The 57,671-nt window shown below is 36.3% G+C and carries 52 protein-coding genes and 4 tRNA genes (1 of these 56 cut by a window edge); 25 read left to right on the top strand and 31 right to left on the bottom strand.

Going from position 1 to position 57,671, the window contains the following annotated elements; genetic code table 11:
• Both DUT69_RS12900 and DUT69_RS12895 read right to left on the bottom strand, forming a co-directional pair.
• Positions 1–80 carry the 5' portion of a Y-family DNA polymerase gene (locus DUT69_RS12900; RefSeq protein ID WP_113653662.1) on the bottom strand. 1,420 nt of this gene lie to the left of the window's left edge, so the window shows 80 of its 1,500 coding nt (coding positions 1–80); its start codon is at positions 78–80; its stop codon lies off the left edge, out of view.
• On the bottom strand, positions 80–811 hold the full coding sequence (locus tag DUT69_RS12895; RefSeq protein ID WP_113653661.1) for an ImuA family protein: 732 nt from the start codon (positions 809–811) through the stop codon (positions 80–82). Before DUT69_RS12895 ends, DUT69_RS12900 begins: the two co-directional genes overlap by 1 nt.
• 223 nt (positions 812–1,034) lie before the next feature.
• Here DUT69_RS12895 and DUT69_RS12890 point away from each other — a divergent pair, with 223 nt between their 5' ends.
• The 4 genes from DUT69_RS12890 to DUT69_RS12875 all read left to right on the top strand — a co-directional run bounded on the left by DUT69_RS12890 (position 1,035) and on the right by DUT69_RS12875 (position 5,222).
• Positions 1,035–1,370, top strand: coding sequence for a hypothetical protein (locus DUT69_RS12890; RefSeq protein WP_113653660.1), 336 nt, complete (start codon positions 1,035–1,037; stop codon positions 1,368–1,370).
• 67 nt (positions 1,371–1,437) lie between these two features.
• Positions 1,438–2,445 carry an ABC transporter transmembrane domain-containing protein gene (locus tag DUT69_RS12885; RefSeq protein WP_113653659.1) on the top strand — a complete coding sequence of 336 codons (1,008 nt, stop codon included), beginning with the start codon at positions 1,438–1,440 and terminating at the stop codon, positions 2,443–2,445.
• Positions 2,438–3,790: an HlyD family secretion protein gene (locus tag DUT69_RS12880; RefSeq protein ID WP_113653658.1), complete on the top strand. Its 1,353-nt coding sequence runs from the start codon at positions 2,438–2,440 to the stop codon at positions 3,788–3,790. Before DUT69_RS12885 ends, DUT69_RS12880 begins: the two co-directional genes overlap by 8 nt.
• Before the next feature lie 10 nt (positions 3,791–3,800).
• A complete protein-coding gene (locus DUT69_RS12875; protein ID WP_113653657.1) occupies positions 3,801–5,222 on the top strand; it encodes a TolC family protein in 1,422 nt (473 codons plus the stop codon).
• Positions 5,223–5,282: 60 nt separating this feature from the next.
• On the opposite strand, the gene DUT69_RS12870 is transcribed toward DUT69_RS12875, so the two are convergent.
• From DUT69_RS12870 to DUT69_RS12850, 5 genes are all read right to left on the bottom strand, one after another.
• A tRNA-Leu gene (locus tag DUT69_RS12870) sits at positions 5,283–5,367 on the bottom strand.
• A gap of 94 nt (positions 5,368–5,461) precedes the next feature.
• Positions 5,462–5,534: transfer RNA gene (locus DUT69_RS12865), tRNA-Gly, on the bottom strand.
• A 16-nt stretch (positions 5,535–5,550) separates the two neighbouring features.
• Positions 5,551–5,635 (bottom strand) — tRNA-Leu (locus DUT69_RS12860).
• 54 nt (positions 5,636–5,689) lie between these two features.
• Positions 5,690–5,762: transfer RNA gene (locus DUT69_RS12855), tRNA-Gly, on the bottom strand.
• 121 nt (positions 5,763–5,883) lie between these two features.
• Positions 5,884–6,372 carry a regulatory protein RecX gene (locus tag DUT69_RS12850; protein ID WP_113653656.1) on the bottom strand — a complete coding sequence of 163 codons (489 nt, stop codon included), beginning with the start codon at positions 6,370–6,372 and terminating at the stop codon, positions 5,884–5,886.
• Positions 6,373–6,427: 55 nt separating this feature from the next.
• Here DUT69_RS12850 and DUT69_RS12845 point away from each other — a divergent pair, with 55 nt between their 5' ends.
• The gene (locus DUT69_RS12845; RefSeq protein WP_317047215.1) at positions 6,428–8,899 is read left to right on the top strand and encodes a bifunctional UDP-N-acetylmuramoyl-tripeptide:D-alanyl-D-alanine ligase/alanine racemase; all 2,472 of its coding nucleotides are present in this window, start codon (positions 6,428–6,430) and stop codon (positions 8,897–8,899) included.
• 91 nt (positions 8,900–8,990) lie between these two features.
• Positions 8,991–9,581: a DUF502 domain-containing protein gene (locus tag DUT69_RS12840; protein ID WP_205314271.1), complete on the top strand. Its 591-nt coding sequence runs from the start codon at positions 8,991–8,993 to the stop codon at positions 9,579–9,581.
• Here the strand turns inward: DUT69_RS12840 and DUT69_RS12835 are convergent.
• From DUT69_RS12835 to DUT69_RS12825, 3 genes are all read right to left on the bottom strand, one after another.
• Entirely contained in the window at positions 9,578–10,072 is a 495-nt protein-coding gene (locus DUT69_RS12835) for a hypothetical protein (RefSeq protein ID WP_113653653.1), read from the bottom strand. The two genes, DUT69_RS12840 and DUT69_RS12835, sit on opposite strands and share 4 nt — an antisense overlap.
• A gap of 106 nt (positions 10,073–10,178) precedes the next feature.
• Positions 10,179–10,886 carry an LOG family protein gene (locus tag DUT69_RS12830; RefSeq protein ID WP_113653652.1) on the bottom strand — a complete coding sequence of 236 codons (708 nt, stop codon included), beginning with the start codon at positions 10,884–10,886 and terminating at the stop codon, positions 10,179–10,181.
• Positions 10,887–11,007: 121 nt separating this feature from the next.
• Positions 11,008–12,516, bottom strand: coding sequence for a sodium:solute symporter (locus DUT69_RS12825; protein WP_113653651.1), 1,509 nt, complete (start codon positions 12,514–12,516; stop codon positions 11,008–11,010).
• 382 nt (positions 12,517–12,898) lie between these two features.
• Here DUT69_RS12825 and recR point away from each other — a divergent pair, with 382 nt between their 5' ends.
• The 4 genes from recR to DUT69_RS12805 all read left to right on the top strand — a co-directional run bounded on the left by recR (position 12,899) and on the right by DUT69_RS12805 (position 16,070).
• Positions 12,899–13,516 carry a recombination mediator RecR gene (recR, locus tag DUT69_RS12820; protein ID WP_113653650.1) on the top strand — a complete coding sequence of 206 codons (618 nt, stop codon included), beginning with the start codon at positions 12,899–12,901 and terminating at the stop codon, positions 13,514–13,516.
• Positions 13,517–13,522: 6 nt separating this feature from the next.
• On the top strand, positions 13,523–14,299 hold the full coding sequence (locus DUT69_RS12815) for a phosphatidylinositol-specific phospholipase C/glycerophosphodiester phosphodiesterase family protein (protein ID WP_113653649.1): 777 nt from the start codon (positions 13,523–13,525) through the stop codon (positions 14,297–14,299).
• Positions 14,296–15,111 (top strand): SDR family oxidoreductase, encoded by an 816-nt coding sequence (locus DUT69_RS12810; protein ID WP_113653648.1) that lies wholly within the window; start codon positions 14,296–14,298, stop codon positions 15,109–15,111. The genes DUT69_RS12815 and DUT69_RS12810 overlap by 4 nt, the downstream gene beginning before the upstream one ends.
• A 140-nt stretch (positions 15,112–15,251) precedes the next feature.
• A complete protein-coding gene (locus DUT69_RS12805) occupies positions 15,252–16,070 on the top strand; it encodes an alpha/beta hydrolase (RefSeq protein WP_113654181.1) in 819 nt (272 codons plus the stop codon).
• Here the strand turns inward: DUT69_RS12805 and DUT69_RS12800 are convergent.
• On the bottom strand, positions 16,067–16,615 hold the full coding sequence (locus DUT69_RS12800) for a DUF4377 domain-containing protein (protein ID WP_113653647.1): 549 nt from the start codon (positions 16,613–16,615) through the stop codon (positions 16,067–16,069). The genes DUT69_RS12805 and DUT69_RS12800 overlap by 4 nt on opposite strands.
• Before the next feature lie 313 nt (positions 16,616–16,928).
• Between DUT69_RS12800 and trpD the strand changes: the two genes are divergently transcribed.
• The 4 genes from trpD (at position 16,929) to trpA (ending at position 20,678) form a co-directional block, all read left to right on the top strand.
• A complete protein-coding gene (trpD, locus tag DUT69_RS12795; protein WP_113653646.1) occupies positions 16,929–17,918 on the top strand; it encodes an anthranilate phosphoribosyltransferase in 990 nt (329 codons plus the stop codon).
• A 79-nt stretch (positions 17,919–17,997) separates the two neighbouring features.
• On the top strand, positions 17,998–18,621 hold the full coding sequence (locus DUT69_RS12790) for a phosphoribosylanthranilate isomerase (RefSeq protein ID WP_113653645.1): 624 nt from the start codon (positions 17,998–18,000) through the stop codon (positions 18,619–18,621).
• Positions 18,622–18,648: 27 nt separating this feature from the next.
• A complete protein-coding gene (gene trpB / locus DUT69_RS12785; protein WP_113653644.1) occupies positions 18,649–19,830 on the top strand; it encodes a tryptophan synthase subunit beta in 1,182 nt (393 codons plus the stop codon).
• Positions 19,831–19,904: 74 nt separating this feature from the next.
• Positions 19,905–20,678 (top strand): tryptophan synthase subunit alpha, encoded by a 774-nt coding sequence (gene trpA / locus DUT69_RS12780; protein ID WP_113653643.1) that lies wholly within the window; start codon positions 19,905–19,907, stop codon positions 20,676–20,678.
• A gap of 40 nt (positions 20,679–20,718) precedes the next feature.
• On the opposite strand, the gene DUT69_RS12775 is transcribed toward trpA, so the two are convergent.
• Genes DUT69_RS12775 through DUT69_RS12765 form a run of 3 tightly spaced genes read right to left on the bottom strand, consistent with a single transcriptional unit; the run spans position 20,719 to position 24,373 of the window.
• Complete coding sequence (locus DUT69_RS12775; protein WP_113653642.1) at positions 20,719–22,548, bottom strand: glycoside hydrolase family 2 protein; 1,830 nt, start codon at positions 22,546–22,548, stop codon at positions 20,719–20,721.
• A 32-nt stretch (positions 22,549–22,580) separates the two neighbouring features.
• Positions 22,581–23,729, bottom strand: coding sequence for a Na+/H+ antiporter NhaA (gene nhaA, locus DUT69_RS12770; protein WP_113653641.1), 1,149 nt, complete (start codon positions 23,727–23,729; stop codon positions 22,581–22,583).
• A gap of 23 nt (positions 23,730–23,752) precedes the next feature.
• A complete protein-coding gene (locus DUT69_RS12765) occupies positions 23,753–24,373 on the bottom strand; it encodes an L-threonylcarbamoyladenylate synthase (protein ID WP_113653640.1) in 621 nt (206 codons plus the stop codon).
• Between the two features lie 355 nt (positions 24,374–24,728).
• Between DUT69_RS12765 and DUT69_RS12760 the strand changes: the two genes are divergently transcribed.
• Complete coding sequence (locus tag DUT69_RS12760; protein WP_113653639.1) at positions 24,729–26,369, top strand: FMN-binding glutamate synthase family protein; 1,641 nt, start codon at positions 24,729–24,731, stop codon at positions 26,367–26,369.
• Positions 26,370–26,905: 536 nt separating this feature from the next.
• Here the strand turns inward: DUT69_RS12760 and asnS are convergent.
• Complete coding sequence (gene asnS / locus DUT69_RS12755; protein ID WP_113653638.1) at positions 26,906–28,342, bottom strand: asparagine--tRNA ligase; 1,437 nt, start codon at positions 28,340–28,342, stop codon at positions 26,906–26,908.
• 145 nt (positions 28,343–28,487) lie between these two features.
• Here asnS and DUT69_RS12750 point away from each other — a divergent pair, with 145 nt between their 5' ends.
• Positions 28,488–29,816 carry a HAMP domain-containing sensor histidine kinase gene (locus DUT69_RS12750; protein WP_113653637.1) on the top strand — a complete coding sequence of 443 codons (1,329 nt, stop codon included), beginning with the start codon at positions 28,488–28,490 and terminating at the stop codon, positions 29,814–29,816.
• Here DUT69_RS12750 and DUT69_RS12745 read toward each other — a convergent pair.
• The 6 genes from DUT69_RS12745 to DUT69_RS12720 all read right to left on the bottom strand — a co-directional run bounded on the left by DUT69_RS12745 (position 29,809) and on the right by DUT69_RS12720 (position 36,795).
• The gene (locus tag DUT69_RS12745; RefSeq protein ID WP_113653636.1) at positions 29,809–30,993 is read right to left on the bottom strand and encodes a GAF domain-containing sensor histidine kinase; all 1,185 of its coding nucleotides are present in this window, start codon (positions 30,991–30,993) and stop codon (positions 29,809–29,811) included. The two genes, DUT69_RS12750 and DUT69_RS12745, sit on opposite strands and share 8 nt — an antisense overlap.
• A 693-nt stretch (positions 30,994–31,686) precedes the next feature.
• A complete protein-coding gene (gene sucC / locus DUT69_RS12740) occupies positions 31,687–32,880 on the bottom strand; it encodes an ADP-forming succinate--CoA ligase subunit beta (RefSeq protein WP_113653635.1) in 1,194 nt (397 codons plus the stop codon).
• 590 nt (positions 32,881–33,470) lie between these two features.
• Positions 33,471–35,138, bottom strand: coding sequence for a DUF4153 domain-containing protein (locus tag DUT69_RS12735; protein WP_113653634.1), 1,668 nt, complete (start codon positions 35,136–35,138; stop codon positions 33,471–33,473).
• 38 nt (positions 35,139–35,176) lie between these two features.
• Positions 35,177–35,479 carry a hypothetical protein gene (locus DUT69_RS12730; protein WP_113653633.1) on the bottom strand — a complete coding sequence of 101 codons (303 nt, stop codon included), beginning with the start codon at positions 35,477–35,479 and terminating at the stop codon, positions 35,177–35,179.
• Between the two features lie 387 nt (positions 35,480–35,866).
• On the bottom strand, positions 35,867–36,163 hold the full coding sequence (locus DUT69_RS12725; protein WP_113653632.1) for a winged helix-turn-helix domain-containing protein: 297 nt from the start codon (positions 36,161–36,163) through the stop codon (positions 35,867–35,869).
• Positions 36,163–36,795 carry a hypothetical protein gene (locus DUT69_RS12720; protein WP_113653631.1) on the bottom strand — a complete coding sequence of 211 codons (633 nt, stop codon included), beginning with the start codon at positions 36,793–36,795 and terminating at the stop codon, positions 36,163–36,165. Before DUT69_RS12720 ends, DUT69_RS12725 begins: the two co-directional genes overlap by 1 nt.
• Before the next feature lie 164 nt (positions 36,796–36,959).
• Between DUT69_RS12720 and DUT69_RS12715 the strand changes: the two genes are divergently transcribed.
• The 5 genes from DUT69_RS12715 to DUT69_RS12695 all read left to right on the top strand — a co-directional run bounded on the left by DUT69_RS12715 (position 36,960) and on the right by DUT69_RS12695 (position 40,793).
• Positions 36,960–37,619, top strand: a complete 660-nt coding sequence (locus tag DUT69_RS12715) for an ABC transporter ATP-binding protein (protein WP_113653630.1) — start codon at positions 36,960–36,962, stop codon at positions 37,617–37,619.
• 37 nt (positions 37,620–37,656) lie between these two features.
• A complete protein-coding gene (locus DUT69_RS12710) occupies positions 37,657–38,139 on the top strand; it encodes a hypothetical protein (protein ID WP_113653629.1) in 483 nt (160 codons plus the stop codon).
• 5 nt (positions 38,140–38,144) lie between these two features.
• Positions 38,145–38,753 (top strand): HAD hydrolase-like protein, encoded by a 609-nt coding sequence (locus tag DUT69_RS12705; RefSeq protein WP_113653628.1) that lies wholly within the window; start codon positions 38,145–38,147, stop codon positions 38,751–38,753.
• 38 nt (positions 38,754–38,791) lie between these two features.
• On the top strand, positions 38,792–40,390 hold the full coding sequence (locus DUT69_RS12700) for a S41 family peptidase (RefSeq protein ID WP_113653627.1): 1,599 nt from the start codon (positions 38,792–38,794) through the stop codon (positions 40,388–40,390).
• Positions 40,391–40,526: 136 nt separating this feature from the next.
• Positions 40,527–40,793 carry a hypothetical protein gene (locus tag DUT69_RS12695; RefSeq protein ID WP_113653626.1) on the top strand — a complete coding sequence of 89 codons (267 nt, stop codon included), beginning with the start codon at positions 40,527–40,529 and terminating at the stop codon, positions 40,791–40,793.
• Between the two features lie 38 nt (positions 40,794–40,831).
• Here the strand turns inward: DUT69_RS12695 and DUT69_RS12690 are convergent, their stop codons facing one another.
• The 3 genes from DUT69_RS12690 to DUT69_RS12680 all read right to left on the bottom strand — a co-directional run bounded on the left by DUT69_RS12690 (position 40,832) and on the right by DUT69_RS12680 (position 44,555).
• Complete coding sequence (locus DUT69_RS12690) at positions 40,832–41,779, bottom strand: M28 family peptidase (protein ID WP_205314270.1); 948 nt, start codon at positions 41,777–41,779, stop codon at positions 40,832–40,834.
• Between the two features lie 326 nt (positions 41,780–42,105).
• Positions 42,106–43,554: a glyceraldehyde-3-phosphate dehydrogenase gene (locus DUT69_RS12685; RefSeq protein ID WP_113653624.1), complete on the bottom strand. Its 1,449-nt coding sequence runs from the start codon at positions 43,552–43,554 to the stop codon at positions 42,106–42,108.
• Between the two features lie 140 nt (positions 43,555–43,694).
• Positions 43,695–44,555: a sigma-70 family RNA polymerase sigma factor gene (locus DUT69_RS12680; RefSeq protein ID WP_090992569.1), complete on the bottom strand. Its 861-nt coding sequence runs from the start codon at positions 44,553–44,555 to the stop codon at positions 43,695–43,697.
• Between the two features lie 287 nt (positions 44,556–44,842).
• Here DUT69_RS12680 and DUT69_RS12675 point away from each other — a divergent pair, with 287 nt between their 5' ends.
• Together DUT69_RS12675 and DUT69_RS12670 are read left to right on the top strand one after the other, a co-directional pair.
• Positions 44,843–45,640, top strand: a complete 798-nt coding sequence (locus DUT69_RS12675; RefSeq protein ID WP_113653623.1) for a DUF2975 domain-containing protein — start codon at positions 44,843–44,845, stop codon at positions 45,638–45,640.
• Between the two features lie 140 nt (positions 45,641–45,780).
• Positions 45,781–45,999: a helix-turn-helix domain-containing protein gene (locus tag DUT69_RS12670; RefSeq protein WP_113653622.1), complete on the top strand. Its 219-nt coding sequence runs from the start codon at positions 45,781–45,783 to the stop codon at positions 45,997–45,999.
• A 7-nt stretch (positions 46,000–46,006) separates the two neighbouring features.
• On the opposite strand, the gene DUT69_RS12665 is transcribed toward DUT69_RS12670, so the two are convergent.
• The 3 genes from DUT69_RS12665 to lpdA form a co-directional block, all read right to left on the bottom strand.
• On the bottom strand, positions 46,007–46,564 hold the full coding sequence (locus DUT69_RS12665; protein ID WP_113653621.1) for a GNAT family N-acetyltransferase: 558 nt from the start codon (positions 46,562–46,564) through the stop codon (positions 46,007–46,009).
• A gap of 17 nt (positions 46,565–46,581) precedes the next feature.
• Complete coding sequence (locus DUT69_RS12660; protein WP_113653620.1) at positions 46,582–47,424, bottom strand: MBL fold metallo-hydrolase; 843 nt, start codon at positions 47,422–47,424, stop codon at positions 46,582–46,584.
• Positions 47,425–47,560: 136 nt separating this feature from the next.
• The gene (lpdA, locus tag DUT69_RS12655; RefSeq protein WP_113653619.1) at positions 47,561–48,949 is read right to left on the bottom strand and encodes a dihydrolipoyl dehydrogenase; all 1,389 of its coding nucleotides are present in this window, start codon (positions 48,947–48,949) and stop codon (positions 47,561–47,563) included.
• A gap of 437 nt (positions 48,950–49,386) precedes the next feature.
• On the opposite strand from lpdA, the gene DUT69_RS12650 reads away from it, so the two are divergent.
• Positions 49,387–52,764, top strand: coding sequence for a TonB-dependent receptor (locus DUT69_RS12650; protein ID WP_113653618.1), 3,378 nt, complete (start codon positions 49,387–49,389; stop codon positions 52,762–52,764).
• A gap of 129 nt (positions 52,765–52,893) precedes the next feature.
• Entirely contained in the window at positions 52,894–53,748 is an 855-nt protein-coding gene (locus DUT69_RS12645) for a dienelactone hydrolase family protein (protein WP_113653617.1), read from the top strand.
• Positions 53,749–53,752: 4 nt separating this feature from the next.
• Here DUT69_RS12645 and DUT69_RS12640 read toward each other — a convergent pair whose 3' ends face one another.
• The 4 genes from DUT69_RS12640 to DUT69_RS12625 form a co-directional block, all read right to left on the bottom strand.
• Positions 53,753–54,346, bottom strand: a complete 594-nt coding sequence (locus DUT69_RS12640; RefSeq protein WP_113653616.1) for a 2OG-Fe(II) oxygenase — start codon at positions 54,344–54,346, stop codon at positions 53,753–53,755.
• Positions 54,347–54,434: 88 nt separating this feature from the next.
• On the bottom strand, positions 54,435–55,370 hold the full coding sequence (locus DUT69_RS12635) for a D-2-hydroxyacid dehydrogenase (protein WP_113653615.1): 936 nt from the start codon (positions 55,368–55,370) through the stop codon (positions 54,435–54,437).
• Between the two features lie 105 nt (positions 55,371–55,475).
• Positions 55,476–55,931, bottom strand: a complete 456-nt coding sequence (locus tag DUT69_RS12630; RefSeq protein ID WP_113653614.1) for a GNAT family N-acetyltransferase — start codon at positions 55,929–55,931, stop codon at positions 55,476–55,478.
• Positions 55,932–55,934: 3 nt separating this feature from the next.
• Positions 55,935–57,116: an AIR synthase related protein gene (locus DUT69_RS12625; protein WP_113653613.1), complete on the bottom strand. Its 1,182-nt coding sequence runs from the start codon at positions 57,114–57,116 to the stop codon at positions 55,935–55,937.
• Positions 57,117–57,671 lie beyond the last annotated feature (555 nt).

Here is a 57,671-nt window from a genome sequence, read left to right as displayed (position 1 = left end):
TGCTTTAATTCCTGATTGCGAATAACCATCCAATCGGTAATTAGGTAAGGAAACCATATTGCTAAAAATCTTTTCCCCATTATCCTACCACCTTAAGTATAGTTGTTTCTATTTTAGCAGGTTCTGTATTAATAAACTGCCCGTTTAACCATCCTACATTAAAACTTTTCGGATTGCCGTTTCTGATTTTCAGTAAATCTATTTTCCAACTCGGAAATCCTATTCCCGGCATGTCAACATCATTATTATAACTTTTTATTGCGCTAATTTGCCAGCGAACTGCACAAGTAGTAGAATTGATGTTATTGTTGGTACGCAGAATATAAGCAGTTACTTTGCTTTTTTCTATGGTTAGTTGTAATCGTTGAGATTGTGCAAAACTGATACTGTCCAATTCGCTGATTACGGCCTGTATACTTTTACATTTTAAAGCTTCTTCTGTAGCCCAGAGGATATCTTTTTGTTTGGCAAGATTGATGAAAATAATTTGATGTGGCTCAATTCCAAACAGTTTTAGTCCTGCTGGAAATATTTTTTTTTGGTTTCCTATCCATATATAAAAGCTGTTTTTAGCATTTGTTTTAGATAATAAACCACTAATAAACGCTGTGGTGCAAGCTAGGTTTTCGGTCTCCTCGCTTAAAAACTCGTGTATCACGCCAGTAGGAAAAACCTGATTTGGGAAGTAAGCATCTAAAAAGTTTAGATCAGCTTTTTTTGAACTCTTATCGGGGATTTGTTTATGTCCTTCTAAAGCATTAATCTGTTGCCTTAGTTGCTCAATAATATTTTCACGAAAGATCTTTTGCATAACTAAAACTAAATTAATTAGCAATATTACTAAATAAATTAGCTTTTTGTTTTAAATTTTTTCAACAGTTTTTGAAGAGGCGAAGTATTGACAAGTAATTTTTATATAATTTCTAATCTGCTTTTAATATAGAAGTCAGTTGTTTGTAAAATGCATTTAAATTGCATTCCGATAGGTTTTTAGGCGCTGTTAGTTAGATTCTCTAAACTATATTTGCAATTGGATGATTGCGTTTTTTAGAATTAGATTTGTGGTTGGCTTACTTGGCACGGTATTGTTTTTAGGCTTCGGCATAAAGGCAAGCGTAGAAATAAGTGGTAAGTTTTCATGTTTTTTCCAATGCTTGGAAGACGACCAGCAAATGGAAAAAGAAAAAAACGACAGCGACGAAAAAAAAAATAGAAAAGCAAAGAAAAACTGGGACGTTCAAGCGATGGAAATTCCCTCAACTGCTTCTAAATATACAATAGCTTGGGGTGCTGCAGAGCGAGCTTACCTAATGGCAGCTTTGTTAGAACCGCTGATAGCTATCCCAATTCAGCCTCCAAAAATTTCTTAGCACGTTATTTGCTTACGCAAACCAAAATTACGTTTATTTACATTTATTAACTTCTTAATATCTAATCGTGGGTAATAATCATGATATGCCGGCTTTAAGGCCGTGGCAACGTTTGGTAGGTATTCTACATTACGAACGATCTTCTATTAATTATATTCTATTTTATGCAATACTTATCGGATTGCTTGGACTTACTTTGCCATTAGGCGTTACGGCCATTTTTAATCTATTAAGCAATGGTGCCATGTACAGTTCTACTTATATACTTATTGCGGTGGTGCTAATTGGTATCTTAATTGGTGGCCTTTTGCTAATTGGGCAACTTACTTTGGTAGAGTTGGTAGAGCAAAAAATATTTGCTCGTACATCGCTAGAATTTGCTTACCGTTTACCACGCATTAAAAAATCAGAACTTACTGGAGAGCATCCGCCAGAGTTGGTAAATAGATTTTTTGATATCCTTACTATACAAAAGGGATTAACCAAGTTGGTGGTAGAGATTGTTTCGGCAGCGGTACTTATCTTCTTTAGCGCCATTTTACTTTCATTTTACCATCCGGTTTATATTGTATTTGGTGTTTTTATAGCGTTAGTATTGGTTATAGTTGTTGCACTCTACTATAAAGATGCGGTAACTACGAGCATAGAAGAATCCAACCAGAAATATCAGGTAGTGGCTTACTTAGAAACATTGGCAGATAATTTAGAAGTATATCGTGGAGATAAATCTAAAATGAAGGAAGCAATGGAAACGACTGATGAGATTACTTCTAAATATCTTAAAGCGAGAACTAGCCATTTTAAAGTACTACGTAAATTTTTTGCCAGCTCAGTAATTATTCGTGCTATTTTAATGGGTGCGTTGCTTTTAATGGGTGCTTATTTTGTAATAGAAAGACAGATGACCTTTGGGCAGTTTGTGGCTGCCGAAGTTATTGTGGTACAGATTAGTTATGCAGTAGAAAAATTGCTAACTAATATGAATACGATTTTTGATATGGTTACCAGTGCCGAGAAACTGGCGGTGGTAACCGATATGGAACTAAACGAAGAGGAGGAGGCAAGTTATGGCTAAACATAATGCTATCAACCATAAAAAAAACTGGGAAAACTTAGGAGAAAAAACCGGTAGTTCTTTATTGCGTGTGCGTAAAATTTTAATGATTGAGCGTATTGTGCTCATTGTTTTTCTTTTATCATTAGGTGTACTATTTCTCCCTTGGAAACAAACTATACCAGGTAGGGGGAAGGTAACGGCGCTACGGCCTCAAGACCGACCACAAACTATACAGAATCAAATAGGTGGAAGAATAGAGGGATGGTTTGTAAGCGAAGGTCAAGAGGTTAAAAAAGGAGATACTATCCTATTGATATCCGAAACCAGCCAATCTTATTTTGATCCACAACTTTCTGAGCGTTTGCAAGAACAGCTTGAAGCAAAACGTGGAAGTGAGCAAGCAGCTGCGCAAAAGATGACCGCAACCCAGGCACAAATTGGGGCATTAAATCGCGGTTTGCAATTTCAATTGATTTCGGCCGAAAATAAGGTGCAACAAAGCATAAACTATGTGCAAAGCGATAGCGCAGATTTAGTAGCCGTAAAACAGCTTTTTCGCGTTAGCCAAGCTCGGCTAGAGCGTTACGAGCAGGGTTTTAAAGATGGTCTTTTTTCGCTAACGGATATTGAAACCCGAAGGCTGAATGTACAGAACGATCAGGCTAAATTGATTGCGCAAGAAAATAAACTGAACAGTTCTAAACAAGGCTTGCTTAATGCTCGTATCGAATTGGATAATATTCGTGCTAAATACCAGGAGTCGTTGGCAAAGGCGCAATCTGATATGGGATCTGCCTTATCTGGTAAAGCAAGTGCACAGGGTGATATCGCGAAGCTTAGAAACGAGATTGCAAATGTTGGTTTTAGGCAGGGGCTTTATGCGGTAAGGGCGCCACAAGATGGTTATATTATTAAAACCTTAAAAGCAGGTTTGGGCGAAAATATTAAAGATGGAGAGTCTATAGCAACTTTGCAACCCAAAAACCCTTTGGTTGCAGCAGAAATTTATGTAGATGCCATGGATGTGCCACTGATAGAAAATAATAAAAATGTGCGTGTACAGTTCGAAGGTTGGCCTTCGGTACAGTTTTCTGGTTGGCCTTCGGTGGCTGTTGGAACTTTTGCCGGCCAAGTCTTTTCTACAGACAGGGCCGCTAGTGCAGATGGTAAATACAGGGTTTTAGTAAGGCAAATGACCCCAGTACCAGCAAATGACGAACCTTGGCCTACGCAACTGCGACAAGGGTCGGGTGTGTTCGGCAGGGTTATCCTTAATTCGGTTCCGGTATGGTATGAGATTTGGCGTCAGTTAAATGGTTTTCCTCCTAGTTTAGAAAGAGAGCCAAAAGAAGAAAAGAATTAATAGAATAAGCATGAAACAATTATTATTGGCAATTTGCTGTCTGTTCTTTCTAAGAAATGCTCATGCACAAGCTGTTGCCGACACGGCAAATACTTTTCTATTAGGGGATTTGCAAGAAATCGTTTTTCAAAATCATCCAATAATAAAACAGGCAGCCTTGCTTAGCGAATCGGCAAGGGCAAATGTGATGCAATCCTTAGGTTATTTCGATCCTTTGCTAAAGGCCGGCTTTAATAGGAAAGTTTTTGGCGAAAGCGAATATTATAACCGTTGGGATAGCGAACTTAAAATCCCACTTTGGTTGGCCGGGGCCGATTTAAAAATTGGATACGATAGAAATGTTGGAGATTATACCAATCCGGAGACAAGAACTTCTAGAGCCGGACTTGCGGGAATAGGAATTAATATCCCCCTTGGGCAAGGATTTTTGATTGATGCTAGGCGTAATACATTAAGGCAGGCAAAAATAATGGTAAACTATGCCGAGGCAGAGCGTGTAAAACAAATAAATGCCCTTTGGTTCGAAATTGTGCAGGATTACTGGGATTGGTACGAGACTTATCATCAATTTAGATTAATTAGTGAAGGCGTAGATTTGGCACAAACCAGGTTTAGAGCCATAAGTAGGCAAAGTGCGCTAGGCGACAAGGCAACTATCGATTCGGTAGAGGCAGCAATTACGGTTCAGGATAGGCTAATTCAATTTGAAAAGCTAAAGATTGATCTAATGAACGCTAGGCTAACTTTATCTAATCATTTATGGAATAAAGAGGCACAACCTTTAGAATTGCCAGAAAACGCTAGGCCACCACAAGTTGCCCAATTGATATTAAAGCCAGAAAAGCAATTGTTAGATAGCTTGTTGGGATTTGCCTTGCAAGAACATCCGGAGTTGGTAAAACTGCGTGCTAAAGGCGAACAATTAGCTATAGAAAGATCTTACCGTGCAGAGATGCTGAAACCTAAAATTAATATTGCGGGTTCACTTTTATCTAGTAGAACGAGTTTTTCTGGTTTTGTACCTGATCGTTATGATTTTAATACGGGGAATTACAAAGTTGGGTTAGAATTTGCTTTTCCGTTGTTTTTAAGATCGGAACGCGGTAAGCTAAGAGAGGTAAAGATTAAACAATTAGAATTGCAGTACGATTTGCAACAGTCTGGTCGAGAAATTAGAAATACGGTGGTGGCGAGTTACAATAAATTAGATACTTATAGCGAACAATTAGGTATACAAGTTAAAAGTATCGCCAATCAGGAAGTATTGCTACAAGGAGAATCTTCTAAATTTGAATTAGGAGAGAGCACCTTATTTCTAATCAATGCCCGCGAAACCAAATTGATTGACATGAAAATTAAAAGAATAGAAATGATTGCCGGCTATCAGCAAACGTTAGCCGAGTTGTACTATAAAGCTGGTACCAGGAGGTAACTAGCTTACAAACAAAAAAGCCTTTCATTTCTGAAAGGCTTTTTTGTTTTGATTTGTACGTACTCAGAGCGGGAATCGAACCCGCACGCCTGTTAAGGGCACAGGATTTTAAGTCCTGCGTGTCTACCAGTTCCACCATCTGAGCAAAATTTGCTTGTTTCCAAAGAAATCTCTTTCAAGATACCATTAGCTCCGCCAACAGTATAAAAAATAAATGCCTTCGGTAAGGAAGACATTAGAGCGAAAGACGAGATTCGAACTCGCGACCCCGACCTTGGCAAGGTCGTGCTCTACCAACTGAGCTACTTTCGCGTTGGTATTAGTATTGTACTCAGAGCGGGAATCGAACCCGCACGCCTGTTAAGGGCACAGGATTTTAAGTCCTGCGTGTCTACCAGTTCCACCATCTGAGCCTAATCTCTAGGAGATTAATTTTATAAATGCTTCCTGGTAATGAATGCATTTAGAGCGAAAGACGAGATTCGAACTCGCGACCCCGACCTTGGCAAGGTCGTGCTCTACCAACTGAGCTACTTTCGCATTTTGGTTAACGTTATCCAACGTCTGTTATTCAATCGGCTGTTAGCCGTTTCCCGTTTGGGTTTGCAAATATAAATACTTTTAAATAAACATCAAGTTATTTTTAATAAAAATGCCGTTTTTAATATAACTCGCTGGTTTTCAATACCTCGTTTATGCAGTCCATTTCGTAACCTTTGCTCAATAAGTAGGTATTGAGCTTATATTTTCTTTTCAGCGGATTTTTTTCGGTTAAAATTGCCAGTTTTTTCTCTGCCAAACGTTGCAAATTCTGTAGGTAAATATCGTAATCTACACTGTTTAGTGCTTTTTGGATAAGCTTATCTGGTACTTTTTTAAGTTTTAAGCCTTGTTTAATTTTTATTTTCCCCCACTTTTTAATGTTTACCTTTCCAGAAACGTAGGCAAAGGCAAACCTTTCTTCGCTTAAAAAATTGGTTAAAATAAGCGTTGTAATAATATCTTCTACATCTGCAGGGTACAAACCCCAATCGTAAAGTTTGTTTCTCGTTTCTTGTTGCGAGCGCTCTTGGTAGGCACACCAACTTTCAGCTTTAAGCAAAGCTGTTTTTTTATCTAAAATCGGTGTCTTTTCCTTATTGCTATTCATAATTAATTGTTGAAATTCGTAAAAAAATAACAGCTACAAGCATTTTATTTTATTAATGATGAGTTCAACAAGTTTTTCTATCGCTAAGGTTGCCGAAATATTAGATGCAAAATCTTTTTTACCACAGCCCAATGTTCTAATTACAAAACTATTAACAGATAGTAGAACAGTGATAGATGCAAAAAACTCGTTGTTTTTTGCTGTTAAAGCTCAAAGAGACGGACATCAATTTATAAAAAATGCTTATGAAAATGGGATAAGAAATTTTGTGGTTTCAGATCCCGCATACGCAGAAAAATATTTAGAGGCTAATTTCCTTTTGGTAAACGATGTGTTAATCGCTTTGCAACATTTAGCAAGTTTTAAGAGAGCGCAAAACGACTTAAAAGTTATCGGTATTACCGGAAGCAACGGGAAAACTATTGTTAAGGAATGGCTTTATCAATTGTTGGTAGCCGATTTTAATATTGTAAGGAGTCCGAAGAGTTTTAACTCTCAAATAGGTGTGCCTCTGTCTGTTTGGCAAATTAACCCAGAACACAGCTTACACAGCTTAGGTATTTTCGAAGCAGGAATTTCCAAGCCAAACGAAATGGAAGTGTTGGCGCAAATTATTAAGCCTAGCATTGGTATTTTAACTAACATAGGTGAGGCACATGCCGAAGGATTTGAAAGCCATATAGAAAAACTAAAAGAGAAACTAAAGCTTTTTGCTGATAGTGATTTGTTTATTTATTCGCCCACTTATGTAAATGGCTTAAGCAATGCTGAATTGCCTGGTAAGAATAAATTTACATGGAGCTTAACCGAAAGCGCCGATTTAAAAGTAACGTTTATAGAGCCTATTGAGGGGAAAAGCTATATCAGAGCAGTTTTTTTAGGTGAGGAAATATCGTGTTTAGTGCCGTTTGTGGATATGGCATCGGTAGAAAACGGTATTATATGTTGGGCAACTTTATTGGCGTTAGGCTATTCTGCAGAAGAAGCAGATGTGCGTTTGGAAAAACTTACGCAAGTTAGCATGCGTTTAGAATTAATAAACGGCATAGAAAATTGCTCTATAATTGACGACTCCTATAGCGCCGATATTTCTTCTTTGGCTATTGCATTAGATTTTTTGAACCTTCAAAATCAGCATGTTAAAAAAACTTTAATCCTTTCTGATATTTACGAGTCTGGTAAAAGTGCGGCGATTTTATATGGCGAAGTTGCATCTTTAATTAAACATAAAAACGTTCATCGTTTAATAGGAGTGGGCCCTCATATTACAGCAATGGCAGATTTATTTGAATTAGAGAAATCATTTTATGCCGATACACAAGCATTTATCGCGGATTTTCCAGCTATCCATTTTGCTAGTGAAACAATTTTAATAAAAGGTGCTAGAAAGTTTGAGTTTGAGCGCATAAGTAAACTGCTTACCCAAAAAATTCACGATACGGTGCTGGAAATTAATCTAAACGCACTCGCCAATAATTTGCAATACTATCGATCTAAATTGCAACCAAATGTCAAAACCATGGCCATGGTTAAGGCTTTTTCTTATGGCAGCGGTAGTTTCGAAATTGCTAATTTACTACAATATCACAAAGTGGATTATCTAGCAGTTGCTTATGCCGATGAAGGTATCGCTCTGCGTAAAGGTGGCATTACCATGCCGATTATGGTAATGAGCCCAGAACCCTCGGCATTTGATGCACTGGTGAAATATAAACTCGAACCGGAAATTTACAGCGTTAATATTTTGAAGGGGTTTTTAAACTTTTTGCAAGCCGAAAACGACGAATTTCCTATTCATTTAAAGTTAGATACGGGCATGCACCGATTAGGTTTCGATGCATCGGAATTGACGGAGCTATTAACGGCATTGTCTGACACAAAAAAGGTAAAAATAATGTCTGTGTTTACGCACTTGGTAGCGAGCGATAATCCGCAACATGATGAATTTACAAAAACACAATTGCAACATTTTACTGAGATGTATGCGAAAATTGCTGATAAGTTAGGTTATGAGCCAATTAAGCATGCGCTAAATACTTCTGGCGTAAGCCGTTGGCATAATGCACAATTTAATATGGTAAGATTAGGAATTGGTTTGTATGGTTTTGATAATGTAATTGAAACAAATAATAGCCTGCAAACTGTTGCGGTACTAAAAACTACTGTTACGCAAATAAAGAGCTTAAATGCTGGCGAGTCGGTTGGGTATAACCGCTTAGGTGTTTTGCCTATGGGCGGAAAAATAGCAACCGTTAAAATTGGTTATGCAGATGGCTACAGTAGGAAGTTTGGCAATGGTGTTGGCCAAATGGCTGTTAATGGAAAAATGGTGCCTACAATTGGCTCAATTTGTATGGATATGTGTATGTTGGACGTTACAGGTTTAGAAATTAAAGTAGGGGACGAGGTAATTGTATTCGACGAGAAACATTCTATTGAAGAATTGGCAAGGCAAATTGGAACTATTCCTTACGAAATTTTAACCAACGTATCTCAGCGAGTAAAACGTGTTTATTTTTACGAATAGCTTCAGTTCAATGGTTCATTTGCTCAATGGTTTATTGGTTTTGCTAAAAATATCAAAAGCTAAGTCGATAAAAAATAGCTAATTTCGCATCATGAATAAGTTGGGAAAAATAATAGTGAATTACTTAATTAAAGGTCTGCTAGTTGTAGTGCCTATTGCATTAAGTATTTTTATAGTTATTTGGGCTGTAACTACGGTAGATAGTTGGTTAAACGTAAATAATATTCTTGGTGTAAACCCAATAACCGGCACCAGTAGAAATATACCTGGTTTAGGTTTGGCTTTAGTAGTTGCTATAATTTTATTGGCAGGTTTTGTGGTAACAAATTTTGTTACTGCTCCTATGTATAATTGGTTTTACAGAACCATGAATAAACTGCCACTCTTGAATTTTATCTTTTCTTCTATAAAAGACTTAACAGAAGCATTTGTAGGTGACGAGAAGAAATTTAATAACCCTGTTTTAGTAGAAGCTGAAGGTGGATTAAAACGTATCGGTTTTCTTACGCAGAACGATTTAACTAAAATAGATTTACCCGGAGAGGTAATTGTTTACTTTCCTTTCTCTTACTCATTTGCCGGACAGGTTTATGTAGTGGCTAAAGAAAAAGTAAAACCGCTAAACATGAGTGCCTCAGATGCTATGAAATTGGTAGTTAGTGGTGGCGTAAGTAATTTTTAAGCTCCTTTACCAATTACAACCATAAATATCGTAAAAATCATTAGGTAGAACAGTATTCGAGTATAAAATTCTTTGATAAATAAACCTGCAATTAGAATTACTTCGTCATCGTTATTAGCAAGTACCGATCCACTGGTGGTGTTAGATTGATAGAAAGTTTGTTTGTCTTTAAAGTTTGTAATACTCCATCTAGAAAGCCATCCGTCGCCAAAACTCCAAGCAAAAACCTCGTTGTTTTGCAGGGTTAAAGTAGCTTTTGCATGCCATTGGTCATAAGTAACAACTGCAATTACATCATTCGTTTCATTTAAAATTTTCGTAACCGGATTTAAGAATCCTTCGGTTCTAAAAAAGATAGACTGTTTTAAAGCAATACCTCTTGCATTATTTCTCCATGAGTCAAACTGTAAACTAGCCTCAATTTTACCTTCGCTAAATAACTGGTAATTGCTATCAAAATATCCCTTATTCCAAATAAAGCGCTTTTCCATAATCTGCACATTTAACAAAATTTAGAGTTATTTTGTTGGTAAAAGTTACAGCCACGTAAATGCATAAAAAAAGCCAGCGTTTGCTGGCTCTGGTTAAATTTAGTTTTTAGAAGTTTGGTTTAAGCACATACTTGTCGTAGAACCTAAAAATGTGTTCAGCGGCCTCTTCTGCAGTGTCTACCAATCTAAATAAATTTAAATCTTCTGCATGTATGTTGTGTTCTTTTTCAAGCATCACATTTTTAATCCAATCTACTAAGCCTCCCCAGTAAGCCTTGCCTACCAAAACAATTGGGAAACGAGCAATTTTGCCCGTTTGGATTAGCGTAATTGCTTCAAACAATTCATCCATTGTTCCCATACCGCCAGGCAATACAACAAAACCCTGCGAATACTTCATAAACATTACCTTTCTAATAAAAAAGTAATCGAACTCTAATAATTTATTATGGTCGATGTATTTATTGTGGAACTGTTCAAAAGGTAAATCGATATTTAAACCCACAGATTTACCACCATTCATATGTGCACCTTTGTTGCCAGCTTCCATAATGCCTGGGCCACCGCCAGTAATTACGCCATAACCACGGTCTGTTAATAAACGGCCACACTCTACTGCTATCTCATAATAAGGGTTGGTTTCTGCAGTACGTGCAGAGCCGAAAATACTCACACAAGGACCAATCTTAGCCAATTTCTCAAATCCGTCTACAAATTCGGCCATGATTTTAAAAATCTGCCAGCTATCCGTAACTTTTATTTCTTGCCAATCTTTATTCGTAAAGGCACTTCTTATCTTTTCTTCACTTGTCATTTTTCTTATTCTATATTATTTATAAAGGCTCATTAGTTCATTTAGTATCATTGGTTCATTGGGCAAAATTGTTAAGCATCCAACACAAATGAACGAATGAGCAACTGAACAAATAAACAATTTAAAACTTCGTTTGTCGATCTGTTTTTTTGCTGATCAGTAATAAACCTAAAAAGGTAATGAAACCATTTACCAAAATAAGTTCTACGCTAAACACATAGCCGCCTAATAATTCTTTACTGTTTGTGGCAAATATGTAACACAATATCGGAGATATAACACAAACAATTGGCACAAGTTTATCATGTAAGTCTCTTTTTTTAACAAATAAGCCAAACGAGTATAACCCCAAAAGTGGCCCATAAGTGTAAGATGCTATTAAGAAAATCAAGCTTACTACCGACGAGCTGTTTAACGCATTGATTACCAATATTACCAAAAACATTAATATAGAGAAGCCAATGTGCACCATGTGTCTTTTTTTAACGGCATCTTTTTTCTCTAAATTTTCTTTTTTGCCCATTCCTAAAAAGTCTACACAGAATGATGTTGTAAGCGCAGTTAAGGCACTATCTGTAGTGGCAAAAGTTGCTGCCGTTAAGCCCAACATAAAAACAATTGCAGGTATGGTGGTTAAATAATTTAAGGCAATTTCAGGAAACAAGAAATCTGTTCTAGGCTTTCCGCTCACATGATCTAAAGGAATCTCGATACCATTTTTAGTTGCAAAAACATAAAGCAGCGCACCTACACTTAAAAAGAAAATATTAAGGATTACAAAAATACCAGTAAAGGTAAACATGTTTTTTTGCGCCTCGCCAATGGTTTTCATGCTTAGGTTTTTCTGCATTAAATCTTGGTCTAAACCCGTCATGGCAATGGTTACAAAAATACCACCTATAAATTGTTTACCTAAGTGAAACTTATTAGATAAAAAATCTTCAAAGAAAAATACCTTCGAATAACTGCTGTTTTTGATGGTTTCAAAGGCTTGCGGAATACTTAATTCTAATCTGTCGCAAACAAAGTAAATAGTTAAAAAAACCGACAAAACTAAAAAGAAAGTTTGCAAGGTATCGGTAATTATAATGGTTTTTAAGCCGCCTTTAAAGGTATAAGACCAGATTAAGCCTAACGATATTAAAACAGTAGCCCAAAACGGTACGTTATAACTATCAAATATAAAGCGTTGTAATACAATAACTACAAGATAAAGCCTAGTTGCAGAACCCAACGTACGACTTAACAAAAAGATAGATGCTGCGGTTTTATAACTGTAATGCCCTAACCGTTGCTCAATGTAGCCGTAAATAGAAGTTAAATTCATACGGTAATAGAGCGGAAGCAAAACCGTTGCAATAATTAAAAAACCTACTGCATTACCCAGTACAAACTGAAAGTATTGAAATTGATTGCCACTTGGCGCACCAACTTCTCCAGGTACCGAAATAAATGTTACGCCAGAAAGCGCAGTGCCAATCATTCCGAAGGCAACCAGGTACCATTTAGAATTTTTGTTGGCCAAGAAAAACGTAGAATTATCTGACGAGTTTTTAGAAGTTGCAAACGCAATAATAATTAGCAAACTAAAATAGCCAATTAAAAAACACAGTAGTATGGTTGGACTCATAATTTATATTTAGCTGTTAAATGTAAGAATTTGATTGGAATGTTATAGAACGTAACCGTAAAATTTAAACATGCAAATTTTGATAGATTTCTTTTCGAAGCGCAACGTAAGTAATCCTTCGCTTTGTGCTGTCCCGCCAATACTACAATCTTTTGCGCTTGGTTTGTGCTAGCATTTGAGTTAATAGGAGCAAAAGTATTTTCGTGTTTGTCGGGGCTATTTTACTTATTGCACTGCTTTTAGTTTAATAAACCCGATAGCGCCAAATAGCCCGCAAGCGAGTGCAACGAGCGAGGACTATAGGCAATAGCGGGGCTTTCAGTGCCAAAATACAATTAGCTTGCTTTTCAAATAAATTCATGCATTTTACCTATTTTTGTAAATGAACTTTTCTTCTCAACTGCTCGAAGATGCGGTAAACGAGTTTTCAAAACTACCGGGAGTAGGCCAAAAAACAGCATTACGGCTAGTGTTACATTTATTAAATAAAGAGCAGGAAGAAGTTTCGCATTTTGGCAATACGTTAATACGTTTAAAGCAAGAAATTAAGCACTGTAATGTATGTCATAACATATCAGACCATCATACCTGCAGTATTTGTAGCGCAGCAAAGCGAGATAAAGAAACGATTTGCGTTGTAGAAGATACACGCGATGTAATGGCAATAGAAAATACCAATCAATATTTTGGAGTTTACCATGTTTTAGGTGGCTTAATATCGCCAATGGATGGGGTTGGTCCGTCTGATTTATTTGTAGATAGTTTGGTGCAAAGAGTACAAACAGGCTCTATTAAAGAGATTATTTTGGCTTTAAGTGCTAATATGGAAGGCGATACAACATTATTTTATTTGCATAAAAGATTAAAAGAATTTCAAATCCCCATTACAACAATTGCAAGAGGTATAGCTTTTGGAGGCGAATTAGAATATGCCGATGAGATTACTTTAGGCAGATCGATAATTACCAGAGTACCGTACGAAGGTTCATTTATGAGATAGCTTGCGATGAAAGTATTTATCAACTTCGCTTTTTTTACTTTTTTTGCGATAAGTAGTTTTGCGCAAACGAAAGTGCATTCGCATAACGATTATGCCCAGAGTAAACCTTTTTTTGGCGCTTACGAAGCGCAAGCCGACCAAATAGAAGCCGATATTTTTTTAATAGGGGATTCGTTAATTGTAGCGCACAGTAAAAAAGAAGTTGATCCGAAAAATACGTTAAACAAACTTTACCTGGATCCAATAAATTTTCTTTTTAAGAAAAATAATGGGAAGGTAAGTGCAAATAGAAAGTACACTTTCAGTTTAATGATTGATGTAAAAAACGATTGGAATGCAGTTTATCCTGTTTTAAAAAGAGAAATCGAAAAATATGGCAATGTATTTAATCGAAGTAAAAATAAATATGCTGTTCAAATTGTGATAAGTGGTAACAGGCCGGCAGACTCTACTTTTCATACTTACCCTAATTGGTTGTTTTTTGACGGACTGCCAAACATCAGCTATGCTAAAAATGATTTGGCAAGAATAACCATGATCAGTGCTAATTTTGCAGTTTACTCTAAATGGAAGGGAAGTGGTTATATTCCTCGAGGCGATTCGGAAAGGCTTGAAATGATAGTAAAACAAGCTAGGGAACTCAAAAAACCAGTTCGTTTTTGGGGCGCTCCAGATACGGAGGATAGTTGGCTAAATCAACTGCAACTAGGAGCTGATATTATAAATACAGACAAGGTAGAACGGGTAAAACATGCTATTAAGGATTTTAAAGTTAAAAGATGAGTTTTAAAGAAAAAGTGATCATCATTACCGGTGCATCATCGGGCATTGGTAAAGCATTGGCAGAAGAGTTAGCCAAGCGTGGTGCAAACGTAGTTTTAGGCGCAAGGCAATATGTAACCCTCTGCGAAATTACGGCCGAAATAGAACGGAAATATGCAGTAAAAGCTTTGGCAGTGCAGGCAGATGTGAGTAAGGAAGAGGATTGCGAGATGCTAATTAAGCAGACTTTAATCACTTTTGGTAAAATAGATGTGCTGATTAACAATGCTGGGCTTTCTATGCGGGCACTTTTTAACGACCTTGATTTAGCTGTACTAAAAAACTTAATGGACGTTAATTTTTGGGGAACGGTTTACTGTACAAAATATGCATTGCCAGAGATTTTAAAAACCAAAGGTAGTATAGTTGGTGTGTCTTCTATCGCTGGCTACCGAGGTTTGCCGGGTAGAACGGGTTATTCTTCATCTAAATTTGCGATGAATGGTTTTATGGAAGCCTTGAGAACCGAATTGCTTAAAACGGGTGTGCATGTAATGGTAGCTTGCCCGGGTTTTACAACTTCTAACATTAGGGTAGCGGCTTTAGCTAAAGACGGTAATGTACATGGAGAAACAAGTATGGAAGAAGGGAAAATGATGAGTGCGGAAGAAGTTGCTGAAATTATTAGCGACGGCATTTTAAACAGAAAACGCACTCTGATAATGACCGGGCAGGGTAAATTAGCCGTTTGGATGAATAAGTTGTTTCCGAAATTTACTGATAAAAAGGTTTTTGAGTTGTTTGCTAAAGAGAAAAATCCTTTAATTAAATAGAATTAGGGCGAAAGACAAAGAGCAATAAATAGGTTGTTGTCCCTTAATCTTTGCTCCTTGCTTTTTGTTATTCTTTGTTCCTTGTTCCTTGCTCTTTATTCCTTAATCCCTAACCCACTATGCGTTTCAAAATTCTAATTATGCTTTTTGCTTTTCTAACTCAGGGATTTACCGGTTTGGCACAAGTACGTGTAGCCAAAAATATAAATTATGCTGGTAACAACGATGTGGCTAATACACTTAACATTTACTATAAAAAAGATGTTGAGAATAAAGACGTTATCATATTTATACACGGTGGATCGTGGAGTAGTGGCAAAAAAGAAATTTATTGGTGGTTGGGCAGAAACTTTGCTAAAAACGACGTTGTTACAGCAGTAATTAACTATCCATTAGCTCCAAATGCAACCTATAGAGAAATGGCAAATGCAAGCGCAAAAGCTGTTAAATGGGTACAGGAAAATATTTCAAGTTTTGGCGGAAATCCGCAAAGAATATTTTTAATGGGGCATTCTGCCGGTGCACATTTGTGCGAGTTGATTAATTCAGATCCGCAGTATTTTGATAATTTGGGAATTAAAAATCCTGTAAAGGGAGTTATTTTAAATGATGCTTTTGGTTTAGACATGCAAGAATATTTAAGCAAAGCAGAAAAAGATGATTACTATACTAATTTTTTAAGAACTTTTAGTACAGATGTAGCCGTGTGGCAATTAGGTTCGCCACTTTTTTATGTTAAAAAAATTAAAAACCCACACTTGATATTTTACGGCACTAAAACCTATCCAGCAATACAAATCCAATCTGAGCGTATTTTCGAAACTTTACAAGTACAAAATGTTCCTGTATCCTTAATAAAAATAAAAGGTAAAAAGCATGTAGCTATGATAAGCCAGATGGTTTTTGGTAAAAATAAACTATATCAAGAAATTTATAGCTTCTTAAAGAAAACCAACTAATCGTTAGTAATGCTGATCAGTTTTATCGAGCCATCATCTTTAAGTGCAAATTCGCCTCTTATATGTTTTGCATTCGATTGAATCGCTGAAGCCAAATCATCACAAAGGTTGTTGCAATCGATATTAACTTCATCTAAAATGTTAAAGCCTTTGCTTACGTCGCCTTTTAAATACTTTACATTCTCCGATTTTAGATCCAAACTAAACGTAGTATTATTTTCTATTTTGGTTCGGCTAACAATTTGCTTTAAAACGTATGCTGTGCTTCCAAATTCGCTGTAAGGATTTTCGATGGTTTGCGTGCTTACCAAAAGCTCGTAGATGTAGCCCGGTTCATACAGAAAACCTGCAATTTTAGTAGTTGACGGCGACCAGTTAGCGGTACCTAAATCGGTTCCCGATTGTACAGATAGTGCCATAGTTGGCCCTTTCGCAGTACTAATGGTTTGTTTGTAATAGTTAACCCTAATCTTTAGTTGCTCTTCTTGCTTTTCGCACGAAGAAAAGATGATTAGAACTAATAAGGTTTTTAATAGAAATTTCATGATTTGTGAGCATTAATCAATTGTTAAACAAACATAAATAAAAGTTAAAATAAATTAACTATGTGTTTAGTAATTTCTTTTGAAAATTAATTTTGCGCCTAAAATCTATAAAATGATTTTTTTAACAAAAGATTTTGGATTTAAGTAAAACTATACCATCTTTGCTACAGAATGATACAGGTAAATGCAAATAAAAATTGGTGGTGGCATAACGCAATAGCGTGATGTGATCCTTCTTTTTGTGTTTATTTAAAAAATAATATTTGATAAAGGGTTGCTTGTAAAATGGCAACCCTTTTTTTGTTTTATACCAATGAAAAAAATACTAAACCACCTATTTGAGAACAAGACTTTTTCTAGCCTAGAAGCACAGAAAATATTAACTTCTATTGCCTTAGGCGAATTTAATACCTCGCAAATTGCCGCCTTTATTACCGCTTATGGTATGCGTAACATTACTGTAGAAGAGTTGCAAGGTTTTAGGGATGCTATGCTGGATTTGTGCCTTCCGGTAGACTTCTCTGAGTTTGAGTTGGTAGATTTATGTGGAACCGGCGGCGATGGTAAGGATACTTTTAACATTTCTACCTTAGCTTCCTTTGTTGTTGCGGGCGCAGGACATAAAGTTGCAAAACATGGTAACTATGGCGTTTCGTCTGGTTGTGGTTCTAGTAATGTGATGGAGTATTTAGGTTACAGTTTTACCAACGACGAATCTAAATTGAAGAGGAGTTTGGACGAAGCTGGAATCTGTTTTTTACATGCACCATTATTTAATCCGGCTATGAAAACTGTAGCGCCAATTAGAAAAGAATTAGGTGTAAAAACATTTTTCAATATGCTGGGTCCAATGGTAAATCCGGCACAACCTAAAAACCAAATTGTAGGCGTTTTTAGCTTAGAACTGGCACGTTTATATGCTTATCTTTATCAAAAAACTGATAAAAATTATACGATTATTCACGCCGTAGATGGCTTTGATGAAGTTTCGATGACCTGCGATTTTAAAACTTTTAGCAAAAAGGGAGAATCGCTTTTGAAAATAAGTGATTTAGGATTTGAGGAAATTAAAGAGACAGAAATTCAAGGAGGTGATACGGTAGAATCTTCTGCAAAAATTTTTTCAACTGTGTTAAATGGCGAAGCAACTGATGCGCAAACCAATGTGGTTTTATGTAATGCAGCATTAGCCATACAAACAATTAAACAAAACGCAACGTTTGCTGATTGTTACTACGAAGCCGAAGAATCTTTGCAATGCAAAAAGGCATTGGCAAGTTTTAGGAAATTGATAACTATTTAAAAGGTCGTCATGCTGAACTTGATTCGGCATCTTCCATATAACACACCCTGAAATAAATTAGGGTAACGAAATAATCTATATGAAATTTAAAATAAAAGTGTGCGGAATGAGCCAGGCAAGTAACATTGCTAATGTTGCCGAATTGCAACCTGATTACTTAGGTTTCATTTTTTACGATAAATCGCCCCGGGCAATTAGTAGTGTATCTGCAGAATTAATAAAATACGTTCCGGAAACAATTAAAACGGTTGGCGTTTTTGTAAATGAGGATTTAGAATTAGTGATTGATAACGTTATTAATTATAAGCTTAAAGCAATACAACTCCACGGCAGTGAAGACCCAGCATATTGTGAGGCGTTAAAAGAAACGGGTGTAGAGGTTATTAAAGCGTTTGGTATTAGAAAAGGTTTTGAATTTAATCTGCTGGAGAATTATCTTAAAGCGGTAGACTATTTCCTTTTCGACACCCAAACCGAACAGCATGGTGGTTCTGGAAAGCAATTTGATTGGAGCTTACTAAAAAACTATATGTTAGATAAGCCGTACTTTTTAAGTGGCGGAATAGGTTTGGAACAAATTGAGCAGATAAATGAAATTGATGATGATAGATTGCTTGCCATAGATGTGAATAGCAGATTTGAGACAGAACCAGGATTTAAGGACATAAATAAATTAAAGCAATTTTTCAACGGGTTGCAGTAACGAAATACAAAAACAATAAAATAGACTATGAGTTATTTTGTAAATGATAAAGGGTATTATGGAGATTTCGGAGGAGCTTACATTCCGGAAATGCTGTACCCAAATGTGGAGGAGTTACGCCAAAACTATCTGAGAATTATTAACGATGAAAGTTTTCGAACAGAGTTTAATGCACTGTTAAAGGATTACGTTGGTCGTCCATCTCCCTTATATTTCGCAAAGCGATTATCTGAAAAATACGGTGCAAATATCTTTCTAAAACGTGAAGATTTGAACCATACTGGAGCTCATAAAATTAACAACACGGTCGGACAAATTTTACTTGCAGAAAAGTTAGGTAAAAAAAGAATCATTGCAGAAACTGGTGCCGGTCAGCACGGTGTAGCAACAGCTACGGTTTGTGCATTGCGAGGTTTAGAATGCGTAGTTTACATGGGCGAAGTTGATATTAAACGTCAAGCGCCAAATGTAGCTCGTATGAAAATGCTTGGAGCTACTGTTGTTCCGGCTACCTCTGGTAGTAAAACGTTAAAGGATGCTACCAACGAAGCCATGCGAGATTGGATTAATAATCCGGTTGATACGCATTATATCATCGGTTCTGTTGTTGGCCCGCACCCATATCCGGATATGGTGGCTAGATTTCAGTCGATTATATCTGAAGAAACCAAAAAACAGTTATTGGAGCAAACAGGCAAAGATCAGCCTGATTATGTTTTAGCTTGCGTAGGTGGCGGCAGTAATGCTGCAGGAATGTTCTATCATTTTATTGACGATGAAAATGTGCAATTAATTGCTGTAGAAGCAGCGGGAAAAGGAGTAGATAGCGGTTTTTCTGCAGCCACAACTTACCTAGGTAAAGAAGGCGTTTTGCATGGTAGCAGAAGTATTTTAATGCAAACTGCTGATGGCCAAGTTGTGGAACCCCATTCTGTTTCTGCCGGATTGGATTATCCCGGAATTGGTCCACAGCACGCACATTTATTTAAAACGAAACGCGGTAAATACGTCTCCATTACCGATGATGAGTCGCTTGATGCTGGACTTTTGCTAACACAATTAGAAGGCATTATTCCGGCCATCGAAAGTGCACATGCATTAGCTTACCTCGAGAAAATGGAATTTAAAGGTGGAGAAAATGTCGTGGTTTGTTTATCCGGTAGGGGCGACAAAGATATGGAAACTTACATGAAACATTTTAACCTTTAACCCCTAAATCCCCTAAAAGGGATTTTTGCGGATATTTTTTACACTTAATAAAGCCCTGTTAGGGTTTGGGGTATATGAACCGATTACAACAACTTTTTAAAACAAAAACTAAAGATATCCTGTCAATTTATTACACTGCAGGGTATCCGAATTTAGCAGATACATTAACTATTGCCGAGGCTTTAGAAAAATCCGGAGCTGATTTTTTAGAAATAGGGTTCCCATATTCGGACCCCGTAGCCGATGGACCTACGATACAGGCCAGTAGCAAGACCGCTTTAGATGCTGGGATGACTTTACCCATACTATTTGAGCAACTCGCAGATTTACGCAAAAAAGTTAATATCCCGATTTTACTAATGGGTTACGTAAACGTCGTTTTACAATATGGCGTTGACGAGTTTTGCAAAAAATGCAAAGAGGTAGGGGTTGATGGTTGTATCATTCCTGATTTGCCAATGTATGAATTCGAAGAGCTTTATCAGGCAACTTTCGAGAGATATGGATTGAGTAATATCTTTTTGGTAACGCCACAAACATCAGACGAGCGCATTCGCAAAATTGATGGATTAAGCAATGCCTTTATTTATTTAGTTTCATCGTCAGCAACTACTGGAAGTAATTTGGCGGTTTCAGAAAGCTCAACGTCGTATTTTAAACGCGTTGCGGATATGAAGCTCAAAAATCCAATTGTAATTGGTTTCGGAATATCAGACAAAGCTTCTTACGCAGCCGCTAACGAATACGCCAGCGGTGCAATAATTGGTAGTGCATTTGTTAAAGCATTGGCTGAAAACGGTAAACTAACCGAAAAAATTGAAAAATTTATGCGTCAGATAAAGCCTTAAAAACAAAAATGCCTTCCAAATATCGGAAGGCATTTTTGTTTTACTCATAAAGCCTTTTGTGAATTCGGTTTAAATCTGCCACCGGCATTTTAACTATAGCTCTATCATAGGTTATAATGCCATTTGTTTCTACTTCAACGTCTGTAGTTTGTGTATAAACTGCCGCAGATAGCCCTAGCGGAATTAGTTGCTTCAACCGGTCTATAAATGAGGAATATTTATTAAATAATTCTTCTTTCGTTTTAAAACTTTGATAGCCCCAATTGTTTTTTTGTTGCCAAGTGTGGCCGTCTATAGGCAGGCCTAATCCGCCGAACTCGCCTAATACAACCAATCTATCTTTACCAAATAAATCTGCTCTAGGCATTGCTGGCTCAGGATAGTTATGTAAATCTACAAAGTGTCCTGTATCGAAAAAGTTTCCACCACTTGCACTATTTACCAACCTAGATGGATCTTTTTTCATTGTCCATTCGGTTATCTCTACCGTTTTAAACTGCCCCCAAGCTTCATTAAATGGCGTCCAAACAACTATGCTTGGAAAGTTATGTAACTCGTCCATAATTTCAACCCATTCTTTTCTAAAATAATTTTCAGATTCGGGCGTACGATTTTTCTCCGTTTCATTACCAATAATTCCGGGACGAGTGTTCCAGGTATTCCCTAAATCGCCACTTGGCATATCTTGCCAAATAAGCATTCCAACCTTGTCGCAGTAATTGTAATATCTTGCGGTTTCTGTTTTAATATGTTTCCTAATCATGTTAAAACCCATTGCTTTTAGCTGGTCTACATCAAACTTCATTGCTTGTTCAGTAGGATGAGTGTACAGCCCATCTGGCCACCAACCTTGATCTAAAGGCCCGTATTGAAATAAAAATTTATTGTTAAGCAACATTCTTTGAACGCCCTTTTCGTCAATTCTCATTGATATTTTTCGCATAGCGAAATAACTTTTTACCTCATCTACAACCTTGTTATTTCTAACGATACTTATTTTAAGATCGTACAAAAACGGGTTGTCTGGCGACCAAAGTTTTGGAGCATCTAGTTTTAACGTTGCGGTACCGTTATTTCCGGCAAATGCCGATGAGATAACTTTTCCATTTTCTATGGCTTCAACCTTTATTTTATCACTGTTTAATACATTATTCAGCTTAGCTGAAACTGTTAAAGTTTTAGCATCAATGTCTGGAGTTTGCTTGGTGTTTACAATATAAGTTTCGGGTACAGCCTCTAGCCATACTGTTTGCCAAATTCCGGTAACAGGAGTATACCAAATACCGTGAGGCTTTTTAACTTGTTTACCTCTAGGTTGCGGACCATCATCCGTTGGGTCCCATACACTAATTTTAATTTCTTGCTTATGGTTTTTAGCTATAAACGAAGTGATATCAAAACTAAAAGGTGCAAAGCCGCCCTCATGTTTACCAACACTTTTGCCATTTACGAAAACTTCAGTTCGCCAATCTACTGCGCCAAAGTGTAGTAGTAACTTTTTGTTTCTCATCTTTGCAGGAACGCTGATAACATTTTTATACCATAATAGGCTATCTTTTCCTACGGTTCTGCCCACACCCGAAAGCGCAGATTCTACAGCAAATGGAACTAATATTTTGCCATCGTATTTATTTGGCTCACTTTGCTTGTTAGGGGTAATGGCGTATTCCCAAAGTCCGTTTAAGTTTTTCCAGTTATTATTTCTTACTAACTGAGGTCTGGGATATTCTTGCAAAGTTTCTGTAGGGCTAACGTTGTTTGCCCAAGGGGTAACAATTTTATCTTTTTTGAAAGCCCATGGTTCTTGAGCTTGCAAACTGCCTAAAATTAAACACAAAGTGAAGTTTAAAATAAATCGATTTAGTTTCATATTAAGTAAGGATTTAGCTTACTAAATATAGGTTATTCTTTAACACTTTTCAAATAGGTAAATCCAATTATTCCCGCAAAAACCGAGGTAAGGAGAATGGCAAATTTAGCTTCGTTAACATGTGATGTCTGCTCAAAGGATAACATCGAAATAAATATCGACATCGTAAAGCCAATCCCTGCTAGCATACCAACGCCAATAATATGTTTCCAACTTGCAAATGTAGGCAGGTTAGCTAGTTTAAGTTTCACGGCAACAAAAGAAAACAATGTTACACCCAGCGTTTTACCCAAAAATAAGCCGAGGAAAATTCCTAAACTTAAGGGCGAGGTCAAATTAGCGAACATATCTTTTGCTATGGTAATATTCGTGTTTGCTAACGCGAAAATAGGCATGATTAAAAAGTTAACGGGCTTAACCAAACTATGCTCTAACTTTTCTAAAGGAGAATGGGTAGTTAAACTTTTGGCAGGAATAGTAAAAGCCAGCAGTACGCCCGCAATGGTTGCATGAATGCCAGAATGATGCATGAAATACCATAACAAAATGCCGACTATCAGATAAATCCAAATTGATTTTAACTTAAGAAAATTAAAGCTCAAAAGAAGTGCAAAAGCCCCAAATGCCATCAACAAATAATTCCAATGGATTACATCGGTATAAAAAACGGCTATCACTAAAATTGCTCCTAAATCATCTGCTATGGCAAGAGCAGCCAAAAATATTTTAAGTGATGCAGGAACAGATTTACCTAAAACAGCAATAATTGCCAAAGCAAATGCAATATCTGTAGCCATCGGAATTCCCCATCCGTTCTCGGTTTCGGTGTTTTTATTTAGTGTATAGAAAATGAGTGCTGGCAAAAACATCCCGCCTAAAGCGGCCAGTACCGGCAACGATGCTTTTTTAAAGGTCGAAAGTTCGCCGGTGATAATTTCACGCTTTATCTCTAAACCAACCAATAGAAAAAAAACGGCCATTAAGCCATCATTAATCCAAGTTGCCACACTATATTTAACACTAGAAAATCCGATAACCTTATTCAGTAAAGCTGAAAAATTATCGGCAAATACAGAGTTTGCGAGGATTAAAGAAAGAATTACGCAAGAAAATAAGAGTAAGCTTCCATTCTTTTCCGAATTGAAAAATTGCTGAAAAGTTTGGGAAATTTTTTTCTTCATTTTATAGAGGGTCGAAAGCTATTTTAAAGATATTCTTCAATATCGCCCTTGCCTTCACGAATAACTTCAAAATCACCACTAGTGCAATCTATCACTGTCGATGGTTCATTATCTCCATACCCGCCGTCGATAACCGCGTCAACTAAATCCTCGTATTTTTCGTGTATTAATTCTGGATCGGTAGAATATTCAATCAATTCATCATCATCCTTAATAGAGGTAGATAAAATTGGATTTCCAAGTGCTTCCACAATTGTCCGAGCTATATCGTTATCAGGAACACGGATACCGACTGTTTTTTTATTAGAACTCAACAGTTTTGGAACGTTGTTATTAGCATTAAAAATAAAAGTAAACGGACCAGGTAACGCCTTTTTAAGCACTCTAAAAACAGTAGTGTCAATTGGTTTTATATAATCAGAGATGTGCCTTAAATCGCTACAAATAAACGAAAAGTTTGCCTTTTCTGGCTTTATTCCGCGAATGCGACAGATTTTTTCAATCGCTTTTTGATTTGTAATATCGCAACCCAAACCATAAATTGTATCTGTTGGGTAAATAATAATACCACCTTTTTTTAGTATATCTACAATCTGTTCAATTGCCTTAGGGTTTGGGTTCTCCGGATAGATCTTAATCAGCATACCCAAAAATAACAAAATTATATGGTCTGTTGTTTAATTATAACTACTTAAGTAGTCAAATACTTGTTCAGTATGGTGGGTTTGTTTAATTTTGAAGATTAATTATAAAATTGATATGGAAATAATAGCGTGTAAACTTTTTAGGCAAAACCTAAATTCTAAAACGGATATGGTATTCTCCAATTTTCATCCTTTATCTACTATAAATTTATTCCTATAGTATAAAGGATCTATCCAGAAAAAACTATCTTCAGTTATTTTTTTAAACAGAATTTTATCGTTAACAAGGTTATTACAGCCAACAAAATCTACAATTTTTTAGTTATAATAAATTGTTAGATATAACAGTATTAATATGAGAAAAGCTTTTGTCGCAATTGCAGCATTTTTAGTCGCCTTAACAGTAATGTTAGGCTTGTATCATCCATTTTTATGGTGGTCGTTTATATTTACCGGTCCGTTTGTATTACTGGGTATTTACGATTTGTACCAACCTAAACACAGCATTGTAAGAAACTACCCAGTTTTTGGGCGTATGCGTTATTTTATGGAAGAACTTAGACCAAAAGTTTACCAATATTTTGTAGAGAGTGATACAAATGGTAAGCCTTTTAGTCGTTTAAACAGGTCGTTAATTTATCAACGGGCAAAAAAAGATAATGACACTATTCCTTTTGGTACACAACTAGATGTTTACGAAAATGGATACGAGTGGTTAAGCCATAGTATTGTAGCTATAAGTCACCACGAATTAGACGTAAACCCAAAAGTTTTGGTAGGCGGACCCGATTGTAAGCAGCCTTACAGTGCAAGTATTTACAATATTTCTGCTATGAGTTTTGGTTCATTAAGCCAAAACGCAATTTTGGCTTTAAATGGTGGAGCGAAAATGGGTGGTTTTGCGCATAATACAGGCGAAGGTGGTATAAGCGACTATCACAGTGGGCCAGGTGGCGATTTAATTTGGCAAATTGGAACTGGATATTTCGGTTGTCGAAATCCCGATGGGACATTTAATCCAGAGGCTTTTGCCGAGCGATCTAAAATGGAAAATGTTCGCATGATTGAGATTAAACTATCTCAAGGTGCAAAGCCAGGTCATGGCGGTATGTTGCCAGCAAAAAAAGTTACGCCAGAAGTTGCTAGGATTCGTTTGGTTAAAGAGGGCTTCGATGTAAACTCGCCGCCTGCACACTCCGCATTTTCTACGCCCTTAGAAATGGTAAACTTTATCAAACAGTTAAGAGATTTGTCGGGTGGCAAGCCTGTAGGTTTTAAATTGTGCGTAGGTAGAAGAAGCGAATTTTTTGCCATTTGCAAAGCAATGGTAGAAACTGGCATTTACGCAGATTTTATTACTGTTGATGGGGGAGAAGGCGGTACCGGTGCGGCACCTCAAGAATTCTCAAATGCGGTTGGTATGCCTTTAAGAGAAGGCGTTGCTTTCGTTTACGATATTTTAAGTGGTTTCGGTTTAAAAAAACACATTAAAATTATTGCTTCGGGTAAAATATCTTCAGGCTTTGATTTGGTTAAAAACATAGCATTGGGTGCCGATTTGTGTAACTCTGCCCGCGGAATGATGTTTGCTTTAGGTTGCATACAAGCGTTAGAATGTAACAGTAATACTTGCCCTACAGGTGTGGCCACACAAGATGCAAGCTTAATGAAAGGTTTGGTGGTAGAAGACAAAACCGTTCGTGTGTTCAATTTCCACCGTTTAACGGTTCAAAGTGCGGTTGAGTTATTAGGCGCAGCAGGTTTGCGCCATCCTTATCAACTTACCAGAGCCTATATTAATCGTAGAATGGCGCAAAACGTAATGCAATCTTACATAGAAACCTATCCTTACATTCCAGAGGGAAGTCTTCTGCAAACGCCTTATCCGGCACAGCACGAGCTTGGTATGGCTTTAAGTACGTCGGCAAGCTTTGCTCCAACAGATTATAAGGTTTCAGCCGTAGATTACCAGGCAGCAAATCCGCATCACGATTAATATTTTTTTGAAACGCAGTAGCAGTTCGGCTATCAAAGTTAGTCCCGCTTTTCCCTATATCTTTTTGCGCTTCGACAAGCTCAGCATTACAAAAAGGATATCGGTTCAATCGGGTTTGTTTACATTGTTGTCTGCTGCTATTTATGCTAGCACCTAGCAGAAGCAAAGAACTTGCAACGCTGTTAATTAAACCTGATAGAAGCGATAGCTCCCGATTTTTCATCGGGACTTAAGCGGAAAGCAGGGCTGGCCTTGCGTTGAAATGCAGACTCTCGTTTTCAAAAAAAATGAAATCCTATTTGGTACCTATGCTTCTGCTCGTTCTCTATTGGTTGGTGTTTCACCTTCCGATTTTGATAGAGATTCAATCGCCAAAGCAGACTGTTTCCAGCAATCGATAAAAATTGTTCTCAACTGGATATAGATATATAATAAAAAAGTCGCTTAACATATTGCTAAGCGACTTTCTCTTTTATCCTTGTTCATTGCTTCTTCTGGGTGTTAATCAAAAAAATCCCCTTTAGAGGATTTAGAGCTTAAAACTCAGCGCTCTTCGGAAATCTTGGGAAGGCAATTACATCTCTAATATTTGTCATTCCGGTTACAAAAAGAACTAATCTTTCGAAACCTAAACCAAAACCAGCGTGTGGCGCCGAACCAAATTTACGCGTATCTAAATACCACCAAAGTTCCTCTGCCGGAATATTCATTTCCTGCATACGTTTAGTCAACATGTCCAAACGTTCTTCACGTTGCGAACCGCCAATCATTTCTCCAATACCTGGGAAAAGAATATCCATTGCTGCAACAGTTTTGCCATCATCGTTCATACGCATGTAAAACGATTTGATATCTTTTGGATAATCGGTTAGAATTACTGGTTTCTTAAAATGTTTTTCTACCAAATAACGCTCATGCTCGCTTTGCAGATCAGCTCCCCATTCATCAATTAAGTATTTAAATTGTTTTTTCTGGTTTGGCTTGCTATGTTTTAAAATCTGAATTGCTTCCGTGTACGTTAAACGCTCAAATTCGTTAGCCAAGCAGAAATTTAACTTGTCTAACAAAGATAATTCGCTTCGCTCTTGTTGAGGTTTTGTTTTTTCCTCATCGGCCAATCTATCATTTAAAAATGCGATTTCGTCCTTGCAGTTTTCTAAAGCATAAGAAATTACGTATTTCATCATATCTTCGGCCAGTTGCATATTATTTTCTAAATCTGCAAAGGCTACCTCAGGCTCAATCATCCAAAACTCGGCTAAATGGCGAGTAGTGTTAGAGTTTTCTGCTCTAAAAGTAGGGCCGAAAGTATAAATTTGACCGAAAGCCATTGCGGCTAGCTCTCCTTCTAATTGTCCAGATACGGTTAAGTTTGTTGCACGGCCGAAAAAATCTGCACTAAAATCAACCTTTCCTTCGTCTGTACGAGGGGTTTTATCAAAATCTAAAGTAGTAACCTTAAACATTTCACCCGCACCTTCTGCATCACTAGCAGTAATTACCGGTGTGTGCATATAAACGAAACCACGCTCGTTGTAAAATTGGTGTATTGCAAAAGCTAAGGCATGTCTAACTTTAAAAACCGCATTAAACGTATTCGTTCTAAAACGTAAGTGCGCTTTTTCTCTTAAAAACTCTAAACTGTGTTTTTTAGGTTGTAAAGGATATTCTTCGGCATTGCTATCGCCTAAAATTTCTATTGAAGTAGCTTTAACATCAACTTTCTGGCCTTTGCCTAAAGATTCTACCAAAGTACCAACCACAGCTAGTGCGGCGCCAGTGGTTATTCTCTTCAATAATTCTTCAGGAGTATTAGCAAAATCTACCACAATTTGAATATTGCCCATGCAAGAGCCATCATTTAATGCAATAAACTGATTGTTGCGAAAGGTACGAACCCAACCCATTACTTTAACCTCAGTTTCAAACGCTGTAGAATCCAGCAAATCTTTAATTTTTTGTCTCTGTATCATGCTTAAAATAGCTCTAAAAGGCGTCAAAAATAACGAATAAAAACCTTAATCTCTCTATCAAGCCCGGCTAAGTTTTTATAAAATACATTTTTTCTTTATAGTTAATATTGTTAAGTTTGTTAACCTTAACCTATTGGTATTGTTAATGCTCAAAAAGTTCTTCAACGGCGATAAGTTGGTAGGCGACATAAAGTCGTTTTCACTGGAAGAAAGAATTTTCAATACTTTCTGTATCATTGCTTTTATAGCGCTTCTTATAGAGGTGCCTTTCAATTTTTTTATAAGTTTACCTATACCCGCTATGCTTTGCAGTATTGGCGTAGTTATTTCTGCTGGTTTATATTACCTATCCAGGTTTAGGCGTAAATCAAAAATTGCAATACAGATTTTTTGCATAGCTTGCCATATTACTTTTACGGTAAATTATTTTTTTAACTCGGGCATTTACGGGCCAAACTTATTGTTGTTTAGCTTAGCATTTTTATTAATTATTGCTATCGTTTCCATTAAAGAATTTAAATTTTGGGTTGTTATAAACCTAACGCTAGTGTTCGGCATTTTGGTTATTGAATATCTAAATCCTCACTTTGTGCCAAATGCCTACGTAAGCGAAGGCAGTAAATTTGTAGATTTTGCAATTACTTATTTTGTAACGGTGCTGTTAACTTATTTTTCCATTAGTTACATCCGTAAAAACTATGATTACGAACGTTATTCTGTATTAAAAAGAAATTCATCTATTGAAGCCCAGAATAAAAGGATAATGGCGCAAAAAGAGGAATTGGAGAACATTAATGCTGAAAAGAACAAGTTGTTGTCTTTAGTTTCGCATGATTTGAGAGCACCTTTAAACTCAATACAGGGTTACTTGGAGATTTTAGCGGAGACTGATTTAGATGAAGCCGAAAGGATGAACTTGAAAAGACATTTACTACAGATAACCCGAGATACTTCTGAGATGTTAAATAATGTACTTACTTGGTCTAAGACACAGTTAGAAGGAACGAAGGTGAATATGACAAGCTTAAATATTTGCGACGTACTGCACAATGGCTTGAGTATAGAAAATAGTATTTCGAAAAGAAAGGGTGTTGGGCTAACCATAAATTGTGCCGATGACCTACATATTTTGGCCGATGTGAATATGGTGCAACTCGTTGTTAGAAATTTAGTGAATAATGCTATTAAGTTTACCCCTTCGTCTGGCTTGGTTAAGGTTAATGCAGAGAATGTTGACGGTAATTGCGTGATATCTGTAATAGACAACGGAATAGGGATTAGCGAGAAAGAGCAGGAAAAGTTATTTGCCTTAAAAGCTTCATCAACCTATGGTACCAATAACGAGAAAGGAGTGGGCTTGGGTTTGTTGCTTTGCAAGGAATTTACCGAAATGCAAAACGGACAAATTTGGTATAAAGCTAATGCCGATAAGGGTTCTGGTTTTTATCTTTCTTTTAAACTTCACCTTAATTAATAGGCAGGGATACAAAAAACGAAGCACCTTTGTTTTTTCCTTCGCTAGTTGCCCAAACCTGGCCTTTATGTTGCTCTATTAGCATCTTAACTATAGATAAACCAATTCCGTTAGAATATTCTCTACCAGTAGGTATGGCGCTTAGTTTTGCAAATTTCATAAAAAGTTTGTTCAAGTCTTCTTCTGTTAGTCCTTGTCCTTGATCTTTAAATTCAACCACTAATTCTTTTTCGTTATTTGAAATTTTGATTAGCACCTCCGTATTTATCGGAGCATACTTCAAAGCGTTACTAAGCAGGTTATCGAAAGCTTCTTGAAGTCGAATATCATCGCCAAGTATGCTCGTGTCGCAATTGCAAATTATATTAACCTTCTGGTTTTTTTGTGAAGCGATTAAATCGAAATTTTGCTTAGTTCTTTCTAAAGTTTTAAGAATGTCGATCTCGTCAACACTTAATTTAAATTCCAAATTTTCAATTTGAGACAGATCCAGCATCTTATTTAAGCCATTCAGTACATTGTTGGCTGCATTTTTTATTCTGTCTGCAAAGTCTGCTACAATTTTCGGATTATCTGCTTTTTTCTTAAGTAGTTCGGCAGATAAGGAGATGGTCATGTTTGGGTTTTTCATGTCGTGCACCACACGATTTAGCATGTCTGTTTGTGTGCGTAAAGCTTTTCTGGTGGCAAGGCGTAGCTCCAACTCGTCCATTACAATAGACGATAGCGTTTCTAGCATTTTAATTTGCTGGGCAGTTACGGTTCTGGGTTTTACGTCCAATACGCATAAAGTACCTAAATTTAATCCCTCAATAGTTCTAAGCGGGGCGCCGGCGTAAAAGCGTACACCATTGTCCATTGTAACAAATGGGTTTTCTAAAAGCGACGGTACCTCTAATGTGTTCTCAAAAGTTGTTGGCTTTTCATTTAGTATGGCATAAGTACAAAAGCTGTCTGCTCTAGGTATTTCTGTGGCTTCAAGCGGACTAATATTACTTTTGAAAAACACACGCTCGCTATCTACAAAAGTAACCTGAGCTATTGGCGTATCAAATATTTGAGCAGCCAAAGCTGCAATCTTGTCGAAAGTGTTTTCGGGTACAGTATCTAAAATGCCATAAGTGTGCAATTTAAGAAGTCGTTGCGTTTCGTTTTCTGGAAGTTGTAGTAATGGCATTTATGTAAATATTTGAACAGTAAAAGTACAAATATATTTTAATGCGTGTTAAACACTAAAATTTTCATATAAACGAATTTAAATTATCTATTTTATATTTTTTGGCAAAATTTTTAACTAAAAATCAAAATCAAGAACTTTTTTGTGTGTAAAATTATATCTATTCTGTTTATTTTATAATTTTTATTAGTTATTAACGGTAACTATCGTTTTTAATTTGATTTTTTGTGGTGTTTTATGATTTTCTATTCTATTTAAATTATTTTTTATCAAATATTTTCACTTTTTTAAGATAAAAAGTGAAAATAAATTATAATCTGTAGAATTATTGTTTATATTTGTGCTGTTCATACAAAAAAGTACATTTATATTTGGTTTGATTAAAGCTCTGGTTGGATGACCAGAGCTTTTTCATTAAATAATCAAAGCCAATTAAACACTCTAAAAAAGAGTGTGCTGAAATAGAACTAACAACCAACCAAACTATAGTACAAGACCAGTTCGATTTCTCGACTGGTCTTTTCGATTTAAGGAAATTTGGATTTGAACTTTTATTAATAATGCGTTAGTTATTTGTTGTAATAATTTTTGCTACCAATTCTTATTTATTATAAAATAAAAAAAACCAGCTCGATCTTTCGGCTGGTTTTTTTTTTAATATATCTTTCCGACTTGCGGATAAATCTTCTCAGATTATTTTGCTAAAACTTGCGTAACTAAATCAGCAGCTTCTTTTAATTGAATTGCAGAATAAACTTTAAGTCCCGACTCATCAATTAACTTTTTAGCTTCTTCAGCATTAGTACCTTGTAAACGGCAGATAATTGGAACAGGTACATTGCCAATTTCTTGGTAAGCATCAATAACACCTTGTGCAACTCTATCGCAACGTACAATACCACCAAAAATGTTAATGAAAATTGCTTTTACGTTAGGGTCTTTTAATATAATGTTAAAACCAGCTTTAACTGTAGTAGCATTAGCAGTACCACCCACGTCTAAGAAGTTAGCAGGCTCGCCACCAGCAATCTTGATAATATCCATAGTAGCCATTGCTAAACCAGCACCGTTAACCATACAGCCAACGTTACCATCTAGCTTAACATAGTTTAAGTTGCTTTCGCTAGCCTCAACATCAGTAGGGTCTTCTTCTAATTTATCACGCATAGCTGCATAATCTGGGTGGCGGTATAATGCGTTTTCGTCTAAATCAACCTTCGCATCAACAGCAATAATTTTATCATCACTAGTTTTTAAAACCGGGTTAATTTCGAACATTGCAGAATCGGTAGCGTCATAAGCTTTATAAAGTGCCGAAACAAACTTTACCATTTCTTTGTGCGCAGCGCCAGTTAAGCCTAAATTAAAAGCTATTTTACGAGCTTGAAAACCTTGTAAACCAACTTTCGGATCAATTTCTTCTTTAAAAATTAAATGAGGAGTGTGCTCTGCAACCTCTTCAATATCCATACCGCCTTCAGTACTGTACATAATAATGTTAGTACCATTAGCACGATCTAACAATACAGAAACGTAAAACTCCTTAGTTTCAGACGCACCTGGATAATAAACATCCTGAGCAACTAAAATCTTATTAACTTTTTTGCCTTCGGCACCAGTTTGTGGTGTAACCAATTGCATGCCTAAAATATCGGTAGCACGTTGTTTAACCTCATCTAAGTTTTTAGCTAGCTTAACGCCACCGCCTTTACCTCTACCACCTGCATGAATTTGTGCTTTAATCACAACCCAGTCAGAGTTATAGTCGGTTTTCATTTTTTTGGCGGCTTCTACAGCTTGATCAACTGTATCTGCAACTATACCTTCTTGTATAGCAACACCAAAACTCTTTAGAATTTGTTTACCTTGATATTCGTGGATATTCATCTGTTTATAATTTTGTTTTTATCTGTCAGATGGAGCCTAAGCGGTTAAAATAATTACTTTAACCACAACGGGTTCATTTGCTCAAAAAATTTGCTCAAATCTACAATTTCAAAACCTTTATGCAAAGCATAAAACGCATTTTAATGTAATTATTTAGTAGCTATACGTTTTAAGTTTTTGTTAAGAAAATGTTGGCCAGTTTTACATCGGATAATTCGGTCCCTTTTTTCGTTCCAATCTTTTTTTGTCATCAACTTTCACGAAATCTTCCAAAAAAAGGATTTCCACTGCAACCGTATTTAAAGAAGTTCTGGCAGCATTGCTATTAGTCAAATTAACACACGCGATTATCCAGATCGACTTGATGTAATTTTTCATAGAGTATCCTCTACAAATTTTCAATATGATGTAAATAAATTTATCAAAGCTTGAGGGGTGCTAGTTCATTAATAGCTGTACCACATTTTATTAACTAAACGGGATAGCAGTGTAAATACTTTTACCATCCCCGTTAGGGGGATTTTGGTAAAAGATTGAAACGAATAGCCCGGCTATCCACAAATATTTTCACAGCAATTGCTTTTCTACTGTTATTTATGTTCTTCAAAATACTTTTTCACCTGCCAGTCGCGGTAGTTCCAAGAAAGCCAAGAAAGCTGCGCTTGCTGTTCTTTGTAACGCTCAATTCTATTGTTTAACCTATCGTTGAAATTTTCGACAGCTTTCTTTTCATAGTCGGCTTTTACTTTTGCCGTATCAATAGACGGGCTTACAGATGTTGTCTGAGCTGATGCCGAAACTGTATCTATTTGAACGGCCGTTTCGGGTATAGTATCAAATACTTCATAAGAATATCTTGAATCCTTTGAATAGGCGGCAAGCATAGCTCGATTTTTATCTAAAATAGGCAATGTTTTATCAGACAGCGACATCACATGATCCAAATCTAACGTAATCGTTTTTCTATTATCGATATTATAATTAACAATAAGCACATCCCAATTTATAGTGCCAAATGAAATTAATATCACATACCAAATTATGCCATTTGTTTTTAACAGATAAAAAAGGGTTTTTTGTTGAGCCACTTTTATATAAACTGTAGCTAATCCTGCTGTGCAGAGCATTAGAAAAACTAATACGCCGATGCGTTTGTAGGTTAGACCATGCATTGCTATATAGTTGTAGTCTCTTAACAAAACAGAACAAACTAAAAAGGCATTTTGAGCTATCCAGATGTAAGCTAGAGTTTTTAAATGTTTACTTCTGCTAAAGAAGTTTAAATTACCGCTAAAGAAATAGATGATAACAAGCATAGCCATTATAATGCTGAAAATCAATGCATTTGTAGCGTCGTGCAGTTCTGCGGAATAGTTTTTACCAGGTAAATCTACGGTGTTGCCAAGCCATAAAGTATTAATATCTATACCGTTTAAAAGTAACAGCAGTATGTTTAGGGCAATTAGTGAAATAATACCGATAATATTTTCAGTTTTTAAGGCCATTTTTTTGCTGATGGCGTTACCGAAAAATATTGCTTTAATTTCTTGCGTAAAACTACTCGTGTTCTTTTCGCGTCTTTTTCGAAGCAATTTTTCCGTTTGGCTAATTTCCAGTTTCTCTAATGCATTCTCTTTAAAACCAAGTAAAATACCTGCTGTAAATAATATGCCTAAAACAATATGGAATATTCTGTCGAAAGCTAAATCTTTAAAAAAGAATAGGAAATTTCTTTCAATAAAATTGCCAAGTTCGTTAACATAACTTCCAAACACCGGGCTAGCAATACTGTAAATTATGGTAAAAAAGAACAATATTATTATTGGAATAATAACGTATTTAAATGGCCTTAAAAAAGGTTTTAGCGTGTGTTTGCCCAATTTTACCGTAATTAATTTTTTAATAAGGTTAATTGGTGAAGAAAGGATTTGTAAAAAACCAGAAAAACCAGCAGAAAAAACAGTTTTAATTAAATGCCCTTGCGTAAACCCAACGAAAATAAAAAGCGAAAGGTAGTAGCCAATAATATTTAACGCCATGTTGTTATACACTACTAGTATTGCGGCAAAAAGATTGGTGGCGCCAAAGAACAGCACTTTTTTATCCTTGAGCCTTGAGGTATCAGTGCACAATGCCAAGATGATAAACAAAGCGTGTATCAAAAGGTTAATGCCTAATTCTTCGTTCCAAAATATGAGGTTGAAAAGCAAACCACCGCCAAAGATGGCTAGAAGCTGCAGGTCTAATTGTTTTTTCATTATTTTAAGTTTTAATTGGGTTTGGTCATTTAAGTTTCTTAGCTGCCAGCAAATGGAGTCCCGAATACGCCTACGGCAAGCTCAGCCCATACAAGAAACAACAGCAGTAGAATGGCAAAGCAAATGGCGGCTCGCCACTGCGGTGATTGTATTTTCCTAAGCGTAAACTCTATGGCCAAACCGGTGCCAGTTAGCAGTGCGCCCATAATTACAAAATCGAAAAAGCTCCACTTCACTTCATTGGTAAATTGCATTGCCACCAGCGGAATAGCTAATATTAATGCTACGATTGAAAAAATAATTTTTAGTCTGTTGTTCGGATTAACTGTTTGATTTGTCATGAGTTTTGTTTTTTATAAGTGAATTAATATGAGCGAAAAATACCTGATGAAAGTGACCAATAATAGATGTAGGCAATCGGTATGTTTATGAGTAATATGCCTACCGTTTTAAGGGTTTTTAGCCTGTTTTCTGGTAAAGCAATTAGTGTTATTAAAAGTGTTGCCAGCAGAACTATGTTTATAATTACAGCAAAAACGAGGTAGATGAATCCAAGATAAATGAGGTTGTGATTCTTCGTGATTATATAATAGGCATAAATTAGTGTACCCAAAATAAAAGAATACTTGAAGCAGATTATGCTAATCTTGATAATGGTGTTATAATGTTCGTTTTTCATTTTATTTGTTAAAAGTACTTTGAAATTCAAAGTATAAGTTCAAAAAAAATTAAATTCCTTTTATCATTTTTTCTAAAGCATCTAAATGCGCTTTAAATTCTTGTTTTCCTAATGGAGTAATGATGTATGTTGTATTCGTTTTTTTTCCTATAAATGCTTTCTGTACCTTAAGATATTCTGCTTGCTCTAGCGTGTTTAGGTGAGAAGCAAGATTTCCGTCTGTAAGTTCTAACATTTGTTTTAGGTCGTTAAAGCTAACACTGTCGTTAGCAATAATAATCGACATTACGCCAAGTCGTATTCTACTATCAAATATTTTATTAAGAGCTTCTATTGGGTTTTTCATTACTTAGCCCTTTCGTATTTAAAGTACATTAAAAGCCCGTAAAAAATGTGTAGTATTCCAAAACCAAATGCCCAAAAGTATAATCCGTAGCCGATATAAAAAAGTGAAATTATACCTAACACGATTTCGCACATACCTAGAACCCTAATGTCAGAATAAGTGTATTTGCTTGCATTAACTAGCGCTAAACCATAAAAGATTAAGCAAGATGGAGCAATTAGGCCAACTGAATAGGGGTGATTAAATAAAAGGGCTAAAATAAAAAGGCCACCTGAAAATAATGGAATAGCTAAATTGATTAATAACTTTTTTGCTGTTTTATCCCAAATAGGAAGTTTTTTCTTTTGACTTTGACGAAATGTAAACAAAACGCCACCAGCTAATGCTACCACCAAAATGCCGATACCTAATTTAAAAAGATTTGCTTCAATTTCTGCATCAGCGTCTACACCGTAGCCAAAATCGCCATTTTGATAACGTACAAGTTGATTGTGAGCAAAGTAAGAGCCTAACAATGCTATAAAACCGGCAAATACGCCAGATAATCCGCTTAGCGAAATAAATCTAGACGAACGATCCATCATATTTCTGATGTCGCTCAGGGCACTTAATTGTTCTTCTTGATTAGTCATTTTAAAAGCACTTTGTTTTTCAAAGTTAAATAAGAATATTAGAATAGCAAATATTTTTTATAAAAAGATTTAAACGATTTTGAACAGGGCTTGTTATCGAGAGCGTTTTGCAACTATTTGACAATTTACAACCGTACAATTTAACAAATATGTAACTTTACAAAATGCTAAAGGCCACAGGAATTAAAAAAGCGTACGGAAATCTACCAATTTTAAAAGGAGTTGATTTTGAGGTTTCTAAAGGAGAGATAGTTAGTATAATTGGCGCTTCTGGCGCCGGCAAAAGCACGCTTTTACATATATTAGGTAGTTTAGACACGCCTGATTCTGGTGTAGTTGAGTTAAAAGGAACTAAAATAAGTAAGCTGAAAGGTGATTTGCTTAGCGCTTTCAGAAATCAGAATATTGGTTTTATCTTTCAATTTCACCATTTGCTTCCAGAATTTACCGCTTTAGAAAATATTTGTATACCTGCCTTTATTGCTAAAAAAAGCAAAAAGGACGCAGAGAAACGAGCTTACGAATTATTAGATCTGTTCGGGCTGAAGGATAGGGCGGAGCATAAGCCTAATCAACTTTCTGGCGGAGAACAGCAACGCGTTTCTGTAGCCAGAGCTTTGATCAATAATCCATCAATCGTTTTGGCCGATGAACCTTCTGGTAATTTAGACTCAGCAAATGCAACGGCTTTGCATCAACTCTTTATTAATTTGCGTGATAATTTTAATCAGACTTTTGTTATCGTTACACATAATGATGAGTTGGCAAAAATTAGCGACAGGGTGGTGACAATGAAAGACGGTTTGATCTCTACAGAATTGTAGTTTTCATTAATTACATCAATAAATCCTATAATAAAAATTGAAAATATTAATTACAAGTGGTACATCAGCCACTGCTTTAAAATTATTGAAAGCCTTTAACGGTGCCGAAGTTGTTTTTGGCGACTATGGTTCGGTGCCAGCTATGAAAACTGATCTCTACAGTTTTGAAAGTTTGGGTGAATTTAATGCAGATACCCTGGCCCATACTTTACTAAACGCATGTCTTGACTTAGGCATCGACAAACTTTTGCCTTTGCGTAACGATGAAATAGAAGCCGTTTCAAAATCAACGGTGCTTTTTAGCGAATTTAATATTGAAGTAATGTTGCCGAATGCCAAGGAGATAGATACTTTTTTAAAAGAAAAATCGCCTTTGGCTAATAATTGGGCAGTGTTCGAGAACGGTAATTTATTGTTTGCCACAGAAGCTAGAGCGTTTGTTTTAGCAAAAGCGAAGGCAGAAAATTTAACAGGAGCATTTTATTTTGACGATGCTACCATGGTTTTAATGTCAGTTTAATTTTTATGGCTTTTGAAGAAATTATAAAAGATAAACAAGCATTCGTTCTTGGATTTGACGATGTTATTTATCCGCAAAAAGACTATTTGTTGCAGGTTTACTACCTCTTTTCGGAATTTATGGCTCACAGTGAACAGGTAGATGCGAAAGAAATTTTAGCTTTTATGAAAGTTGCGTATGAAAAAGAAGGTGCAATTAACCTGTTTGATAAAACAGCTAAGGCTTTTAATTTGCCAGAAAAATACCGTACGAATTTCGCACTTTTACACCAAAATGCTCGTTTGCCATTAAAGCTTTTATTGTATAAGCAGTTACTGGCTCTTTTGCAAGAAATTGTAGTGGAGCGTAAAACGATATTTTTGTTGGTAGACGGCGATCCCGCTGAGCAGTTAAACAAGATAAAACAAGTAGAATGGAATGGCTTGGAACAATACTTAAAACTCTATTTTACCGCAGAGTTTGAGGCAAAACCGGCAATCGATAGTATAAATTATATACTTAGTAGCCATAAGCTAAATACGGATGAAGTTCTGATTGTTGGCTCCACTAACACCGACGAAAAATTTGCGCAAAACGCTGGAATAAAATATTTTAATGTAACAAAACTAATATAATTTTTTTTTCGTTAATTAGAGTGCTAATAAACACCTAAATGAAAATAAAACAAATCGCAATCTTGGCAGCTATTATAATAGCGTCTACAACCGCGTGCAAAAAAACTAAAGTAGTTCCGGATCCTCCAGTAACACCACCAGTTACAACTCCAACCACAAGCAGGGCAGATTTATCTAGGGATTCTATATTTCTGTATGCTAAGGAGGTGTATTTATGGAACGATAAATTACCTACTTATGAGGTCTTTAATCCGAGAAAATATACCAGTTCAACTACCGATCTTACTAATTATCAACAAGAGCTTTTTGATATAACTAAATATTCAAATCCTTTCGAATATAAAGCTGGTTACACCTCGTCTAAATACTCATATATTTTTGACCGTGCAAATAAAAATCCTACGGCCTTTGTTCCTACAGCTATTGCTTCAGTAGACTTAGAAGGTAATGGTAACGACTTAGGCTTAAAGTTAGGTGCATATGGTACCAGTAGTACAGATCAGAATGCATATGCCCTTTTTACAACTGCCGTATACCCTGGTTCGCCAGCTGCTTTAGCCGGAATGATTAGGAGCGATAGGATTTCAAAAGTAAATGGTAGAACTTTGGGAGCGAACTTTTCTACTGATAGAGATTTCATAAATACAGCTTTTGCAGCCAATACCATCACTATTGAAGGTACAAAGTATGTTAATGGGGTAGCGGGTGCTGCTTATACCGTAAGTTTAACTAAGGCTTCGTACAAAAGTAGTCCGGTTTATACTTCAAAGGTATTTACTGTTGGAGCCAAAAAAGTAGGTTATTTGGCTTATGCTCGTTTTTCTAATATGGATAATTCTAAACCCGCGTTTGATGCTGCCTTTAATACTTTCAGTACATCTGGAGTAACGGATTTGATTATCGATTTACGTTATAACGGTGGAGGGTATGTAAACACTGCCAAATATCTAATTGATTTAATTGCGCCATCGACAGCAAATGGTTCGGTTATGTTTGCGGAATACTATAATGCAACAATGCAAGGTGGTAACGCTAAAATTATGTCTAATCAACCATTGTTAGATGCCAATGATAAAATACGTTATCAAAACGGAAGGATGCTAACTTATGCAGACGTAAGCTATACCGTAGCAAATAATACCGAAAACTTCGAAAAACAAGGACCGTTAAGTAACATAACTAACGTCGTGTTTATTATTTCAGAGAGTACTGCTTCTGCTAGCGAGCTGGTTATTAATAGCCTAAAACCTTATATGAATGTGAAATTGGTTGGTGAGACATCTTACGGCAAGCCAGTGGGTTTTTTCCCTATCAGAATCGAAAACAAGTACGATGTTTATTATTCTATGTTTACTACTAAAAATTCTTTGGGGCAAGGCGATTACTACGATGGTTTTACACCAGATGTTGTGGAGGATTTTGATAATCCACTTTACAATTTTGGAGATGCCAAAGAAGATAATATAGCTGCAGCTTTGCAGCTATTAGCTCCTAATACACCTGTTACCGCTACAGCAGTAAAAACAATGTCAATTGGTGGCAGAGCTGTGAACGTGCAAAGTTTAGCTCCTATGAAGCCATTGGTTGATGGAAATGAATTTGTAGGAATGATACAGACAAAACATAAATTAAAATAGAAGAAAAAAGAGCCATTAACTTGGCTCTTTTGCTTTAAAATAACTTTTATTTTACATTTTGTAACAGAAAAACGGCTTAATTATTGGTAGAATTATAAAATTTTTATTAAGCTTGTTTAAACAAAATATTAAGACTATGACTGCGGAACTTATAGAGAAAGAAGAAATAGATGTTACTAAGATAATACCTGCTGAGAATAAACACACTGATGATATCGTTAGTCGATTGGCGGCGTCATCAAGATTGGGCAATGAATTTAAGGCGAAAGCCACTATTATTTTTAATACGACGGAAGGCGCTAAAAAGGTTCATACTACGGTTTGGTCTGTAACAGAGAAATATATACAGTTGAAAAACAATGTGCACATTCCAATAAAGTGCATAATTGATGTAGAATATTAAGAATAAAAAAGCCCGATTGCAAAATCGGGCTTTTTTATTTACTGCTTTTTGCTTTTTAGGGTTTCCCTAAATATTGCCTGTATATCTTTTTGTTTATCGATGTTAACAATTATTTCTTGTATCGCATTCGCGGCATCTTTAAAAAACGTTTTGTTAATGTTCTGGTACTCGTCAGTTGCTTTATGGTAATCTTTATGATCCTCTACACCAAAGTAAATAAATGGGATGTTTTTAGCATTAAAAGCTCCTTGGTCGCTTTGATTAGTCCAGTCATCAGAACCTAACTTTGGATCGTCATGGCCAAACAATACTTTTAGATTTGGATTTGTAGTAACGAAATAAGGTTTCAATTCAGGATATTTAAAAGTGCCCACTGCGTATAGCTCTTGCTTATCGTTATGGCTAATCATATCCATATTTATGTTAAGCCTAATCTTTTCTAATGCAACCGGCGGATTTGCTACAAAAGCTTTTGCACCTTGTAAGCCCATTTCTTCTGCGTCAAATAATGCAAAAATTAGGGTGTTGTTAGGCTTGTTTTTTGCGAAATATTTGGCAAACTGCAATAATGCGGCAGCGCCGGAAGCATTGTCGTCCGCACCGTTAAAAACTTCGTTTTTAATTATTCCGATATGGTCATAGTGCGCCGATATTACAATTACATTCTCCGTTTTGCCGGGGATGCAGGCAATTAGGTTTTTCCCTTTCACAGTTTCGCTACCATTACGAGATTTAAATTCAAAGTCGTATTCGTAAGTGTTTTTTCCTGGGAATGGTTTTACGCCAATTTCCTTTAATCTACCAGTTAAGTACGTTCTTGCCATTTCTGCACCTTTTGTGCCTGTTTTTCTTCCTTCGTATGCATCAGAAGCTAACACTTCAACATCTTTTAATAATTGCTCGCCAACTTGGTCGTTGTTGGAAGTTGTTTTTACCGTACCACAGCTCATTAATAAAGCTAGGGGTATCAGAAATATTCTTTTCATTTTATAAATTGCTTAATTGATATAGGTAAAGGTAAATATATTACGCCATATAATGCATAACGGGGTTTTGGAATGATGCATACTTTAGCCAAAAGTTAGAATCGTTGTAATTTAAACCCGATTGTAGCAGAAATACTTTTTGATGAAAATTCTTTCACTCCACTCCAAACGGCAGCAAAAAGATTGTAGCGGAAAGCGGGACAGGTTTAGCCATTTGAACTGGCCTTGTTTTTCGAATTAGCTAACCACCTAAGAAGCTGTACTTTACCCTCGTCGCTTTTTTGGAAAGTTGAGCAGCTTCTCAAGTGGTTAAATTAAGGATTCAATTAATAATAAGTTAATCGTACTACGCCTGCTAATTTTTTTGCCAAACGAATAACTTGACGAGTGTAGCCATATTCATTGTCGTACCAAGCGTATAACACTACTGATTGGTTATCTTTTGAAATGATGGTTGCTGGGCCATCTACAATAGAAGCGTGGCTATTTCCAATTAAATCACTACTAACCAGCTCGTTTGAAATAGAATATTCTAGCTGTTCCGATAAGTCGCCAAAAAGTGAAGCTTGCTTAAGTACATCTTCAACTTCTTGTTTACTGGTAGTTTTTTTAAGCGAAAGATTTAGAATTGCCAGAGAAACGTTTGGGGTGGGTACACGTACGGCATTGCCGGTGAGTTTGCCCGCTAAATGGGGAATAACTTTCGCAACCGCTTTATCGGCACCTGTTTCAGTAATCACCAAGTTTAAAGCAGCAGAACGGCCTCTGCGGTATTTGTTATGGTAATTATCTAATAGGTTTTGGTCGTTAGTATAGGAGTGGACGGTTTCGATATGTCCTTTATCTATTCCGAATGTATCTTCTATAACTTTTAAAACCGGAATGATGGCATTTGTTGTACAAGATGCGTTCGAGAAAATTGTTTCTGTTTGGTAGTCGAAATCTGCATCATTGATACCAGTTACAATGTTTGGAATATCGCCTTTGGCGGGTGCGGTTAATAAAACTTTGCTAATTCCGTTGGCTTTTAAATGTCTTCCCAATCCATCCCGATCTCTAAATACTCCAGTATTATCTATCAGCAAAGCATTTTCTATACCGTATGAGGTATAATCAGCATCTTCTGGGTTTTTAGCTAAAATGAAATATACTGTTTGCCCGTTTATAATTAGAGCTTTATTTTCAAAATCTTCTGTTATCGTCCCATTAAACGGCCCATGAATAGAGTCGGTTCTTAAAAGCTCTGCTCTTTTTACTAATTCTTCGTCGCTGTAACTTCTGGTTACAATAGCTCGTAAACGAAGTTGTTCGCCTTTGCCGGCCTGTACAATTAGTTCTCTAGCGGCAATACGTCCGATGCGCCCAAAACCATAAAGTACCACATCTACAGGCTTAAGGCTGATTTTATCTTTGCCAATGTGGCTAGCAAGTTTGCTTACCACAAAATTGTGCATAGACGAATGTGTGTTGCTTTCATCAAGCCATTCGGCTACTAAGCGACCGATATCTATGCGAGAAGGCGCCAAGTTGCATTTAGTGATTGTAGATGCTAGCTCTAGTGTCTCGTAAATGGAAATGTCTTTGCCACTTACTTCTTTAGCATACTGGTGATGTGCCAATATTTCGCTACTTCCAACATCGAATAGGGGTTTTCGAAAGAGAACAAGTTCTATAGAACGGTCGAACCAAAGATGTCCGACAACGCTGATTAGTTCAAGCGCTTTTTTCTCTTTTTCAATCCAGTTTTGAAACTCTGATTGATATTTGTTTAACATACAAGAAAATAATTTGGTTAGAAATTGCTGCAAAACTAAAAAAGATCGGGTGAGAACCCAATCTTTTTTAAATTATTTTTCTTGTAAAATGTTGGTTTTTAGGGTGTTTAAAGCACACTAAGTACCAATGTTTTTACCGATTATCCTAAGTAAGATTTTAAGATTTTACTACGTGAAGTGTGGCGTAAACGCTGTAAGGCCTTGTCTTTAATTTGGCGAACACGCTCACGAGTTAAGTTAAACTTCTCACCAATTTCTTCTAAAGAAAGTGGGTGATTTGTACTTAAGCCGAAAAATAAAACAATAATCTCACGCTCACGCTCTGTTAATGTAGATAAAGAACGTTTAATCTCTTCAGAAAGAGATTCGTTAATTAAGTTGCTATCTGTATTAGGTTCGTGATTTTCTAACACATCTAGTAGCGTATTTTCCTCACCTTGTACAAAAGGTGCATCCATAGATACGTGACGGCCGGAGTTACTTAGCGTGTCAGAAATTTTATCGACTGTAGTTTCTAAAATATCTGCCAATTCTTCTGGAGATGGCTCACGCTCAAACTCCTGCTCTAATTTAGAGAATGCTTTACTAATTTTGCTTAATGAGCCTACCTGGTTAAGAGGTAGACGCACGATACGACTTTGCTCTGCAATTGCTTGTAGGATGGACTGACGAATCCACCAAACTGCATATGAAATGAATTTGAAACCTTTGGTTTCATCAAAACGTTTGGCTGCTTTAATTAAACCTAAGTTACCTTCGTTAATTAAATCTCCTAATGTAAGTCCTTGATTTTGATATTGTTTAGCTACTGAAACGACGAAACGCAAGTTGGTTTTTGTTAAGCGCTCCAACGCAGCTTGGTCGCCCTCGCGAATTTTACGAGCAAGAATTACTTCTTCCTCAGCGGTAATTAAATCTACTTTACCAATCTCGTGTAAATACTTATCTAACGACTGACTTTCACGATTGGTGATGGATTGGGTTATTTTGAGTTGTCTCATCTATGTGTTTTAGTGCGATATTATTCCAATGCTGCAAAAGTATGTTTTATTGTACATATAACCGCGGTAAATTGCTGAAAATGTTACAGTTTATGACATATTTTTTAACGATTTATTTACAGCAAATATCGTTCCAAAGAAAAAATGTCAGTATGATAGTTAGTCTATTTGAAATTTAACTAAAATTTATCGTAATTCAATAAATATATTTTGATTTGTGGTAATTATTGTTTTATGTTTGTGAGGTAAATAAATTGTTAGGTTATAGAAATATTAATTAAAGTGTAATGGCAAAAAACGTAAAATATTTTAACTTGGCAAGAGTAATCAAGGCATTTTTGCAGTTAGGAGTTTTAATTATTTCTATTCAGATTCTAAGCGGTATTATAGCAGATGTTTTTGCCGAAAAATCTCATTTAACCTTTGCGGGATGGACAGTTGGTTACAGAACTAAGGGAAACTTCGTAGATGCAAGAATGAACTTTAATCCGCCCGATACCCTACGTGTATATAAAAATGGTGTAAACAATGTTTACATAGGCGATGAAGGTCGCGAGATTTTATTTGAAAATGATACTGTTAATCACGAGATAATTAACCAATTTATTTCTTATGACAATAGAGATGTAAGGATTTCCAATGAAATATCTTCTTCCGAAAATGTGAAAGTAAGGGTTTATTCAAAAAATAAAATTCACAATGTCTTTTGGTCAATAGTTGGGCAAGTCAAGAGTTTAATTTCGGTTTTGTTTCTGATAGTATTAACTAAATTAACAAATAGATATATGGATGGAGACATCTTATTACCAAAAAGCTTCAAGCTATTTTCATTTTTAGGTTGGTTGCTTATCTTAAAAGAAGTGTTTGCTTATTTCATCGGTATCGTAAATATGCTAATTATGCAGCATCCAAATTTTCATATTACGTCAATTCCAAGTGGCTTAAATTATGATTTGAACATTTCTTTAGATTTTACAAACACTGGAAGTCTATCTGCCTTGGGAGTTGGCATGTTAGTTATATTACTTGCGCAAGTTTTGAAACAAGCAATTTTAATAAAAGAAGAACAAGATTTAACAATTTAAGCGATTACTTTTGGGGCTTTGATTGCTACTTAATTATTTTTTCTGCTTTTGCATTTTCATGTATACTGCGTTTAAAAAAATCAATGATTTTACAACAGGAACAAGAACTCACCATTTAAAAAATCTTTGTAAATTTCCCTATGCCCATAATAATAAACTTAGATGTAATGCTCGCAAAGCGAAAAATGTCGTTAACTGAACTTAGCGATAGGGTAGGCATTACCATGTCTAATCTTTCGATATTAAAAACGGGAAAAGCGAAAGCTGTACGCTTAGAAACCTTAGAGGCAATTTGTAGGGTTTTGCATTGCCAGCCTGGCGATATTTTGGAATATAAAGTAGATTTGAGTTGGTCTTAGGCGGGAGTTAAATTTCGTAAACCAAATGTTCATGACTTGTTCCTAGTAAATTTTTGTAGCCGACGGTCTTAAAACCAATTTTCTCGTACAATCTTTTCGCATCATTATTATTGGTAGATACCAATAACCCTAACTTTTTAAAACCAAGTGTTCTGGCTTTTTCGGCTACTGTTAAGATCAGGCTTTTGCCAATTCCTTTGCCCTGAAAATTAGGCTCTACAGCTACAGCATCTATATAAAATTCTCCAACTTCACTTTCCAATTCCATTTCAAATTTTTTGTGGTGGAAGTTTTCAGAAATATAATCGAAGAATGGTTTGCGAAGTGTTTTAATTTTGCCACCATCATAAGCGATAATAGCGCCAGCAATTTCGTCTTCCTGCTCGTAAACAAAAGTGTTAGTTATGCTGTATTGATTTCTGTCTATTAGGACGAACTTTTTTAGCAATCTGATTGCAATGTTTTTATCCTCCGTATTTGCAAATTTGTAAGGTAAATCGCCCATGGCTAGCATCATAAAATTTACAATTGCATCAGCATCCTCATGCGTTGCTTTTCTAATCATTACGGTTGGATTAAAATTTAAAGAATGGAAGCCAGGCTAAAGGTGTCTTTTAATCTAACACCTTTTTCGGTCTGCTGAACGGTGCAACATTCGTTAACTGGATCATGTTCTAGGTATAAGATGTATTCGTTTTTGGCAGCTTCTTCTAAAAACGATGCCTTTTCCTTCAGGGTTTGCAGCGGGAACATGTCATAAGACATAACGTAATGCAATGGAATGTGGCCAACAGAGGGGAGCAGATCTGCCATATAAACGATAGTTTTATCCTTGTATTGAAGTTGTGGCAGCATCATAGCATCTGTATGCCCAAATGCAAAACGAGTGGTAAAACCTTCGTGAAAAAGAACACCATCCTGAGATGGGATGAATCTTAGTTGCCCACTTTCTTGTATCGGAATTATATTTTCTTTTAAGAAAGATGCTTTTTCTCGTGCGTTTGGCGTAACGGCCCAGTCCCAATGTTGCTGGTTAGTCCAATACAATGCATTTTTGAACGCTGGGCGATAACGATCTCCATGGCGCTCAATAGCACCGCCACAATGATCAAAATGTAGGTGCGTTAAAAAAACATCGGTAATGTCATCACGATTAAAGCCATGTTTAGCTAATGATAAATCTAAATTATCATCGCCATGCAAGTAATAATGACCCAAGAATTTTTCATCTTGTTTGTTCCCAATGCCCGTGTCTACTAATATTAAACGACTGCCATCTTCAATTAAAAGACAGCGCATTGCCCAAGAGCATAAGTTATTCTCGTCTGCAGGATTGGATTTTTGCCAAATAGATTTTGGTACAACGCCAAACATTGCGCCGCCATCTAATTTAAACATGCCGGTATTAATAGTGTAGAGTTTCATTTTTTGACGTTTAGAGTGTTGAGGTTGAAGGCTACAAGTATAAAAATACAAAAACCCTTTAGTTTAACTAAAGGGTTTTTGAGATTAGATTGTTTTTAAGCTGATTTTTCTTCAGCCTTAAAAACAATTTTTTACCTTATAAATGTATTACCTCTCCGTATGCATCAGCTGCAGCTTCCATAATAGCCTCGCTCATGGTAGGGTGAGGGTGAACTGCTTTTATCATTTCATGACCTGTAGTTTCTAATTTACGAGCAACTACTATTTCAGCAATCATTTCTGTAACGTTAGCACCAATCATGTGCGCACCTAATAATTCTCCATATTTAGCATCGAAAATTAATTTCACGAAACCATCTTTAGCACCAGCAGCACTTGCTTTGCCAGAAGCTGAGAAAGGGAATTTACCGATTTTTAATTCGTAACCCGCTGCTTTAGCTGCTTTTTCGGTGTAACCCACAGAAGCAATTTCTGGACTTGCGTAAGTACATCCGGGAATGTTATTGTAATCTAAAGGCTCAACATGCTGACCGGCAATTTTCTCAACACAAATAATTCCTTCTGCAGAAGCGACGTGTGCTAAAGACTGACCGCCAACCACATCGCCTATGGCGTAATAACCTTTAACGGTTGTGTTATAAAACTCGTCAACAACAATTTTACCTTTTTCTGTTTTGATACCAGTTTCTTCTAAACCGATGTTTTCGATATTGGCAACAACACCCGCCGCAGAAAGAACGATATCACATTCTATGGTTTGCATGCCACTAGCTGTTTTAACTTGAACTTTACATCCGCTACCGCTTGTATCAACAGATTCAACGCTGGCAGAAGTCATGATATCGATACCAGTTTTCTTTAAGCTACGCAATAGTTGTTTAGATACATCTTCGTCCTCTACTGGAACAATGTTTTCCATAAACTCAACTATGGTAACTTTGGTGCCCATGGTAGCATAGAAATAAGCAAACTCAACACCAATAGCGCCCGAACCAACAACAACCATAGATTTAGGTTGTTCAGGTAAAACCATTGCTTGGCGGTAGCCGATTACTTTTTTGCCGTCTTGTTTTAAGTTAGGCAACTCTCTAGAACGGGCACCTGTAGCAATAACAATATTTTTAGCGGTAATTTCTTTTTGAGTTCCATCGGCTGCTTTAACTTCAACTTTGTTGCCAGCTTTAACCTTTCCAGTACCCATTATTACATCAATTTTGTTCTTTTTCATTAGAAATTGAACACCTTTGCTCATGCCATCGGCAACGCCACGACTACGTTTTATAACGGCTGCAAAATCTGCTGTAGCCTCTGGCGCATTAATACCATAGTCTGCAGCATGATTGATATATTCGAATACTTGCGCACTTTTTAATAAGGCTTTAGTAGGGATACAGCCCCAATTGAGGCAAATGCCACCTAAAGATTCGCGTTCAATAACTGCGGTTTTTAAACCTAGTTGAGAAGCTCTAATTGCAGTTACGTATCCGCCCGGACCGCTGCCTATAACAATTAAATCGTAGTTCATCTGTTCTTTTTTATGGTTTTTTAATGGTCAGATGGAGCCTTTGATTACTGAAATAATTCATTTAATAATCTAAATGATTATTTCAGTAATGTCGGGTTCATATCTTTAAAAAGGAATTAACTTATATTATGTAATGCCCAAAATTATAAAAAATGTTGGTTAAAATAAGCTTAAACATTTTACATCACTTTGGTTTGACAAAATATCAACGAAGTTGCTACATATTTAACTTAAAGTTTAGTAGAAATAGGAGGTATATCAATCAGCTGATAAACTGTTAGTTATAAAAGTTAACTTAAATGTTAAGTGTTGATAAGTTTTTGGCATTCTTAATAATTATTTAACATTGGAAATTGGTTTCTAGTGTAAATAAATATTTACATTTGCAGCGTTATTTTAACATATCTTAACAAAAACAAAAAAATAATTAAAAGAGTATGAAGAAATCTTTACTATTAAAAATTGTAGTAATTGTTCTTGCCTTTGTTGGTTTCGGCGCTGTAGCTAATGCGCAGATTACCACCTCGTCATTAACAGGTACCATCAGAGATTCGAAAGAAACGATGCCTGGTGCCAGCGTTAAAGCTACGCACACACCAACTGGTACAGTTTATGGTGTTATTACTAACAATGATGGCCGTTACACTATTGGAAACATGCGTGTTGGTGGTCCTTATGTTATTGAGGTAAGCTTTGTGGGTTACAAAACCCAGAAATTCGAAAACGTTACATTAAAATTGGGTGAACCTTTTTTATTAAACGTTGAACTTTCTGACAATAGCTCTACATTAGAAACCGTAAATATTGTTGGTTCTGGATCTAATCCAATCATGAACTCTAACAAGAGCGGTGCAAACACAGTTGTAGGTAGAAGCCAAATCCAAACTTTGCCAACCATTACTCGTAGTGTTAACGATATTACACGTTTAACGCCACAAGCAAACGGTACAAGTATTGGTGGTGGTAACTATCGTTCAAACAACTTTATGGTTGATGGTGCAAACTACAATAACCAATTTGGTATTGGTTCAAACATCCCTGCCGGTGGTTCGCCAATCTCTATCGACGCTTTAGAACAGATCTCTATCAATGTAACTCCGTACGATGTTCGTCAGACTGGTTTTACAGGTGGTGCAGTTAATGCTGTAACAAGATCAGGTGGTAACAAGTTTTTTGGTAACGCTTTTTACACTATGCGTGGTGATGATCAGCAAGGTAAAAGAATTGGAGATTACACTATCCCTGCATTGCAGAAATTAGATGAGAAAAACTATGGTGCAAGCTTCGGCGGTCCAATTATTAAAGATAGATTGTTTTTCTTTGTTAACTACGAAAAGAAATTTACTAAAGCTCCTGGAAGTACAAGGTTAGCGGCTACTCCGTCTCTGCCATATGGCTCTGTTTCTACAGTAACAAGAACAACAGCTGATTTTATGAATATGGCTAGTGCATATTTGAAAAACACTTATGGTTACGAAACTGGCCCTTACCAGAACTATGAAAATGTTAGTGAAAACGAAAAAATGTTTGCTCGTTTAGATTGGAACATTAACAAAAATCACCGTTTCAGCGTAAGATATAATCAAGTGGAAAGCCAAAGCCCAAGTCCAGCTAGTACTTCTGTATCTAACTCCGGAGTTAATGGAGTATTGCAATATGGAAACGTAAGATCTGGAAATGCTGCAACTGCAGGTTTACCATTCTTTAACTCTAATTATTACCAAGCAGCTAACTTATATTCTGCTACTGCTGAGTTAAACTCATCTTTCGGTAGTAAATTTAGCAATACGTTGCGTTTTGCGTACTCTCACCAAAATGATCCTAGAACATCTGATAGCTCTCCATTTCCTTTGGTTGATATCTTAGATGGAACACAATCTTCTACGAACGCAGGTAACGTATTAACAACTTTTGGATATGAGCCGTTTACTTATGGCAACTTAAGAGATGTTAGAAGTTACACTTATACTGATGAGCTAAGTGCTTCATTCGGAAAACACAATCTTACTTTAGGCTTGCAAGCTGAATTTAGTACTACTAAAAATGGTTTCCAACGTTTTGGTACAGGTTTTTATACTTTCAGATCATGGAATGATTTTGTAACTAATCAAAGACCATTACAATATTCAGTTACTTATCCATTAACCGCTGATGGTTCTCAGGCTTTCCCATCATTTAAATTTGCTCAATACTCAGCATTTTTGCAAGATGAGTTTACAGTTTCAGACCGTTTTAAATTAACAGCTGGTTTAAGAGTTGAACAAGCTACTTATCCAAGTGTAGACGAAATCAGAACTCATCCTTTAATCGCAGCACAAACTTTTGCAAATGGGCAAAAAATTAATACCGGTGAGTTACCAGACAACAAATTAACTTACTCTCCGCGTATTGGTTTCAACTGGGATGTTAACGGAGACCGTTCGTTACAAGTAAGAGGTGGTTCGGGTATCTTTACAGGTAGGGTTCCTTTTGTATGGATTGTTTCTCAATCAGGTGATGCAGGTCTGTTACAATACTTACAAGCATACACAGGAAACGATGTCCCATTTTTTAGTCCGAGTATTGCTCCTAACTTAACTACTCCAAAAGGTGCAGCAGGAACTTCTATCCCTACAACGATCAGTGCGATGTCTAAAGACTTGAAATTTCCTCAAACTTGGAAATCTAGTTTAGCAGTTGACGCTAAATTACCTTGGGGTATCGTTGGTACATTAGAAGGTATCTATGGTAGAGACTTGAACGCAGCGGTTGGTGTTAACGTTAACTTGAAAGACCCAACAGTATTAAACATTGCTGGTTATCCAGATAACAGACCGTTTTTTGCGAATAGCGTAAACGCTAGACAAGCAGTAAATACAACTTCTGCAGGTATACCTTCTGCAACTGGTACTACCAACATCACGGCTGTTAAAATGGTAAACGCTAAAGGTGGTTATAATTGGATGGCTACTGCTCAGTTAAGCAAGCAATTTTCTCAAGGTTTGGGATTAATGGTTGCCTATACTCGTACGGATCAGCGTAACTTTGGTGATGGAACTGGCGATCAGTTGTCTAACTTGTGGTCTATCCCTCCAACATCTACAAACCCTAACGTTGCAAGCTTAAGCTATTCTCAAAACTTAACTCCAGATAGAGTAATTGCTTCTGTATCTTTCAAAAAAGAATACTTTAGAAACTTATCAACGTCCATTTCATTATTTTATGAAGGCGCTCAACAAGGTCGTTTCTCTTACTTATATGGAGCTGACTTTAACCGTGACGGACAGTCAAATGATTTAATTTATATTCCAAAAGATCCTTCAGAAATTACTTTCGTTAATGTACCTGCAAACCAAGTTCACGCTTACAATGCTCAAGGTCAGATTACCACTTTAAGAAACTATCCTAAAGCGTATACTGCTCAAGAACAAAGCGACGCATTTTTTGCCTATATCGAACAAGATGATTATTTAAGAGAAAATAAAGGTAAATATGCAAAACGTAACGGTGCAACTTCTCCTTGGAGAAACCAAGTTGATTTTAGATTAACTCAAGAAGTTTTCAGAAACATTGGAGATAGCAAAAATTCTGTACAGTTTACAGTAGATATCTTTAACGTAGGTAACTTGTTAAACAAAAACTGGGGTAACTTGAACTTTGTAAATAACGCGAGTATTTTGGTTCCTCAAAATGTTAGCGCAATCAGTGCTACTACAAAACCTACATTCTTAATGGGTAGCAGTCAAGGTGATATGGTTAGATCTACTTTTGGAACATCTCAAACTATTTCATCAACTTATTATATGCAATTCGGTATTCGTTATAACTTTAACTAATACTTATATTAATAAAACAGAACCCGTTAGCAATTTGCTAGCGGGTTTTTTTGTGCCTAAAATATTACAGCTTGCTGTAAAAAAAAGAGTTATTAATCTGTAAATTAGGTTGAAATAAAAAATCATCCTATGGATCAGAAAATAATTAACCTTTACGATGCCTATACGCACAGTCAATTAAGCAGAAAGAACTTTATTAAAAAACTGGCAGTGCTAGCTGGTAGCACCGCCCTGGCTATGACTATTTTGCCGATGCTAGAAAATAATTATGCGTCTGCATCAACACTGCAGGATGATAAAAACTTGGATGTAGAAAATATAACTTATCCAGGAGTAGAAGGTGATATAAAGGCAGTTTTAGCGAAGCCAAAAGGTAAATCTAAGTTAGGTACAGTAGTTGTAATTCACGAAAATAGAGGTCTAAATCCACACATAATCGATGTTACAAAGAGGTTAGCCTCTGAAGGTTTTTTAACTTTAGGAATTGATGCACTTTCTCCGTTTGGAGGGACGCCGGCCGATGAGGAAAAGGGTAGGGAGTTGATAGGTAAGCTGGATGCTGAAAAGAATCTGCAGAATTATTTAAAAGGATTAGATTACCTGAGGAAACATAGAGACGGAAATGGAAAGACCGGATGTATGGGTTTTTGTTGGGGTGGAGGCATGTCTAATAAACTAGCGGTTGCTGATCCGAAACTAAATGCAGCGGTAGCCTATTATGGTGCGCAAGCAAAAACCGAGGACGTAAATAAAATTAAGGCTAGCGTAATGCTACATTATGGAGGTTTGGACGAAAGAATAAATGCAGGTATACCAGCTTACGAGAAAGCTTTAAAAGAGAATAATATTGAGCATAAAATATATATTTACGAAGGTGTAAATCATGCTTTCAATAATAATACTTCGCCGACGAGATATAATGAAACCGCTGCAAAACTAGCATGGCAACGTACGGTAGATTTATTTAAGGCTAAGCTTGCTTGATATTTTAATCAACTTTGAGCCAGCCAGTAATACTTATTCTTGTTTGATGATTTATTAATACTTCATGATGTAGCTCGTCGCTTTTAAAGAAAATACTTTTGCCGTTGTTCGGTGAGATCAGTTGTAAATGGTTGCTGTGGTGTACACATAATTCTCCACCATCACCGTCTTTCCAGTCTGTATTCAAGTACAAAATCATAGAATATTTTCTACTACTATTGTTCTTGAATTGGTCTAAATGTTTGAGGTAGAAATTTCCTTTCTCGTATAATGTGTAATGGAATTCGTAGCCAGTAATTCCGGTATAGCAGGTTTCGTTGAGATATTTCACAAAAGCGTCTATCAAATCAAAAAACAGATTTTCATGGATGTTATTGTGAATACGATCTAGCCAGTAAATTTTGTCATTCCGTATTAAGCTATTTTGATCAGCCACTTTATTATTTCCAACGCCAGCAGCTGCAAATTGATTGGTGGCGTGGAGTGTATTAATGTTGTCTCTTAAGTTCGCGGCAAGGAACTCCGTTAGAAAACCATCGGCAATACCAACCTTATCAGCTATAAAACTGTCAATTAAAGTGTCAAATATTTTTTGCAATTAGCGTTTAGGTAAGCAATAGTGAAGATATGGTATGAAGGTATGTTATTTAAACCATAATATCTGCTAAACTTGAAAGTGTTATAGATTAGTATCCTCTATTTAAATCTATTAAACTATCGGGTTGCTCTGCCTTTAAAAATTTATTTACATTTTTAATAAAATGATTTACTTTTCCACTTACTTCATTTTCATCACCACCACCAGAATGTTGGGTTAGAATTACTTGGTTCATCTCCCATAATTTACTTTCTACAGGTAAAGGTTCAACTTCGGTAACATCTAAAATTGCACCAGCCAATTTTCCGCTTTCAAGTGCATTTATGAGCGACTCTTCATCCGTGGTATTGCCTCTCCCAACATTTGCGTAAACACTGCCATTTTTCATGGCTTCTATAAAATTACTGTCTACATATTTTTCGGCCGAGCCTGGTAGGGTATTTATTACAGCATCTGTATCTGGCAGTATTTTTAACAATTCAGCCTTATCATGAATTTCGGCTTCGGGATTTTTCCGTGCAGTTAATATAACTTCGCATCCAAAAGCAGTTAACATTTCTCTGGCGTATAACGCTATTGCGCCTGCGCCTAGAATTACAACCTTTTTTCCGGCGATGCTTTGAAGTTGTTTCCTTATTTTACTCCCAACCCAATGTTTATCCTTTTGTAATCTTACTAAATCTGATATTCCTCGGTAAAATGAAAATAATCCCGTTACAATAGTTTCCGCACAGTTTCTAGCATAATAATCGCCCATGTTGGCAATTGGAAAATTTAAATCCAAGTTTTTGTATTGATCAAATCCGGCCGAATCTAATTGCCAAAATTTAACATGGTTATGTGGGTTGTTCCAATGATTTACCGGCGCATTTCCGATAACAATAGTGGCTTCGGATAGTGCTTGTAGTACTTTTTCTTCTCGCAGATTTACAGCAAATTCAATAGTTGTTGAATCAGCTAATCCGTTAACCAACTGTTTTTGGGGTGTATCTTCTAGCTTAGTGTAAACAAGTATTTTCGTCATTTTATAAGGAATTGTACTAGTTAAAACACGAAAGTTTACAGATGGTTTGTAGCTAATTCATTACCCAAATCAGCTATTTGAAGCTCAGTAAGTTAGTTAGGAAGTTTAGCTTGCAATAACTTTCTCGAAACAAATGCTGTTATCGATACCAATGTACTGACCATAATTAGCGGTAACTATATATCCAGATTTCTTGTATAAGGCAATTGCCTCTGGTTGACGCTTTCCAGTTTCTAAAACACTTTTTTTATAACCTAATTCCTTCGCCCAAACTTCTAGCATGGTTAAAATTTGTGTAGCAACTTTTTGGTTTCTTGCCGTTTCGCTAACAAACATTCGTTTAACTTCAATACTTTCGGCGTCAAAAGGTTTGAATGCCCCGCAACCAACTGGTTTATCATCCAGATAGACTACAACAACGTTGTTTATCTTGTCTATTTTGTTATACTGCGCATAAAATGAATGATCTCCACCGTCTCTAACCGCAAGCTCTGCATCTAGCAAACCAACCAGCGTTATAAAGTTCTTGTCTGTAGAATCGGTTCTTTTTATGCTAAACATAGGCTAGTTGTAAATAAAGTTTCCTTTATCGCTGTTAATGGTTACTTGTTTTTGACTTCCTTTTTCTACGCGACCGATAATTTGTGCATCGATATTAAAGCTTTTTGAAATTGCAATTATTTCTGCAGCGATACTAGATGGGACATAAATTTCCATTCTATGGCCCATGTTAAACACTTTGTACATTTCCTTCCAATCTGTGCCAGATTGTTCTTGTATCAGTTTGAATAATGGTGGAACAGGGAACAGATTATCTTTTATAACATGTACATCGTCATTTATAAAGTGTAGCACTTTAGTTTGTGCGCCACCGCTGCAATGTACCAATCCATGTATATCTTTGCGGAATAAATCTAATACCTTTTTAATTACTGGTGCATAGGTACGAGTAGGAGAGAGTACCAGTTTGCCAGCTGTTACGCTTTGCGAATCGCCGATTTCAACCTCATCGGTTAGATTTTTACCACCAGAAAATACTAAGTCGAAAGGTACGGCCGGATCAAAACTTTCTGGATAATTATTGGCAATGGATTTTTCGAAAACGTCATGTCTGGCGGAAGTAAGCCCATTAGAACCCATTCCGCCGTTGTATTCGCTTTCGTAAGTAGCTTGGCCATAAGATGCCAAACCAACAATCACGTCGCCATCTTGTATGTTGTGGTTGCTAATTACCTCATCTCTTTTTAAACGGCAAGTAACTGTAGAATCTACAATAATTGTTCTTACCAAATCACCAACATCGGCAGTTTCGCCACCGGTGCTGAAAATAGAAATGCCAAGTTCTCTAAGCTCGGCCAAAATTTCTTCTGTACCGTTAATTATTGCGGCTATAACTTCTCCAGGAATTAGGTTTTTATTTCGACCGATTGTAGACGAAAGCAAGATGTTTTCGGTTGCGCCAACACAAATCAAATCATCTAAATTCATGATGATGGCATCTTGAGCTATACCTTTCCAAACAGAAATATCTCCAGTTTCTTTCCAGTAGGTATACGCCAATGAAGACTTTGTACCTGCACCATCAGCATGCATAATGTTGCAGAAATTTTCGTCGTTACCTAAAATGTCTGGAATAATTTTGCAAAATGCCTGTGGAAAGATGCCTTTATCTATATTTTTGATAGCTTCGTGAACATCTTCTTTTGATGCGGAAACACCGCGTTGGTTGTACCTATTGTCGCTCATAATTGCTTGCAAAGATAAGATTTTAAGCTAAAAGGTGGAAGGTAAAAGGGTAAAAGGTTTGATATAGCAAAAGCATTTTTTTGGAAAAGCAAAGGCAGTAGTTTTTTTATTGTCAGTCGGGCTTTTTGCTGCAATCTTTTTGTTTTTAAGCTTTCTCGGTTTCTTTCCAAACCACTGTAAATTTCTCAACGCATCACTAAAAAAACAAAAAGGATTTTCGCTTCAATCCCGTTTGTAGAACTTTGGTTTTTACTACTAGCAACTAGACATAGTTGCACTGGTTTTTGTATAATAAACCTTATTGTAGCGGTATACTTTTTGGTTAAACTTACGAAGTCTATAGGAAAAAAAATTGACTTCGTAAGTTTTAAAACCAAAAAGATTTAGCGGAAAGAAGGAGTGATGTTGATAGGTGAAGAAGGTTGCTTTTCGAAAAAACTAAAAAACTTTGTCAGGTTTTGAGGGATCTAAAATTTAGGGAACCATCCGAGCAGTTCCTTCGCTTTGCTCAGAATGACAAAAATTAATGAAAGATACAAACAAAAAAGGCGTCTC

This window comes from Pedobacter namyangjuensis, assembly GCF_003313325.1.
GTDB classification, from domain to species: domain Bacteria; phylum Bacteroidota; class Bacteroidia; order Sphingobacteriales; family Sphingobacteriaceae; genus Pedobacter; species Pedobacter namyangjuensis.
Note: the sequence above shows the minus strand (reverse complement) of the source record. Positions and strands in the feature narration are given on the sequence as shown.

Excerpts from the sequence above, each read along its gene's own strand:
- DUT69_RS12715 (WP_113653630.1), top strand. The coding sequence starts at position 36,960 with ATGCTAAAGGCCACAGGAATTAAAAAAGCGTACGGAAATCTACCAATT.
- DUT69_RS12675 (WP_113653623.1), top strand. The coding sequence starts at position 44,843 with ATGGCAAAAAACGTAAAATATTTTAACTTGGCAAGAGTAATCAAGGCA.
- sucC (WP_113653635.1), bottom strand. The coding sequence starts at position 32,880 with ATGAATATCCACGAATATCAAGGTAAACAAATTCTAAAGAGTTTTGGT.
- DUT69_RS12800 (WP_113653647.1), bottom strand. The coding sequence starts at position 16,615 with ATGAAATTTCTATTAAAAACCTTATTAGTTCTAATCATCTTTTCTTCG.
- DUT69_RS12760 (WP_113653639.1), top strand. The coding sequence starts at position 24,729 with ATGAGAAAAGCTTTTGTCGCAATTGCAGCATTTTTAGTCGCCTTAACA.
- DUT69_RS12690 (WP_205314270.1), bottom strand. The coding sequence starts at position 41,779 with ATGAAAAGAATATTTCTGATACCCCTAGCTTTATTAATGAGCTGTGGT.
- DUT69_RS12880 (WP_113653658.1), top strand. The coding sequence starts at position 2,438 with ATGGCTAAACATAATGCTATCAACCATAAAAAAAACTGGGAAAACTTA.
- DUT69_RS12840 (WP_205314271.1), top strand. The coding sequence starts at position 8,991 with ATGAATAAGTTGGGAAAAATAATAGTGAATTACTTAATTAAAGGTCTG.
- DUT69_RS12700 (WP_113653627.1), top strand. The coding sequence starts at position 38,792 with ATGAAAATAAAACAAATCGCAATCTTGGCAGCTATTATAATAGCGTCT.
- trpB (WP_113653644.1), top strand. The coding sequence starts at position 18,649 with ATGAGTTATTTTGTAAATGATAAAGGGTATTATGGAGATTTCGGAGGA.
- DUT69_RS12695 (WP_113653626.1), top strand. The coding sequence starts at position 40,527 with ATGACTGCGGAACTTATAGAGAAAGAAGAAATAGATGTTACTAAGATA.
- DUT69_RS12835 (WP_113653653.1), bottom strand. The coding sequence starts at position 10,072 with ATGGAAAAGCGCTTTATTTGGAATAAGGGATATTTTGATAGCAATTAC.
- DUT69_RS12735 (WP_113653634.1), bottom strand. The coding sequence starts at position 35,138 with ATGAAAAAACAATTAGACCTGCAGCTTCTAGCCATCTTTGGCGGTGGT.
- DUT69_RS12765 (WP_113653640.1), bottom strand. The coding sequence starts at position 24,373 with ATGCTGATTAAGATCTATCCGGAGAACCCAAACCCTAAGGCAATTGAA.
- recR (WP_113653650.1), top strand. The coding sequence starts at position 12,899 with ATGAACTTTTCTTCTCAACTGCTCGAAGATGCGGTAAACGAGTTTTCA.
- lpdA (WP_113653619.1), bottom strand. The coding sequence starts at position 48,949 with ATGAACTACGATTTAATTGTTATAGGCAGCGGTCCGGGCGGATACGTA.
- DUT69_RS12745 (WP_113653636.1), bottom strand. The coding sequence starts at position 30,993 with ATGCCATTACTACAACTTCCAGAAAACGAAACGCAACGACTTCTTAAA.
- DUT69_RS12665 (WP_113653621.1), bottom strand. The coding sequence starts at position 46,564 with ATGATTAGAAAAGCAACGCATGAGGATGCTGATGCAATTGTAAATTTT.
- DUT69_RS12790 (WP_113653645.1), top strand. The coding sequence starts at position 17,998 with ATGAAATTTAAAATAAAAGTGTGCGGAATGAGCCAGGCAAGTAACATT.
- trpD (WP_113653646.1), top strand. The coding sequence starts at position 16,929 with ATGAAAAAAATACTAAACCACCTATTTGAGAACAAGACTTTTTCTAGC.
- DUT69_RS12645 (WP_113653617.1), top strand. The coding sequence starts at position 52,894 with ATGGATCAGAAAATAATTAACCTTTACGATGCCTATACGCACAGTCAA.
- DUT69_RS12650 (WP_113653618.1), top strand. The coding sequence starts at position 49,387 with ATGAAGAAATCTTTACTATTAAAAATTGTAGTAATTGTTCTTGCCTTT.
- DUT69_RS12895 (WP_113653661.1), bottom strand. The coding sequence starts at position 811 with ATGCAAAAGATCTTTCGTGAAAATATTATTGAGCAACTAAGGCAACAG.
- DUT69_RS12705 (WP_113653628.1), top strand. The coding sequence starts at position 38,145 with ATGGCTTTTGAAGAAATTATAAAAGATAAACAAGCATTCGTTCTTGGA.
- DUT69_RS12725 (WP_113653632.1), bottom strand. The coding sequence starts at position 36,163 with ATGAAAAACCCAATAGAAGCTCTTAATAAAATATTTGATAGTAGAATA.
- DUT69_RS12685 (WP_113653624.1), bottom strand. The coding sequence starts at position 43,554 with ATGTTAAACAAATATCAATCAGAGTTTCAAAACTGGATTGAAAAAGAG.
- DUT69_RS12875 (WP_113653657.1), top strand. The coding sequence starts at position 3,801 with ATGAAACAATTATTATTGGCAATTTGCTGTCTGTTCTTTCTAAGAAAT.
- trpA (WP_113653643.1), top strand. The coding sequence starts at position 19,905 with ATGAACCGATTACAACAACTTTTTAAAACAAAAACTAAAGATATCCTG.
- DUT69_RS12810 (WP_113653648.1), top strand. The coding sequence starts at position 14,296 with ATGAGTTTTAAAGAAAAAGTGATCATCATTACCGGTGCATCATCGGGC.
- DUT69_RS12815 (WP_113653649.1), top strand. The coding sequence starts at position 13,523 with ATGAAAGTATTTATCAACTTCGCTTTTTTTACTTTTTTTGCGATAAGT.
- DUT69_RS12825 (WP_113653651.1), bottom strand. The coding sequence starts at position 12,516 with ATGAGTCCAACCATACTACTGTGTTTTTTAATTGGCTATTTTAGTTTG.
- DUT69_RS12660 (WP_113653620.1), bottom strand. The coding sequence starts at position 47,424 with ATGAAACTCTACACTATTAATACCGGCATGTTTAAATTAGATGGCGGC.
- DUT69_RS12630 (WP_113653614.1), bottom strand. The coding sequence starts at position 55,931 with ATGTTTAGCATAAAAAGAACCGATTCTACAGACAAGAACTTTATAACG.
- DUT69_RS12680 (WP_090992569.1), bottom strand. The coding sequence starts at position 44,555 with ATGAGACAACTCAAAATAACCCAATCCATCACCAATCGTGAAAGTCAG.
- DUT69_RS12750 (WP_113653637.1), top strand. The coding sequence starts at position 28,488 with ATGCTCAAAAAGTTCTTCAACGGCGATAAGTTGGTAGGCGACATAAAG.
- DUT69_RS12805 (WP_113654181.1), top strand. The coding sequence starts at position 15,252 with ATGCTTTTTGCTTTTCTAACTCAGGGATTTACCGGTTTGGCACAAGTA.
- asnS (WP_113653638.1), bottom strand. The coding sequence starts at position 28,342 with ATGATACAGAGACAAAAAATTAAAGATTTGCTGGATTCTACAGCGTTT.
- DUT69_RS12845 (WP_317047215.1), top strand. The coding sequence starts at position 6,428 with ATGATGAGTTCAACAAGTTTTTCTATCGCTAAGGTTGCCGAAATATTA.
- DUT69_RS12720 (WP_113653631.1), bottom strand. The coding sequence starts at position 36,795 with ATGACTAATCAAGAAGAACAATTAAGTGCCCTGAGCGACATCAGAAAT.
- DUT69_RS12635 (WP_113653615.1), bottom strand. The coding sequence starts at position 55,370 with ATGACGAAAATACTTGTTTACACTAAGCTAGAAGATACACCCCAAAAA.
- DUT69_RS12670 (WP_113653622.1), top strand. The coding sequence starts at position 45,781 with ATGCCCATAATAATAAACTTAGATGTAATGCTCGCAAAGCGAAAAATG.
- DUT69_RS12730 (WP_113653633.1), bottom strand. The coding sequence starts at position 35,479 with ATGACAAATCAAACAGTTAATCCGAACAACAGACTAAAAATTATTTTT.
- DUT69_RS12830 (WP_113653652.1), bottom strand. The coding sequence starts at position 10,886 with ATGACAAGTGAAGAAAAGATAAGAAGTGCCTTTACGAATAAAGATTGG.
- DUT69_RS12625 (WP_113653613.1), bottom strand. The coding sequence starts at position 57,116 with ATGAGCGACAATAGGTACAACCAACGCGGTGTTTCCGCATCAAAAGAA.
- DUT69_RS12850 (WP_113653656.1), bottom strand. The coding sequence starts at position 6,372 with ATGAATAGCAATAAGGAAAAGACACCGATTTTAGATAAAAAAACAGCT.
- DUT69_RS12775 (WP_113653642.1), bottom strand. The coding sequence starts at position 22,548 with ATGAAACTAAATCGATTTATTTTAAACTTCACTTTGTGTTTAATTTTA.
- DUT69_RS12890 (WP_113653660.1), top strand. The coding sequence starts at position 1,035 with ATGATTGCGTTTTTTAGAATTAGATTTGTGGTTGGCTTACTTGGCACG.
- nhaA (WP_113653641.1), bottom strand. The coding sequence starts at position 23,729 with ATGAAGAAAAAAATTTCCCAAACTTTTCAGCAATTTTTCAATTCGGAA.